Source organism: Sphingomicrobium nitratireducens (assembly GCF_026157035.1).
In the GTDB taxonomy this organism is placed as follows: Bacteria; Pseudomonadota; Alphaproteobacteria; order Sphingomonadales; family Sphingomonadaceae; genus Sphingomicrobium; species Sphingomicrobium nitratireducens.
This window is the reverse complement of the sequence record NZ_JANJZA010000001.1, coordinates 165,001-219,524: the sequence shown is the minus strand read 5'-3', so window position 1 is coordinate 219,524 and position 54,524 is coordinate 165,001. Positions and strand designations below refer to the sequence as shown.

The window sequence follows — 54,524 nt, the reverse complement described above, 5'->3', positions numbered from 1 at the left end:
ATCGCCCAGCCGCCGCTCTACAAAGTCGCGCGCGGGCGCTCCGAGGTCTACCTCAAGGACAATGCCGCGCTCGACGACTATCTGATCGACGCAGGGCTCGACGGCCTGCTGCTCGACGGGGCCGAAGGAGAGCGCACCGGTGCCGACCTGCGCGCGCTGATCGACCATGCGCGCCGCTTCCGCACGCTGATGGGCTATGCCCCGCGCAAGTACGATCCGGCGCTGGTGGAAGCGCTCGCGCTCAACGGCGCGCTCGATCCCGCGCTCGACAGCAAGGGCAAGGTTGCCGCAGCCGACAAGACCGCCAAGTGGATGGGGCTCGAGGATCTCGAGGCCAAGTGGTCGGGCGACGTCGGCGAGGATGGCGGCTACGTCTTCCGGCGCGAATGGCGCGGGGTGACCGACGCGATGCTGGTCGGCCCGAGCTTCGTCGCCTCGGCGGAGGCGCGCAAGCTTCACAAGCTCGCCAGCGAGCAGGCTTCGGCCTACGCGACGCCGGGCACGCTCAAGGCGTTGCGCTCGGATGGCGAGGAAGCCGAGAACCGCAAGGCGGTGATGGTGACCGGGCCGACGAGCCTGCTCGACGCGGTCCTCGCGGCGGGCCGCAAGGGCCTCTCGATCCAGCGCTACAAGGGGCTGGGCGAGATGAACGCGGACCAGCTGTGGGAAACCACGCTCGACAAGGAGAACCGCTCGCTGCTGCGGGTCGAGGTCGACCAGGCCGACGTCGCCGACGAGATCTTCACCCGCCTGATGGGGGATGTCGTCGAACCGCGCCGCGAGTTCATCCAGGACAACGCCTTGAACGTCGCGAACCTCGACGTTTGAGGAACGAGCGCGCGGGACGCGTGTTGGCGAAGCGATGACCCGCTCGCTCACCGTCGCGTCCTTCAACATCCGCAAGGCGATCGGGACCGACCGGCGGCGTCGGCCCGATCGGGTGCTCGACGTTCTTGCGGAGATCGATCCCGACATCGTCGCGCTGCAGGAAGCCGACAAGCGCGTCGGCACACGCGGGGCGGCGGTGCCGCACGCGCTGATCGACGACCATGGCGCATTCGAGGCGGTCGACTTCGACGTGTCGCATCCCAAGCTGCTCGATCGCGTGCCCGCCCATCCGTTGACCCAGCCCCTGATGGAGCGGCTGGATACGCGCAATCTCGGCTGGCATGGCAACGCGATCCTCGTGCGCAAGGGGACCAAGGTGCTCGACTGCGCCGCGCTCGACCTGCCGACGCTCGAGCCGCGCGGCGCGGTGATGGCCGAGCTCGACATCGGCGGGCGCGAAGTGCGCGTGATCGGCATGCATCTCGACCTGTCGGGCCTGTGGCGCAGCCGCCAGGCGCGGCGAATTCTCGCCCATGTCGAGGCGCGTCATCGCCACATGCCCACGATCATCATGGGCGACACCAACGAGTGGCGCGAGGCGACCGGCTGCATCGAGGCGTTCGGGACGCGCTTCCGCCCCGCACCGTGCGGGCCCAGCTTCCACAGCCGCAAGCCCGTCGCCGCGCTCGACAAGATCCTCGTCGACCACGCGCTCCATATCGAGGCGGCAGGCGTCCACCGCAGCCCCGCCGCGCACAAGGCGAGCGATCATCTGCCAGTCTGGGCGCGGGTGCGCTTCCAGCGCGGGAAGTAGGGCCTAGCGCCCTTCCATCTTGCGCTGGCGGCGGCGCTGGACCGAACTGCCGATCCCCATCGCCTCGCGATATTTCGCGACCGTGCGCCGCGCGAGTTCGAACCCCTGGTCGGCAAGCAGCGTCACCAGCGTGTCGTCGGAAAGGATCTTGTCCTCCTCGTCGATCAGCTTCTTGATCGCCGCCTTGACCGCGAGCGCCGAGGCGCCGTCCTCGCTGTCCGCCGTGCCGACCCCCGAGCCGAAGAAATATTTGAGCTCGTAGGTACCGCGTTCGCAGATCAGATACTTGTTCGAGGTCACGCGGCTGACGGTGGATTCGTGGACTTCGACCGCCTCGGCGACCCTCGCCAGCGTCATCGGCTTCAAGGCGCTGACGCCCTGTTCGAAGAAGCCCTGCTGCTGCCTGACGATCTCGGCGGCGACCTTGGTGATGGTCTGCGCGCGCTGGTCGAGCGCCTTCACCAGCCAGTTGGCGCTGGCGAGATTCTCGCTCAGCCAAGCCTTGGAATGCTTGTCCTGCGGGCCTTGCCTGAGCTGCGCGTGATACTCCTTGTTGACCAGCACGCGCGGCAGGGCGTCGGGGTTGAGGCGGACTTCCCAACCCTCGCGCCCCTTGGTCACGATCACGTCGGGGGTGATCGCCTCTGCGGGGGCCTCGGAATAAGCGAGGCCGGGCTTGGGATCGTAGCTGCGCAATTCGCGCACCATGTCGGCAAGGTCCTCGTCGTCGACGTCGCAGATGCGCTTGAGGTCCTTCATCCGCCCCTTGGCGAGGAGGTCGAGATTCTGGAGCAGCCGCTCGATGCACGGGTCGAAGCGGTCGGCTGCCTTGGCCTGGAGCGCGAGGCACTCGGCAAGGTCGCGCGCGCCGATGCCGGGCGGGTCCAGTGACTGGACGAGTTCGAGCGCTTTCTCCTGGTCGCGCGCGTCGAGCGGCAGGTGGCCGAGCACGATGCCGAGCGGCAGCTCGAGATAGCCGGTGTCCTTGAGCGACAGGATGATCGCTTCGGCGCCCTCGGCGATCGGCCCGCTCGCGCCGTGAAGCTGGGCGAGAAGATGTTCGGCGAGCGAATGTTCGCGATATTCGAGCCGGTCGAAATCGAACGCCTCCGCGTCGGGATCGGCGGGCATGCCGAGATCGGCATAGCTGTCCGTATCGCGCGCAGCCTCGCGGTCGTCATAGTCGAGCGCGGCCCCGTCGTCGCCCGCGCCCATCAGTTCGGCGCTGTCGGGATCGCCCGCCTCGTCGGCATATTCGTCATACTCGCGGTCTTCGGCGCGTTCTTCGCCGCGATCGTCGCGCTGCACTTCGAGCAGCGGGTTCTTGGCGATCTCGTCGGCGATGACCTGCTCGACCTCGAGGCTGGAGAGCGCCAGCAGCTTGATCGCCTGCTGCAGCTGCTGGGTCATGACCAGCGACTGGGTCTGGCGGATATCGAGACGGGGGCCGAGGGCCATGCGGACCACTCCCCCTAGAGCGCGAAGCTCTCGCCGAGATAGAGGCGGCGCACTTCGGCGTCGGCGACGAGCGCCTGGGGCGTGCCCTGAAACAGCACCTGACCGTCGTAGATGATGCAGGCGCGGTCGACGATGTCGAGCGTCTCACGGACGTTGTGGTCGGTGATCAGCACCCCGATGTCGCGCTTCTTCAATTCCTTGATGAGGTCGCGAATGTCGCTGATCGACAGGGGATCGATGCCCGCGAACGGCTCGTCGAGGAGCATGATGGAGGGGTCGGCCGCGAGCGCGCGCGCGATTTCGCAGCGGCGGCGCTCGCCCCCGGATAGCGCCATCGCCGGGCTGGTGCGCAGGCGGGTGAGGCCGAATTCGTCGAGCAGCGTCTCGAGCCGGGCCTCGCGGGCGTCCGGGTCGGGCTCGGCGACCTCGAGGACGGCAAGGATGTTCTGCTCGACCGTGAGCCCGCGAAAGATCGAGGTCTCCTGCGGCAGGTAGCCGAGGCCGAGGATCGCGCGGCGGTACATCGGCAGGTCGGTAATGTCCTCCCCGTCGAGGATGATACGCCCGGCGTCGGGGCGCACGAGCCCCATGACCGAGTAGAAGCTGGTCGTCTTGCCCGCACCGTTGGGGCCGAGCAGCCCGACCACCTCGCCGCGCGCGACCGCCATCGAGACGTCCTTGAGCACGACCTTCTTGTCGTAGCTCTTGGCGATCGACTTCACCTGCAGCCCGCGTACCTCGACTTCGCTCGGGACTTCCGAGAGGTCGGTGCGGGCCTGGTCGGTGAGGTCGTGCATGGAAAAGCGCGCTCGTCCTAGTTGCGCCGCGGGACGGTGAAGCGGCCGGTGACGCGCCCGCCCGACTGGTCGACGCCGGCCGGCCCGCCGTCGATCACCGCACGACCGCTGTCGAGGTCGATGATGAGGCGCGAACCGAAAATCTCGTTGGGCCCCTGCGCAAGCCGGACATTGCCAACCATGGTGATGATCGAACGGTCGAGATCGTAAACCGCATAATCGCCGCGCGCGGTCTCGCTGGCGCTGGTGACGGTGACCCCGCCCGAGGCGTCGAGCCGCTTGATGGCGATCCCGTCACCCGAAACGTAGGCGATGCGCAGCCGCTCGGTAGTCATGCTCAGCCCGGCCTGGTTGACGACCACATTGCCGATAAACAGCGCGCGGTCGGCGCGGTCCTGAACCTCGATGCGGTCGGCGGCGACGTCGACGGGGGCGTTGATGTCATGCCCGCGCAGTGCCGACGAGCGCGCCTGGGCGCTGGCCATCGAGCTGGCGGCGCCTCCCAGGGCGAGGGCGCCGAGCGCGGCGAGGATGAAGCGGTTGGCACGCATATTGCTCATCTGACGGCACCTTGCTCGATTTTCAACCTTGCGCGACCCTCTAGTGCGATGGTCCGCTCGCCAAGATCGGCGGAAAGACCGCCAGCGCTGAACGAACCGAGCCGCATTTCGCCCGACACGGGGCCATCGCTCTTGAGGGTGCGCTCGTCGAGGTCGACGACCACATCGCGCGTGGCGAGCTTGTAACCGTCGGGTCCGTCGACATCGAGATCGCCGACGATACGCACCGTCTCGTCCTCGATGTCGTAGCGCCCGCGGCCGGCGACGATGGTCAGCGGCCCGCGCTCCATGTCGAGCCGCGCGGCCATGCCGGTGATGACGACCACCGGCACTTTGCTCGACTGCTGCAAGGCGCGATTGGCGACGATGGTGAAGCGCTGCCCCTTATTGTCCTCGCCGATGTAGCGCGCCTTTTCGACCCGCATCCGCTCGGGCGCCTTCTCGACGTCCTTGGAATCGAGGATGAAGCTGACGTCCCCGCGGCTGCCGAACGGGGCGAACAGAAGGATCAGGAGAACGAGGCCCCCGACGACCGGGAGGCCGAGCTTGGTCCACCGCACGACGCGATCGTGGCGGCTGCCGGGCAACGCCCAGCGCCGCTTGATCGCGCGTTCGCGGCGGGCGGCTTCGCTCATCGACTAGCTGTGCGCGAAAATGTCGACCTCGTCCCAGCCGGCGAGGTCGAGCATCGCGCGGGCGGGGAGGAAGTCGAAGCAGGCCTGGGCGAGGCCGGTGCGATGCTCGCGCTCGAGGCGGCGATCGAGTTCCTCCTTGAGGCGGTGGAGAAAGCGCACGTCGCTCGCGGCATAGTCGCGCTGCGCGTCGGACAGGTTGGGCCCGCCCCAGTCAGACGACTGCTGCTGCTTGGAAATGTCCGAGCCGAGCAGTTCCTTGACCAGTTCCTTGAGACCATGGCGGTCGGTGTAGGTGCGCACGAGGCGGCTGGCGGTGCGGGTGCAGTAGACCGGCGCGGCCATGATCCCGAGATAGGCGCGCATGATCGCGATATCGAAGCGCGCGAAATGGTAGAGCTTAAGGCGGCCAGGGTCGGACAGCAGCGCCTTGAGGTTGGGTGCGGCATAGTCGCTGTCGGGCCCGAAGCGGACGAGATGTTCGTCGCCATTGCCGTCGGAAAGCTGCACCAGGCACAATCGGTCGCGACCCGGCTGGAGCCCCATCGCCTCGGTGTCGACCGCGATCGGGCCGTCGGCGAACAGGTCGCCCGAGGGCAGGTCTTCTTCGTGGAAATGGATCGCCATGGTGTCCTTCTCGCGCTTGGTTCGGGCCGCTCTTAGTCGCTTCGTCCCTACCATGCCAGCCGCACCCGAGGGAATCACTAGGACGTTCGCGGTTTTTCCTGTATGAAGCGCGACTGTGCGCATGCCGAAACAGGCTGCGCATGGCCGATGACGCGACGAGTCCCCGCGTCCACGGTCGTGAATTCGGGGGCTGACAAAGTTTGGATAGGCATGGGTTTCGACAGAGGGCGTAAGGGCGACCGCGGTGGCCGCGGACGCGACAAGCGGGACGGTTTCTTCGGCGAAGATCAGTTTGGCGAGCGCAGCGGTTTCCAGGACCGTGGCGCCGGCGGCGGCTATGGCGGCGATCGCTTCGGCGGCGGCGGTGGCGGCGGCGGTTATGAAGACCGCGGCGGTTACGGCGGCGGCGGTGGCGGCGGCTATCGTGGCGGCGGCGGTGGCGGTGGCTATCGCGGCGGCGGCGGTGGTGGCGGCGGCTTCCGCGGCGGTGGCGGGATGCCCCCCCAGGTCGTCGGCGAAGGCAAAGGCGTCGTCAAATTCTTCAATCCGCAGAAGGGCTTCGGCTTCATCGTGCGTGATGATGGTGGCGACGACGTGTTCGTCCACATCTCTGCTGTCGAACAGGCCGGCCTCAGCGATTTGGCCGACGGCCAGCCGCTCGAATTCACGCTGGTGGATCGTGGCGGGCGCGTCTCGGCGACCAACCTCGTCATCGATGGCGAGCCGATGGCGGTCGAACGCGGCGGCGGCGCCGGTGCCGGCGATCGCGGCGGCTTCAACAAGCGCGAGCTGACCGGCGAGACGGCGACCGGCGTGGTCAAGTTCTTCAACGCCATGAAGGGCTTTGGTTTCATCCAGCGCGACGACGGCCAGCCCGATGCGTTCGTGCACATCTCGGCCGTCGAACGTGCCGGTCTCCCCTCGATCAACGAGGGCGACCGATTCGAATTCGACATCGAGGTCGATTCGCGCGGCAAGCATGCCGCGGTGAACCTCAAGCCGGCGAGCTGATCGCCCGACAGGTTCGAGAAAAGGCCCGTCCGGGAAACCGGGCGGGCTTTTCTTTTGGGCGGGACGCACGCAAGGACGCCGCATGGCACGCCTTGCGACGAGCAACGATATTCCCGCGCTCCACGCGCTGATCGAGTCCGCCTATCGCGGCGACAGCGCCAAGCGGGGCTGGACCTACGAATCGGACCTGCTTGGCGGGCAGCGGACCGATGTCGCCATGCTCGAGACGCAGCTTGGCGATCCCCGCCAGTCGATGCTGGTCATCGAGGACGGCCCCGACCTGCTTGCCTGCGTCGCGCTGGAGGATCGTGGGTCCGGCCTCTTCTATCTCGGCATGCTGACCGTCGATCCGACCCGGCAGGCGGGCGGGGTCGGCAAGCGGCTGCTGGGCCAAGCCGAGGCCTGGGTGCGCGAGCATGGCGGGACGCGGATCGAGATGACCGTCATCCGCCAGCGCACCGACCTCATCGGCTGGTACGAACGGCGCGGGTACACGCCGACCGGGGAGGCGCGGCCGTTCCCGGCGGGCGACCCGCGTTACGGGCTGCCCAAGCGCGACGACCTCGAATTCGCGGTACTCGAAAAGCGCCTTTAGGTCGCCATTGCGCGCAGCGTCTCGATGCGGTCGGCTTCCTCTGCGGGCTTGTCGTCGCGGATGCGGCTGATGCGCGGAAAGCGCATCGCGAGCCCCGACTTGTGGCGGCTCGAAGCATGGATCGAATCGAACGCCACTTCGAGGACGAGGCTTTTCTCGACCTCGCGGACGGGACCGAATCGGGCGATGGTGTTCTGCCGCACGAAGCGGTCGAGCTTCTTCAGCTCCTCGTCGGTGAACCCGAAATAGGCCTTGCCCACGGGCAGCAGCTCGCCCTCCTCGGTCCAGCAGCCGAACGTGTAGTCGGAGAAATAGGACGAGCGTTTGCCCGACCCACGCTGGGCGTACATCATCACGCAGTCGGCGTTGAGCGGATCGCGCTTCCACTTGTACCACAGGCCGACGCGCCGCCCGGCGACGTAACGGCTGTCGCGCCGCTTGAGCATTAGGCCTTCGACCCCGGTATCGCGCGCTTCCTCGCGCAGCGCATCGAGCGCGTCGAGGCTGTCGGCCTCGACGATCGAGGAAAGGTCGAAGCGGTCTTCGGGGAGATACTCGATGAAGGCTTCGAGACGCGCGCGCCGCTGCGACCAGGAGAGCCCGCGAAGGTCCTCCTTGCCGTCGATCAGGAGGTCGTAGAGCCGCACGAAGGCCGGGTAGTCCGCCTGCATCTTCTTGCTGACCGTCTTGCGGCCGAGGCGCTGCTGGAGCGCGTTGAAGCTGCCGGCTTCCCCGCCTTGCGCTTCGCCGCGCACGAGCAGTTCGCCGTCAACCACGCCGTCTTGGTCGTAGGCGGCGAGCACGTCGGGGAAGCTCGCGCCGATATCGTCGCCGGTGCGGCTGTAGAGACGGGTCTCGCCGCCCGCGCGCACCAGCTGGACGCGGATCCCGTCCCATTTCCATTCGGCGACATAGTCGGACAGGTCGATCTTCTGGTCGTCCTCGAGCGGGTGGGCGAGCATGAACGGGCGGAACACCGGCATCTCGGCGACGTCGGGCGGCTCGGCGCGGCCCTCGCCCCAGGCGAACAGTTCCTCGTAGGGCGGGGCCAGCGCGTGCCACACTTCCTCGACCGCCTCGACATCGATCCCGAACGCATCGGCGAGCGCCTGCTTGGCGAGCCGCGCGGACACGCCAATGCGCAGCGCGCCGGTGGCTGTCTTGAGGAGGGCGTAGCGGCCGCTCGCGTCGAGGTGGTCGAGCAGGTCGGCGAGGATGGCGGGTGCGTCGCTGCGGCTGGCGGCCGACAGGCGCTCGACGATCTCGGCGATGCCGATCGTGCCGTCGTCGATCTCCGGGCGGTCGTCGGCCGCGGTCGGCCACAGCAGCGAGACGGTCTCGGCCGTGTCGCCGACATAGTCTCGGCTCATCTTGAACAGGACCGGGTCGATCCTCTCCTCGGCCAATGCGCGGATGGTGGCGGGCTTGACGGCGGGAATGTCGACCTCGCCGGTCAGCACGCCCAGCGCGATGCCGCGATCCGGGTCGGGGGTCGCCTTGAGGAAGTCGCCGATCAGCTTGAGCTTGGCATTGCGCGAGCGCGTATAGGTCAGGTCGTCGAGAAGCTGGCTGAACGCGCGCATGCAAGCCTCAACCCGTCAGGCGGGCGTCGGTTCAGTCGCAAACGAAGTCGCGGCCGTCGGGGCGCGGGGCGATCGGCCGGCATTGCGGCGGGTAGCCGCGCTCGCGCCAATAGTCGTCGATCCCCATGTCCATGATCTCGGCATAGCGAGCCGGGTGCTGCAGCCATTCCTTCCAGTTTCTCATCCAGTAGATCGGGAAGACGCCATGTTGGACTTCATAGAGGCTGTCGAAGTCGCGGATCATGTAGAGCGTGAACGGATCGATGTTGCGGGGATCAACGCGAGGCTGGCCGCGGAGCTTTGCGATCTCCTTGAGGGCCTCTGCCGGGGTGAGTTGGCGGGTCGCCGCCGCCTTTACGAAGGCAAAGGTCTTTTTGGACGGGACGTTCGGGTTGAGGGAAATGACCTTGAGGGCGTCCTTTTCGCGTTTGGCCTGGATCAGGGCCATGGCGAGCAGCGAAGGCGTAATGCCCAGCGGACGACCCGCTTCTTCGGTCGCCTTCACGGCCTCGTCGAGCCGGCCATGGACGACGTCGAGCATGACGATCATCTGCCACGCGACCGTATCGGACGGATCGAGCGCAAGGGCTGCGCGACCGTCGCGATAGGCCCCCTCGAGGTCGCCGAGCGCGTAGAGAAGCTGTCCCCGCCAATTGAGCGCTAGCGAATCGCGCGGGTCGAGCGCGAGCGCGTGGTTCAGATCTTCGTACGCTTGGGCGATCTTGGCGGCGTCATAGCGTCCCATCAGCCCGACGTTCGACTTGGCAGTGTAGGCGGCCGCCATGTCGGGCTCCAGCGAGATTGCTCGGTCGACGGCTTCACGCGCCAGTCGCGGATAATCCCCAGCATCGTAATCGTCGCCCGAAAGGTAGGATTCCGAGACGGAGTAGGCGCTGGCAAGGCCGATCCAGGCCCGCGCGAAATTCGGATCGAGGTCGACCGCGCGGCGCAATTCCACCAGCACATCGTGATAGTCACCGATCGCCGATCGATCGTTGAAAAGGGCCTGCCCGCGCAGGAACGCCTGGTAGGCGGCAAGATTGTCGGTGTCCGCGGCGGCGGCGAAGCGGATCGCTTCCGCACTGCCCAGGTCGAGCTGTTTCCCGAGCTCCGCGACGATTCCCTTGGCGATCTCGTCCTGGATTTCGAACAGGTCGCTGGTGGTGAGATCGCGGTCGTAGGTCTGCGACCAGCGATGTTCGTCCGTGTTGGCGTCGATCAGCTGCGCGGTGATGCGGATGCGGTTGCCGGAGGTGCGCACGCTGCCTTCGAGGATGTGGCGCACGCCCAGTTCGTTGGCGATGGTGCGCACTGGCTTGTCGTTGCCGCGATACTGGAACGCCGACGTGCGCGAGGCGACACGCAGTCCGTCGACACGCGCGAGCACGTTGAGGATCTCCTCGGAAATCCCGTCGGCGAAGAATTGCTGGTCTCCGGCCTGCGACAGGTCTTCGAACGGGAGGACGGCGATCGAGGTCTGCTCCTCGGCCATCGTCGCGGTCGTCGGCGGGGCGGGAAAGGGAACACTGCTGTCCCACGGCTGCCAGATGAAGACGACCGCCGCGACGAGTGCGAAGAACAGCGCTCCGGCAGCGATCGCGCCGCGAGAGATGCTGCTGGCACGGTCCCGCGCTGCGGGTGCGGCGGGCGATTTATCCTCGGGATCGATGCGGTGTCGCACCGCGCTCAACAAGGCGGCCATCTCGTCATCGCCGGGCTTGCCGCTCCAGTCTTCGAGCGGAAGGGCGTGATATTGCTTGAACCCGATCGGCGGCGGGCTTCCGTCGAGGGACACCGCGACGAGCTTGTCGCTTTCCGCCGCAATTCCCGCTTCGTCCTTGACCCAGCGCGATGCGCTGCCGCTCTTCGACCAGCAGACGATGACGGCCTTGGCGGCCTCGAGTTCCGCCTCGATGTCGCGGGCGAATTCGTGACCCGCCTCGATGTGGCGGTCCCACCAGACGGTCAGGCCGTCGGCCTCCAGCGTCTCGGCGAGCCGCTCGACAAGGGCGCGATCGTCACGCGCATAGGAAATGAAGACTTCCGCCAGAAATCGGTCCTCCTCGCCCTGCCCTTATGTTGCGCCAGGTTAGCCCTTGCAAGGGCGGCTCGATCAACGGCACTCGAAGTCTCGACCATCGGCCAGCGCCGGGATGCGGCGGCAATGGGGCGGATAGCCCTTGGCGCGCCAATAGGCGCCGAGGTCCCGTTTCATCATCAACGCGTACCGCGCGGGGTGGTCGAGATAGCTCGGCCAGCCCTGCATCCAGTAGACCGGGAAATTCCCCTCGGCGATGTCGGCGAGCAGGTCGAAGCGTCGCACCATGTGCTTGCGAAACGGGGTCATGATCGCCGGCACGTCCTCGCCCAGTCGCGGGAGCAGCGCCTCGAGTTCGCGATAGGCATCGTCCGGCTCGATCCGGCGGGAGGCGATCTTGTCGAGGAGGGCGCGGTAGGCGGCGGCATCGCCGCCGATCACCGCCAGCATCTCGTCGGCCTCCTCGCCGCGATCCGCCTGCACGAGGGCGAGCGCCAAGGCGTCGGTGAGGGTCGGCAAATAGCGCTTCGCGCGTCGCTGCGCGGCGAGGGCGGCGTCGAGATCGGCTTCGAAGAGGCCCAGCGCAACCGCCAGCTGGTGGGCGACCGTGTCGTCGGGGTCGAGCGCGATGGTTCGTTCGATATCGCGGCGCGCGCCGTCGAAATCGCCGATTGTCGCCTTGAGCTGCGCGCGCCAATTGAGCGCGAGCGGTTCGTCGGGGTCGAGGTCGAGCGCGCGGTCGAACCGCATCATCGCGCGCGTCATGGTGTCGGCGTCATAGCCTTCCAGCAGTTCGATATTGGCGCCGATCCCGTGCGCCATCGGCAGGTCGGGTTTGAGTTCGAGCGTTCGCCCGATCGCCTGGCGTGCTTCGTCGGCATAACCGCCCGTCCGGAATTCTTCGGGCGAGACGTAGGTCGGGGACACCGAGAGCGCACCCGCCAGCCCCAGCCAGGCGCTGCCGAAATCGGAATCGCGGCGCACCGCCGAACGATAGGCGGCGAGCATCGATTGATAATTGTAGCCGTTGCGCGCGTAGAAGAGCGACTGGCCGCGCAGGTAATCATCATAGGCCGCAAGATCGTCGGTCTCGGCGGCGGCGGCGAACTTGAGCGTTTCGGCGTGCCCAAGATCCATCTCCGCGCCGAGCGCGGCGACGATCGCGCGGGCGATCTCGTCCTCGACCTTGAACAGCGAATCCATCGACAGGTCGCGATCGTAGCTCTGAGACCAGAGCTGGCGGTCGGTCTCGGCGTCGATCAGCTGGGCGGTTACGCGCACGCGCTCGCCGTCGCTGCGCACGCTGCCGTCAATGACGTGGCGCACGCCCAGTTCGGCGGCGATGGCGCCCGGGGACAAATCCTCGCGGTCGCGGAAGCGGAAGGCCGAGGCGCGCGGCGTGACCTGCAGCCCGTCGACGCGGGCGAGCACGTTGAGCAATTCCTCCGCGATGCCGTCGGCGAAGTGGTCCTGCCCGTCCGACGACAGGTCGCGGAAGGGCAGCACGGCGACCGAACCGCGCGCGATCTCGGTGGGAGCGGATACGACGTCGTCGCCGCCGTCGCTCCATGGTGCCCAGGCGAACAGCGCCGCCAGCAAGGCGATTGCGAACGCACCTGCCAACACGAGCTTGGGCCAGTTGGATGTCGGCCGGGGGCTGGCCAGCGGGGCCTTGGGCGCGTCCGAGAGGCGGGTGGAGAGGGCCCGCAGCAGCGCCTCGAATTCGGGCGCGGTCGGCTTGCCGTGCCAGCCCTTGAGCGAAAGCGCGTGATACTGCTTGAACCCCAGTGGCGGTTCGTCGCCGTCAAGCGACACCGAGACGAGCTTGCCGTCGCGCGCGGCCATCTCGGCTTCGTCGCGCACCCAGCGCGAGGCGCTCGCCGCATCGGACCAGCAGACGAGGACCGCGCGCGCGGCGGCCAGTTCCTGCTCGATGTCGCGGACGAATTCGTCGCCGGCGTCGATATGGTGATCCCACCAGACCGAATATCCGGCGTCTTCGAGCGCGCAGGCGAGCCGTTCGATCCTGTCCCTGTCATGCCGGGCATAGGAAATGAACAGATCGGCCAAACGCGCCCCCTCTCGGTTGCGCTATCCTAGAGGGCACTCGAGCGAGGGCGCAAGCCGATTGGGGTCAGGCGTTCTGCGCGGCTTCGAACAGGAACCAGGCGCGCTCCTCGGCGGCGTCGGTCCATTCGTCGACGATGGCGCTGGTCGCATTGTCCTTGGCCTCGTCGGCAAGGTCCTTCAATTCGCGCAAGCTCTCGACGAGCGCGAGATTGTCGTCGCGCAGCTGCTTGAGCATGTCGGCGGCAGACACGAATTTCTCGTCATTGTCCTTGATCGACTGGGTGCGCGCGATGTCGCCGATCGAGCGCAGCGTCGTGTTGCCCGTCTTGCGCACGCGTTCGGCGATGAGGTCGGTCGTGGCGAGGATCGCGGTCGCCTGCTCGTCGAACATCAGGTGATAGTCGCGAAAATGCGGGCCCGAGACATGCCAGTGGAAATTCTTGGTCTTGAGATAGAGCGCGTAGCTGTCGGCAAGAATGCCGTTGAGCGCGGTCGCGACGTCCTTGGTCTTGTTCGACTTGAGGTCGGTCGGAGTCGCGAGTTTCTCGGCGGTCGTCATTCGATTCCCTCCCGTGGGATTGCTGTCTGCAAATCCAACGCGGGCAGGGCGGGCGGGTTTCGATCAAAAACCCGATCAGAGTGAACGATCAGGCCGTCTCGAGGGCGCGCGCGATGCGGTCCATCGCCAGCGGGACGTCGCGTTCGCGACGGGCAAGGACGCGCGGCTGGCGGCGCGCGACATGCCGGTCGATGCGGCGGGTGAGGGTGGCAATCGATTCGCGTTTCATGACCGGCGGCCTCTTAGACTCAACACGCTGAAATCTCTCGCCTAAAATGGTTAACAGGGCGTCAATGGGCGCTCTTTCCTTGACAAGGGCAGCGGCAGCGGTCATGGAGCCGCGGTTTCCGGGCGGGCCCGAGTGCGCCGCCCCTATTTCATTTTTCGGGAAGTGTGAGAGATGGCCAAGCCGGCAACCGTCAAGATCAAGCTCGTCAGCACCGCCGACACCGGCTTTTTCTACGTGACGAAGAAGAACCCGCGTAACCAGACCGAGAAGATGTCGTTCCGCAAGTACGACCCGGTCGCGCGCAAGCACGTCGAGTTCAAGGAAGCCAAGATCAAGTAAGCGGACCTTCGTCCGTTTCCGCCGGGCCCTCGTCCGGCGTCCGGTCTTGCGATGAAGCGGCTCCCTCGCGGGGGCCGCTTTCGTCATGTCCGTCGTCTTCAAGACGGTCGGCCTCGATCGGGCCGTCCTCGAGCAGCCGGTCGACCGTCTCGACGAAGCGCACCACCGAGATCGGCTTTGACACGTACGCCTGCGCACCCGCGTTGCGGATACGCTCGTCGTCGCCCTCCCCCGCATAGGCGGTGACCGCCATGATCGGCACGCGGGCGAGCGGCGCCGCGTCCTCGCGGATGAGGCGCATCAGCTCCATCCCGTCGACATGGGGCAGTTGGATATCGGTGATGACGAGGTCGGGCGCGAACTCGCGCGCCGTCTCCAGCGCCTCGCGGCTGTCCACTACGGGGCGCGTGTCGTGACCGTGCGCCGTCAAGAGGTCGCAGAACAGCTTGATGTTGAGGGCATTGTCCTCGACAACCATGATCCTGGCCACTGACGCATTTCCCCCTTGAGGCACTCTAACCGGCAATAGGCTATGATCCCGCGCGATACAATCGAACCCGAATCGCTTGCGCTCAGGGCGCTGGCGGCAACCCTGGCCGACGAACGCCGCGCCGAGCGGTTGCTGACGCTGACCGGGCTCACGCCGGACGAGCTGCGCGCGAGGGCCGGCGAACCTTCGATGCTGGCCGCCTGCCTGGCTTTCCTCGAAGCGCACGAGCCAGACCTGCTCGCCGTCGCCGACGCGATCGGCGAGCGGCCCGAGGCGCTGGTCGCCGCGCGCGAGACACTCGAGCGATGAGCCGCCCGCTCCTCATAACCGACTGCGACGAGGTGCTGCTGCACATGGTGGCGCATTTCGACGCGTGGCTGGCCGAAGCCAAGGGCATCGACTTCGCCTTCGAGACCGGCGACTTCGGCGGATCGATGACCCGGCATGGGTCGGGTGATGCCGTTCCCAAAGAGGAGGTGATGCCGCTCCTCGGCGACTTCTTCGAGCAGGAGATGCATCGCCAGACGCTGGTTCCCGGGGCGCTGGAGGCGCTCGGGCGGATCGGCGAGATCGCCGACATTGTCATCCTCACCAATATTCCCGACGCCGCGCATCCCTGGCGGGTGGCGCAACTCGCCGGGCACGGCATCCGCCACGAGGTGATGTGCAATCGCGGCGGAAAGGGGCCGCCCGCTGCCGAACTGATCGCTCGCTACGGCGCCCCGCGCGCGGCGTTCGTCGACGATCTGGCGGTCCACCATCGTTCGGTGGCGGACCATGCCCCCGAGACCTGGCGGCTGCACATGGTCGCCGAACCGCGGCTTGCACCGGCGGTCGCCGATGCCGAACATGCGCACGCCCGGATCGATCACTGGGAGCGAGCGCTGCCGTGGTTGCTCGAAAGACTGGAGGACCAATGAAGACCGCATTCATCACCGGCGCGACCGCCGGGATCGGCGAGGCATGCGCGCGCAAATTCATCGCCGACGGCTGGCAGGTGGTCGGGACCGGGCGGCGCAAGGACCGGCTCGATGCACTGGCGCAGGAGCTCGGCGAAAAATTCCTGCCGATCGTCTCGGACATGCGCGACATCGAGGATCTCGGGCGGATCGTGCGGCAGCTTCCGGACGCGTTCGCGGGCATCGACCTGCTCGTCAACAATGCCGGGCTCGCCCCGCCGATGACCGATTTCCAGGACGCCGATCTCGACAAGCAGCTGAATGCGATGCGCACCAACATGGACGGGCTGGTCGCGATCACGCGCCACCTGCTGCCGACGCTGATCGAGCGCAAGGGCGCGATCGTCAATCTCGCCTCGGTCGCGGGCAGCTATCCCTACCGCGGCGGCGCGGTCTACGGCGCGACCAAGGCGTTCCTCACCCAGTTCTCGCTCTCGCTGCGCTCGGACCTGCACGGCACCGGCGTGCGCGTCACCTCGATCGAGCCGGGCATGGTCGAGACCGAGTTCACGATCGTGCGCACCGAGGGCAATCGCCAGGCGTCCGAACAACTTTATGCCGACATGAACCCGATGACGGCCGGGGATATCGCGAACACGATTCACTGGGTCGCGACCCAGCCCGCCCATCTCAACATCAACCGGCTCGAGCTGATGCCGACCAGCCAGAGCTTCGCGGGCTTTTCGGTCCACCGCGACTAGGCTAGGAGGCGCGCCATGAGCATCGAAGAAAAGCTTGCCGGAAAAGGCATCACCCTTCCCGTGGCCGCCGCGCCGGTCGCCTCCTACCTTCCCGCGGTCGAGGCCGGGGGCTTCCTCCATATCTCGGGCCAGATCTCGATGCGCGAGGACAAGAGCCTCATCACCGGCACGCTCGGCGAGGATCTCGACGTCGACGCGGGGATCGCGGCGGCGCGCCGCTGCGGCATCATGCTGCTCGCGCAGATGAAGGCCGCGCTCGGCTCGCTCGACCGGGTCGAGCGGGTGGTGAAGCTCGGCGGCTTCGTCAACTCGGCCGATGATTTCACCGACCAGCCCAAGGTCGTGAATGGCGCGTCCGACCTGATGTTCGAGGCGTTCGGCGAGGCCGGGCGTCACGCGCGCTCGGCGGTCGGCGTCAACACGCTCCCCCTCGGCGTCGCGGTCGAGGTCGATGCGATCGTCAAGATCAGGGACTGATCCCCTCGATCCCGGGCCGTGGGGCTTTGCGCACCGCGGCCTGCACGACGACACGCGTCCCGAAAACAGCATGGCGGCGTTCGAGGCCGCGATCGCGCTCGGCGCGGGGATCGAATGCGATCTCCAGCTTGCCGGATGCGGGACGCCGATGGTGTTCCACGACCGCGACGGGCTGCGCCTGTGCGGCGAGAAGATGCGCGTGGCACAGGCCGACGCCGGCACGATCGGGCGCTGGCGACTGAAGGGCGGTGAGGAGCGCGTGCCGACGCTCGCCGCGATGCTCGACATGGTCGGCGGCCGCGTCCCGATCCTGCTCGAGCTGAAGGAAGAGCACCGCAACGGCGAGCGCATCGCCGCGGCGACGCTGGCCGCGATCGCCGGCTATGACGGGCCGGTCGGGCTGATGAGTTTTTCGGCGCGCGCCATCCGCTTCGTACGCGAGGCGGCGCCCGAGGTCCGGCGCGGACTGGTCCTGTCCGACCGTGACGTCCCGCTGCGGCGCTGGGACAAGGTGCGGCGCGCGAAGCCGCAATTCCTCGCCGCCAAGGTCGCCATCCTGTCGGCGCCTTGGGTGCACCGCTTGCGCGAGGAGATGCCGGTCTACAGCTGGACCGCGCGCTCGCCAGGGGATCTTGCCGAGGTGGAACGCTACGCCGATGCCCCCATATGGGAAGGCGATGGCCGACCAGGACCCGCCTAGCGCCCGCATCGAGACGGGCATCGCCGACATCGACGCGGCGCAGTGGGACGCGCTTGCCGGCCCGCGCGATCCGTTCGCGAGCCACGCCTTCCTCGCGCTGCTCGAGACCTCTGGGAGCGTCGGCGAGGGAACCGGCTGGTCGAGCGCGCCGATCCTCGTCGAGCAAGGCGGCAAGACAATCGGCGCCGTGCCGACCTATCTCAAGAGCCACAGCCAGGGCGAATATGTGTTCGACCACGGCTGGGCCGACGCATTCGAGCGCGCGGGCGGGCGCTATTACCCCAAGTTGTTGGGCGCGATCCCCTTCACGCCCTGCCCGGGGCCGCGGCTGTTGGGCGCGCACAAGGCGATGACGCTCGCCGCGATGGAGACGGTGACCGTCGAGAACGGCCTGTCGGGCGCGCATCTCAACTTCGTCGAAGCCGAGGATGTCGCTGCCGCCAGGGCGCGCGGCTGGTTGGTGCGAGACGGGCTGCAATTCCACTGGAAGAACCGCGGCTACGCCGACTTCGACGACTTCCTCGCCTCACTCACCAGCCGCCGCCGCAAGACGATCCGCAAGGAACGCGCGCGGGCGATGGACGGGCTGAGCGTCGAGACATTGCGCGGCGCCGAGATCGACGCTCAGGCCGCGGACGCGATGTGGGCCTTTTATCAGGACACGGGTAGCCGCAAGTGGGGGAGGCCTTACCTCACCCGCGATTTCTTCGAGCGGATGGTGGAGGCGCTGGGCGACCGGCTGCTGCTGTTCCTCGCACGCGACGAGGCGGGAATTCCCGTTGCGGGCGCGCTCAACGTGGTGGGCGAGGATACGCTCTACGGCCGCTACTGGGGCTGCATCGAGGAGCGGCCCTTCCTCCATTTCGAGCTGAGCTATTACCGCGCGCTCGACTGGGCGATCGCGCATGGCATCGCGACGGTGCAGGCGGGCGCGCAGGGCGAGCACAAAGTCGTGCGCGGCTACGAGCCGGTGATCACCCGCTCGGTGCACTTCCTGCCCGATCCGGGCTTTCGGGAGGCCGTCGCGAAATTTCTCGAGGGCGAGCGCGCCGCGGTGCGGGAGGAAGCCCGCTATTACGAGGGAATGCTCCCTTATTCGTCGCCGAACACGGAGACCTGACGCGCGCGCGTCGAGCCAACCGCGGCGCGGTACATGGCCGGGGTGGTAAAACTCCATGCCGCCTCGCCGCCGGGGCGTACCGCGATGAGGCCGCCCGAGCCGCCCATGTCGGCAATTTCGGCCAGCACGGCGTCGAGCGTTTGCTGCAAGCCTTCGCCGCAATAGCGAAGGCGTGCGCACACCTCGTGTGCAGCGGCCGTGCGGATGAAGATTTCGCCCAGACCCGTCGCGGAGACCGCGGCCGCGCGGTCGTCGGCGTAGGTGCCCGCGCCGATCAGCGGCGAATCGCCGATCCGGCCCCAGCGCTTGGCGGTCAGCCCGCCGGTCGAGGTGGCTGCGGCGACATGGCCCGCTTCATCGACCGCGACCGCGCCGATCGTCCCGTACTTGATTTCGGCATCGAACGCCTCGCTGCCCCTGGCGAGCAGTTCGTCGAGCTGGCGGCGGCGCTCGGGGGTGACGAACCAGGTGTTGGGGACCTGTTCGAGTCCCTGTTCGAGCGCGAATTCCTCCGCCCCGCCGCGCCCCATCAGCACGTGCGGGCTGTTTTCGAGCACGCGCCGCGCAGCGGTGATCGGGGCGCGCGTGGTGCGCAGCCCCGCGACCGCGCCCGCGCGGCGCTTCTCGCCCTCCATGATCGCGGCGTCGCATTCGACGTGCCCGTCATGCGCGAGCACGCTGCCGCGCCCGGCGTTGAAGGCAGGGTCTTCTTCGAGCACGCGTGCCGCCGCCTCGACCGCGTCGAGCGCGCTGCCGCCTTGGGACAGGATCGCCTCGCCTGCGGAGAGCGCTTCGTCGAGCCCGGTGCGCGCCGCCTCTTCCTGCGCGGGGTCGAGCTTGCCGCGGCGCATCGATCCCGCGCCGCCGTGAATCATCAGGGTCCATCCGGTCATCACCCGCCCGTAGCGACGTTTCGCGTCCGAATCCAGTTGACACCCGTATCGAAACGATATTAATCTGATATCAGATAAGGAGACATGAAATGACCGACCATGCCGTGATGCTCAACGCGAGCAACGAGCGCCCTGCCTCGACGGGAAGCGGCTATCCGATGCTTTTGGTGCTGCTGCTCCTGGGCGTCCTTCAATTCTGGCTGGTGAGCCGGCTGGCGACCGATGCGGTCGCGCCGTCGTTCGTGACGGTCGCGCCGGTCATCGTGACCCCGATCCTGTTCCTGTTCGCGGCTGCCGGCTTCTACATGCTGCAGCCCAACCAGGCCGCGGTGATCACCCTGTTCGGCAGCTACAAGGGCACTGACCGCAAGGACGGGCTGCGCTGGGTATTGCCTTGGCTGATGCGCCACAAGCTGTCGGTGCGCGCGCACAACTTCATCTCGGACAAGATCAAGGTGAACGACCTGCGCGGCAACCCGATCGAGATGGCGGCACAGATCGTGTGGCGCGTGGTGGACAGCGCGCAGGCGACCTTCGATGTCGACGACTACAAGGAGTTCGTCCGCGTCCAGGTTGAGGCAGCGATCCGCACCATCGGCGCGCGCTACCCCTATGACGACTTCGAGCATCAGGACGTGACCCTTCGCGGCCATATCGAGGAAGTCGGGGTCGAGCTGTTGAAGGAACTGCGCGAGCGGCTCGTGGTCGCGGGAATCACCGTCGACGAATGCGGCTTCACCCACCTCGCCTATGCGCAGGAAATCGCCGGCGCGATGCTCCGCCGCCAGCAGGCGCAGGCAGTCGTCGCGGCCCGCCAGACCCTCGTCGAGGGCGCGGTCGGGATGGTCGAGATGGCGTTGTCGCAACTGTCCGAAAAGGATGTCGTCGAACTTGACGACGAGCGCCGCGCGGCGATGGTGTCGAACCTGATGGTCGTCCTGTGCGGCGAGCGCGACACCCAGCCCGTGGTCAACGCTGGCAGCCTCTACTGAGGCGCCGGTAGGCGAGCGGCCGATGACCAAGCGCAAGGCCTTTCCACTCCGCGTCGATCCCGGCCTGTGGGCCGCGGTCGAGCGGCTGGCGGCGACCGAGCTCCGCTCGGCCAATGCCGAGGTGGAAATCCTGCTGCGCGAGGCACTGAAGGCGCGGGGGATCAAGCTCGATCCCCCGGGTCCGCCGGTCAAGCGCGGACGGCCCAGGAAGGAGGGTTGAGATGATGTTGATGCACCACCTGATGAAGAATGCCTCGCCCGAAAAGAAGCGCCTGCTGTTCGCCATTTATGGCGGCCTCCTGACGCTCGGGCTGGCGCTGTTCTTCGCTTACGTGATCTAAGGCCGCGAGGGAAAGGCCATGAATGCTCCTTGGTTCGAGAAGCGCAAATACGGGATGGGCGTGCGGCCCGTTTCGGCCCCCGGCTGGTTCGCGTCGATCGCGCTGATCGGCGGCCTCGTCGCGGTGCAGCAGCTGCTGCTCCCGCAGTCGCAGAGCAAGGCGATCGCGGTCGGCGTCGTCCTCGTCCTGTGCTTTCTCTCGCTGGTCATCGCCAAGACGCGTCGCTGATGGCGGACTGGTTCTATGCGAAGCGATATGGGGTGGGTGCGAGCCTTCCTTGCGCCTGGCAGGGCTGGGTGGTGCTGATCGCCTTTCTAGTCGTCATGTTCGGCTCGGCCTGGCTGTTTGCCGAGACGCGCCCGGTGCTTTTCATCGCCATCCTCGCGATGGTCGTGCCCGCCTTCATCTTCATCGTCTGGCGCACCACCAAGGGCGGGTGGAAAATGCGCATGGGCAAGGACGAGGACACGCTATGACCGATATCAGGCAGGTTTCGCCCTTCGCGCTGGCCGCATTGCTGTTCGCGCTGGGGCTGCTCGGCATCCTCTCGATGCTGACCATGCCCGCGCCGATCGCCAAGCCCGAGGGGCTCAAGGTGAGCGATGCGCTGTTCAAGGCGCTGCTGCTGGTCAACCCGACCATCCTGCTCGCACTGGCGGTCGCGCTGGGCACACCGGCAGCGCGGGCGGCTGGGCTGGAGGCGCCGCTCCTCTCCTCGATCCTGGCGCGCGCGAACCCGGGACCGGTCCTGCCCGCGATCGCAAGGCCCGCCGCGCTCGGCGCGGCCGCGACGGCGGTGGTGATGATTGCCTACGGCGCCTTTACCGCCTCGCAGGGCCTCATCTCCGAGGAAGTCGCCCGGACCGCCGGGCCCAACCTCCTCGTACGCCTGCTCTATGGCGGGATGACCGAGGAAATCCTGCTGCGCTGGGGCGTCATGTCGATCCTCGCCTGGGTGCTGACCCGGCTCGGCATACGTCCGGTCTTCTACTGGATCGCCATTATCGGCGCGGCCTTGCTGTTCGCAGCAGGCCACCTGCCGTTCCTCTACAGCGTCCAGCCCGACGCCGCGCCGATGCTGGTCGCCGCCGTTCTGGTCGGTAACGCCATTCCCGGCGCGCTCTTCGGCTGGCTGTTCTGGAAGCGCGGGATCGAAGCGGCGATGCTCGCCCATGCGGGCGGGCACTTCCTCGCCTGGGGCGCCGGGCTGCTCCTCGCCTAGAAGCGGCGGTAGGCGGGCGCCTTGCCTTCGAGGATGGCGTCGTCGAGGAGGCGTGCGAGACGCTTGCCGCCGCGCGCCACGTTAAGGCGCGCCACCGGGATCAGCCGCTGGACCTCCTCCTCGCTCAAGGTCGGACGATTGTCATCGTCGACCTCCTCGCACGGGTCGCGGCCGAGCAGGCTCGGATAGGCGGTCGTGCGCGCCTGTTCCCACATCTGGCGGCTCCACGCGACGACATCGACCGGCTCGACCGCTTCCTGTTCCACCTCGCCAATCGCCGACAGCAGCCCGTCGACGCCGCGCGGCGGGGTCGAGATGGCGCGTTCGGCGAGATAGCCGTCCCAGATGCTGTGCAGGTTGGTGCGCCCGCCGATCAGGCCGTAATTGCCTGCCACCCGGTTGCCGCCAAGGTCGCCATGGTCGCTCGCGTGGAGCGGCTGGTGGAGGTCGCCGACGAAGTGGACGAGAAAGGCGAGCGCTTCGAGGCGGACGCGGTCGGGCAGGTCGCGATCGGCGAGCAGGCGGGCGTTGCGCTCGATCTGCGCGGCGACGCAATTGCCGTCCTTGCAGGGGGCTGCGAGGTCGAACGGCGCGCAGATTTCGACATTCTGATAGTGCCACGAATAGGCGTAGGCATAGCGGTCGCCGAGCGGCTTGACGCAATCGGGCCAGACCGAGGCTTCCTCAAGCGTCGAGGCGCTGCAGGTCGGGGTTTCGAGCAGCCCGTCGCGCTTCATCAGGCGCGCAAGCTCGGCGCGCGTTTCGGGCTGGATTGTCGCCCAGGCGATCTCGGCGACGGTCTCGTGACCATATTCCCAGTATGCGCGCGCGGGCGCGGCAAGGACGAGGAACGCGGCGGCGAGCAGCGCCAGCAGGCGGGTCGGATTCGGCATGGCGCTTCTCTAGCCCGCTTTTTGCGGTGCGCCAGCCCTACCAGGCGATCGGCTGCCCGTCATAGGTGACGAAACGGCCGCTATTGTCGCTGCTTGTCTCCGCGATCCGTTCGCGCAGGCCGGCCACGCTGGTGGCGACGTCGATCAGCGCATTCTCGCCGCCCATTTCGGTCTGGACCCAGCCGGGATGGAGAATCACGGTCGAGATGCCGCGCGGGGCCAGCTCGATCTCGAGGCATTTAAACGCCATGTTCGCGGCGGTCTTGGAACTCCGGTACATCACGATCCCGCCGCCCGAATTGTCGTCGATCGAGCCGACCTTGGATGACATCAGGGCGATGACCTTCCTCTCGGATGCCGCGACATTGTCGGCAAGGGCCTGGCTCAGCAGCGTCGGCGCGATGGTGTTGACGAGGAAACTCCTCTGCCACGCTTCGACCGAAGGTGGCCCGCCGTCGAGAATGCCGGCATTGTTGAGGAGGACGTCGACCGGGCGGTCACCGACCGCGTCCACGAAGGCGCTCCGCGAAGCCTCGTCGGTCACATCTAGCCGATGCGCCTCGACCCCGTCGATGGCCGAGAGCATCGCGAGGTCCCCGTCGCTTCGTGCGGTCGCGATCACGTCCCAGCCTTCGCCTGCATAGGCCTCGGCCAGCCCCTTCCCGATCCCGCGGCTGGCTCCGGTGATGACGATGCTGGGCATGGGGCTCTCCTGTCTTTCTCCCCCAATGATCGACAGCGACTTTAGTTCGTCACCGAGCGCGCCTATATCGGTGCCCATGTCGGACATTCGCCCCTGGCGCACCATCGAGCGCCGCCAATCCCGCCAGATCATGGTCGGCTCCGTTCCCGTCGGAGGCGATGCGCCGATTAGCGTGCAGACGATGACCAACACGCCGACCTCGGACGCAAAGGCGACGATCGACCAGATCCGCCGCTGCGAGGAAGCCGGCGCCGACATCATCCGCGTGTCCTGCCCCGACACGGACAGCACCGCCGCGATGCCCGAGATCGTGCGTGCTGCGAACGTACCGATCGTCGCCGACATCCATTTCCACTACAAGCGCGCGCTCGAAGCCGCTGACGCGGGGGCTGCGTGTCTGCGCATCAATCCCGGCAATATCGGCTCGGACGAGCGGGTGAAGGAAGTCATCGCGGCGGCCAAGGCCAATGGCTGCGCGATCCGCATCGGGGTCAACGCGGGCAGCCTCGAGAAGGACCTGCTCGAGAAATATGGCGAGCCCTGCCCCGACGCGCTGGTCGAAAGCGCGCTCGATCATATCCGCATTCTCCAGGACCACGACTTCCACGACTTCAAGGTCGCGGTGAAGGCGAGTGACCTGATGATGGCGGTCGCGGCCTATTCGGACCTCGCCTCGCAGGTCGACTGCCCGCTGCATCTCGGCATCACCGAGGCCGGCGGGCTGATCGGCGGGACGGTCAAGAGCGCGATCGGCATCGGCTCGCTGCTGTGGGCGGGTATCGGCGACACGATCCGCGTCTCGCTGTCGGCCGAGCCCGAAGAGGAAGTCCGCGTCGGCTTCGAGATTTTGAAGGCGCTGGGCCTTCGCTCGCGCGGGGTGCGCGTCGTCTCCTGCCCGAGCTGCGCGCGCCAGGGTTTCGACGTGATCCGCACCGTCCAGACGCTCGAGGAGCGCCTCCAGCACATCAAGACGCCGATGAGCCTTTCGGTGCTCGGCTGCGTGGTCAACGGGCCGGGCGAAGCGCGCGAGACCGATATCGGCATCACCGGCGGCGGCAACGGCAAGCACATGGTCTATCTCTCCGGACTGACCGACCATCACGTGCAGGACGCCGACATGGTCGATCACATCGTCGCGCTGGTCGAAAAGAAGGCCGCCGAGATCGAGGCCGGGATGACCGACGCGGGCACGCCGGAAGCGGCGGAGTAGTTGGCCGGGCTCCAAACCGACTATTGCATCATCGGGGCCGGGGCCTCGGGCCTCGCCTTTGCCGACACGCTGCTCGCGCAGGACCCGGCCGCCGACATCGTCATCATCGACAATCATGCGCGCCCCGGCGGACATTGGAACGACGCCTACAGCTTCGTCACGCTCCACCAGCCGTCGGCATTCTACGGTGTCAATTCGCTCGAGCTCTGCGACGGCGAAGTGGATCGGGACGGGCTCAACAAGGGATTGCTCGGTCTCGCTTCCGGATCAGAAGTATCAGTCTATTTCGAGAAGGTCATGACGAGGCGCCTGCTGCCGTCGGGGCGGGTGCGCTACTTCCCCAGCCACGAATGGCTCGGCGAAGGGCGCTTCCGTTCGATCCTGACGGGCGAGGAGAAGGACATCGCGGTCCGGCGCGCCCTCGTCGATTCCACCTATTACGGCACCACCGTCCCTTCGACCCACACGCCTCGGTTCGACGTGGAAGAAGGGGCGCGCATGGTGCCGCCCAACGCGCTTCCTCACCTCTGGAAGGAAGGCGAGAATGCGCCGCGCGCCTTCGTCGTCCTCGGGGGCGGCAAGACCGCGATCGACACGGTTCTCTGGCTCCTCCAGTCGGGCGTCGAAGCCCCGGCGATCACCTGGGTGCGTCCCCGCGACAGCTGGTTGTTCAATCGTTCCAGGATGCAGCCGGGAATGGACTTCTTCGAACAGGTATTCGAAGGCCAAGCCGACTGGCTCGAGGCGATCGCGGCGGCCAGCGATCCGGACGACCTGTTCGAACGGCTGGAAGCGGTCGACTACATGCTGCGGATCGACCCCGATCATCGGCCCTCGATGTTTCATTATGCGACCAGCTCGCCCGCCGAAGTGGCACTCGCGCGCACCGTCGAGAACGTCGTGCGCCGCGGTCACGTCCGCTCAATCGGAAAGGGGCGGATGACGTTCGACGATGGTGACAGCGCCGTGCCGGACGGCGCCTTGTTCATCGATTGCACGGCAACCGCCGTCACGCGCCGCCCGCCGGTGCCGCTGTGGGCGGACGGCCGGATCACGCTGCAGATGATCCGCATTCCCCAGCCCGCGTTCAGCGCCGCACTCACCGCCTTCATCGAGGCCAACTACACGGAGGACGAGAAGAAGAACGCGCTCGCACGTCCGATCCCGCTGCCCGATGGCCTCGACCAGTATGCCCTCGCGACGATGGTCAACATGCTCAACCAGAAGGCCTGGAACGAGGAAGAGAAGATCGGGCGCTTCCTGGTCGACTCCCGGCTCGACGGCTTTGCGAAGACGGTCGCGGCGGTGGCACCTGACGACACGGCCCGGATGGCGATCCTCAAGCGGATGCGTGCCGCCTCCAAGCCCGCCTTTGCCAACCTGATGCGACTGGTGCAGGCCACGACGTGAGCGCGGTCCAGTCCCCGCTGCGCGCCTATTCGGGCGCCATCATCGCGATCGGCTTCCTGTCGGCCATGGACGCGGCAATGAAGGAGGTCAGCCTCGAGGCGGGCGCCCTGTCCGCCCTGTCGTGGCGCGCCCTCATCGCGATCCCGCTGGTCGGCGCGGCCTACCTCATGACCCGCAAGGGCTGGCCCGAGCGCGCAACCATGCGACTCCATCTCGTGCGCGGCATCATGATGGTGCCGATGAGCTTCACCTTCTTCTGGGGCCTGACCTACGTGCCGATGGCGCAGGCGATCGCGCTGGCCTTCATCGCGCCGCTGCTCGCCGCGATCCTCGCCGGCCCGCTCTTGGGCGAGCAGGTCGGCAAGCGCATCCTCGGCGGGTCCGGGCTCGCCTTCCTCGGCGTTGCCACCATCCTGTTCGGCCAGACGCAGGCAGATCTCGGGCGCGAGGCGCTGCTCGGCGGCCTGTCGATCCTCCTCTCGGCGACGCTCTACGCGTTCAACATGCTGCTGATGCGCAAGCAGTCCCAGCGCGCCGGGCCGATCGAGATCGCCTTCTACTATTTCGCGATCGCGGGCGCAGGTTTCTGGCTTGTCTCGCTGGTCGCGGGCGTTCCCGCCTTTCCCGCCGCGTCGGTGCGGGCACTACTCGTGGCGACCGGCCTGTCGATCGCGGGAATGCTCGGGCTGGCCTGGGCCTATGCACGCGCCGAGGCGAGCTACCTTTCGACCAGCGAATATTCGGGGTTCCTGTGGGCCGCCTTGTTCGGTTTCCTGGTCTTTTCCGAAGTGCCTTCGCCGTGGACCGTCGCGGGGGCGGTGGCGATCGTCGTGGGATGCTGGATCGCGGCGCGGCCCGAACCCGCCGACCACCCGATGGAAGCCGCGTGATGGCCTGGGTCCTGCTTGTGCTCGGCGGCCTGTTCGAGGTCGGGTTCACCACCACGTTGCGCTATGTCGACGGGTTCAGGAACCTGCCTTGGACGCTCGCCTTCCTGGTCTCGGTCGCGCTCAGCATGGCGCTGCTCGAGCGGGCGGCGCGGACCATCCCGATGGGCACCGCCTACGCGGTATGGGGCGGGATCGGTGCGATCGGCACAGTCGTCGTCGGCATCGCCTTCTACGACGAGCCGGGCACGACGGTGCGGTTGCTCCTCATCCTCGGCATCGTCGCGTGCATCGCGGGGCTGAAGCTGACCGCCTAGGGCTTTGCCAGCAGCGGAACGAACAGCGGGTTGGCCATCACGCTGGGATAGAATTGCGGCGTGGGCAGCGCGGGACGCGCCTGTTCGTAGGCGTGGCCGAGGGCGAGAATGCGCGCGTCGGTCCACTTGGCGCCCATGAAGCTGAGGCCGACCGGCAGGCCCTTGGTCGTTCCCATCGGGACGGTGAGGTGCGGATAGCCTGCCCACGCCGCGATGTAGCCCGCCCCGCCGCCATGCCAGCTGTCGCCATGGACATGATCGATCAGCATTGCTGGCGCGGTCGTCGGGAAGATCAGGGCCTCGACGCCGTTGGCCTTGAGGAGCCGGTCGATGCCGTCCGGCCCCGACCAGGCAAGATTCTTCTCGAGGCCGGCGAGATAGTCGGGGTCGTCGATGCGGGTCTTATCCGCCTTTTCGAAGATCGATTGGTCGAACACGGCGAGCTCGCGAGGGTCGGCCTTGTTGAAGGCAATGAGGTCGGCAAGCGTGCGCGTCTTCACCGCTGAAGGCGTCGAGGCGAGATACTTGTTCAGCCCGTCGCGGAATTCGACGAGAAGGATGTTGTAGCTGATCTCGTCAGCAAGCGGCTCCGCGCCGATCTCGGCGATGGGCACAAGGATCGCGCCCTGCCGCTCCAGCTGGGCCTTGGCGGCTGCGAACGCCTCGTCGGTGCCGAAGCCCGTCGCGAAGTCGAGCACCCCGAGACGCACGCCCTTAAGGCTCGCGCCGTCGAGCCCGGCGACGAAGGTGCCGCGAAACTTGTCGGTTCCGACCGTTGCTTTGTCGGCCGGGTCGCTCCCCGCGATCGCATCCATCACGGCCGCCGCCTGATAGACGGTCCTGGTCATCGGGCCGGCCGTGTCCTGCGTGACGCTGATCGGGACGATGTGAGTGCGGCTGACCATGCCGACCGAGGGCTTGAACCCGACGATGCCGTTCATCGCGGCGGGACAGGTGATCGAACCGTTGGTCTCGGTGCCGATGGCGACGTCGACGATTCCCGCGGCGACCGCGGCGCCCGAGCCGCTCGACGAGCCGCAGGGCGAACGGTCGAGCGCGTGGGGATTGTAGGTCTGGCCGCCCACCGCGCTCCAGCCGCTGTTCGAATTCTCGGACCGGAAATTGGCCCATTCCGACAGGTTGGTCTTGCCCAGGATCACCGCGCCCGCATCGCGCAGGCCCGCCACCAGCGGGCTGTCGCGATCGGTCACATTGTCCTTGAGCGCGAGGCTGCCCGCGGTCGTCGGGAGCGGGCCCCTGGCTTCGATATTGTCCTTGAGCAGGACCGGCACGCCGACCAGCGGGCCGCTCTCGCCCGAACGGTCGATGGCGCGGGCCTGCTCGATCGCGGTCGGGTCGAGCGCGATGATGGCGTTGATCCTGGGTTCGATCGCGGCTGCGCGCGACAGCGCGGCGGCGGTTTCGCGTTCGGCGTTGCCGGGCGCGTGCTGCGCGGCATCGAGCGGCTGGGTGGCGCATCCCGCTAGCAGGAAGGCGGCAAACAGGGTAAGGCGCATCGTTGTTCCCCCAAGATCGTTTGCGATGGTCCAGCCATTGCAGGTTCAGGCGCGTCGCGCCAGTTCGGTGAGGGCGATTTCGTCCGATGTCAGGGGTTCTCGATGCGTAGTTCCGTCTTTCTCGGCTGCTCCAGCCTTGCCGCCATCGCCCTTGCCGGCAGTGTGCAGGCGCAAACCGCGCAGTCCGATGACGGCGTGCGCGTGGAGCGCGAAGGGGGCGAGGAGACGATCATCGTCGAAGCCCCGCGCGGCTCGGTGCCGGGCCAGATCGAGCCCGAATACGTCCTCGACGCGCGCGACGTGATGGCGACGGGCGCGACCAGCATCGAGGAGTTGCTCGACGCGCTGTCGCCCCAGATCGGCAGCGTGCGCGGCGGCGGCGGGGGCCGTCCGGTCATCCTGATCGAGGGTCGACGCGTGTCGGGCTGGCGCGAACTGCGCGACCTTCCGCCCGAGGCGATCGAGCGGGTCGACATCCTGCCCGAGGAAGTCGCGCTCCAATACGGATACAAGCCCGACCAGCGCGTGGTGAACTTCGTGCTGCGCGAGCGGTTCAATTCGACCACGCTCCAGCTCGAGGGGCGCGGCGCGACGCGCGGCGGGCGCGCGGGCGGCGAGATCGACATCGACCGGCTGATCCTGCGCGGCGGCACGCGCACAAGCATCGCCTTCGACGCCGAGCATGACGGCATGCTGCGCGAGGACGAACGCGACATCCTGCTCGTGCCGGTCGGCACCGTTCCCGATGCCACCGACCCGCGGCCGTATCGCTCGCTGCTCCCCAACCGCGAGCGTTACCGCCTCAACGCGACCCATCGCCGTCCGCTCGGCGACAAGGGGCTGAGCGTCAATCTCGGGCTCGAGCAGAACGATACCGCCTCGCTGTTCGGCGCGCCCGTGGTCGGGCTCGACCTGCCTGCGGACAGCCCCTTCGCGGACCCGCCGGGCGCGGAAACCAGCGTGCTGCGCCTCGTCGGCACCGACCCGCTCGGCCGCCGCTCGCGCTCGCGCGAGGCGCAGGTCGCTGCCGCGTTGACCAGTGAGCCGGGCGACTGGCGCTGGTCGATGACCGCCAACATGGGAATCGCCGATGCGACCAGCCGCCGCGACCGCGGCGCCGACCTTTCGGCATTGCAGGACGCGATCGACCTGCTCGACCCGGAAGCCGATCCGCTCGGCGACTTCGGCGCGCCGCCTTCACTCCCGGTCGATGAAAGTTATTCGCTGACCCGTACCGCCGGGATCGACGCGCTCGTCAACGGCACGCTGGCCGATACCGATGCCGGCGCGATCACCCTGACCCTGAAGGGCGAAGCGGGCATGCTCGACTTCCGATCGAAATCGATCCGCGACGGGGCGAGCGATCCCGATACCGACCTGTTCCGTCGCCGCCTGAACGCGGCTTCGAGCCTCGAACTCCCGCTGTTGTCGCGCGATTCGGGCGTCGGCAAGCTCGCGCTCAACGCCAATGCGGGGATCGAATCGCTGTCCGACTTCGGCGAACTGACCAGTTTCGGCGGCGGTTTCGCGTGGGGCCCGACCAAGCGGCTCGACCTGATCGGCAGCTGGGGGCGCGAGGAAATCGCGCCGACGCTGACCCAGCTGGGAGACCCGCGCCTCGCCGAACCGCTCACCCGCTTCTTCGACTTCACCACCGGCGAGACGGTGCTGCTGACCGCGATCAGCGGCGGCAACCCGGACCTCCGCGCCGAGGAGCGCGACGTCGCCAAGCTGGCTGCCAACTGGTCGATCCCGGCGAAGAACGACCTCTCGCTGCGTGTCGAATATGTGCGCGAACGCATCGCCAACCCGGTCGCGCGCTTCCCTGCCGCGAGCGAGGCGATCGAAAGTGCGTTTCCCGATCGCTTCGTGCGCGATGGGGAGGGCCGCCTGGTCGCGGTCGACCTGACGCCCGTCAACTACGATTCGCAGCGGCGCGACCAGTTGCGCTGGGGACTAGACTTTTCGAAGAGCCTCAAGACCAAGCCACCGAGCGCCGAGGCGATCGGTCGTTTTCGCGAGCGGTTCCGCCAGCGCCGCGACGAGGGGCAGGCGCCACCCCCGCCCGATGGCGAGCAGCAGCAACAGGCGCCGCAGGGCCAGCAGCCAGCGTCCGAAACGCCCCCGCCCGAACGGCAGCAGGGCCAGCGCGGCCCGCGCCGCGGCGGCGGCGGGCGCTTCGGTGGCGGACAGGGAGGCCGGCTGTTCGGCAGCGTCTTCCATACGGTAACGCTCGCGGACGATGTCACCATCGCACCGGGACTGCCGCGGCTCGACTATCTCGGCGGCGAAGCGCTCAGCGGCTTCGGCGGGCGTTCGCGGCACGAAGTGACCGTTCAGGGCGGGCGCTACAATAACGGGCTGGGCTTACGCGTTACCGCCAACTGGCGCAGCGCGACGAGCGTCGACAGCGGCGACGGCACGCTCGATTTCTCATCCTATTCGAAGGTCGACCTGCGTGCCTGGCTCAACCTCACCGAGCGCTTCGACACGCTGTCGAAAAAGCCATGGTTGGCGGGCACCAGCCTGCGCCTTGCCGTCGACAACCTCTTAGACCAGCGGCCCAAGGTGACCGGGCCGGACGGCGATGTGCCGCTCGGCTACCAGCCGGCCCTGCTCGAGCCGGCGGGTCGCACCGTGTCGATTTCGATCCGCAAGATCTTCGTGCCGCGCAGCTTCTTCCGCGACATGCGCCGCGAGCGGATGCAGGGCGGCAGCTAGGCCTTCTTGTCGGCTTTCGCGATCGCGTCGCGCACGACCTGGTAGGCATCCTCGCGCCCGCCCCAGCGGCCGATCCGCACCCACTTCTCCTTCTCGAGATCCTTGTAGTGGGTGAAGAAGTGCTCGATCTGCTCGACCACGATCGGGGGAAGGTCGGTATAGTCCTCGACGTCCTTGTAATAGGGCGAGACCTTGGTCACCGGCACCGCGAGCAACTTCTCGTCGCCACCCGCCTCGTCCTCGAGATGGAGCACGCCCACGGGCCGCGCGGCGATGACCGTGCCGGGCAGCAGCGCCCAACGGCTCATCACGAGGCAGTCCAAGGGATCGCCATCGTCGCACAGCGTTTGCGGGATGAATCCGTAATTGCACGGATAACGCATCGGCGTGTGGAGGATACGGTCGACGAAGATCGTCTCGGACGCCTTGTCGAACTCGTATTTGACCGGCTCGCCGCCGATCGGCACCTCGATGAACACGTTCAGGCTTTCCGGCGGGTTCTTGCCGGGAGGAATCAGGTCGAGTTTCATGATGGCGCGGCCCTTAAGCCCATGGACGCCAACCGAAAAGCCCTAATCGTGCCGGGGGCGCGCCGACACAAAGCCCTTTATTGCCCGCCTAGGGTTGGCTAAGCGCCCCGTTGAACCATGAGCAAAGCCGCCAAAATCCGGTCCATCAAGGGCACCCAGAGCCTGTATGGCGAAGAAGCCGACCGCTTCCACGCGGTGGTCGAGGCGTTCGACCGTGTGCGCCGTCTCTACGGCTTCAAGCGGATCGAGGTGCCGGTGATCGAGCAGACTGCGGTGTTCGCGCGCACCATGGGCGAGACCACCGACGTCGTCTCGAAGGAGATGTGGAGCTTCGAGAGCCGCTCGGAAGGCTCGGTCACGCTCAGGCCCGAATTCACCGCGGGCATCGCGCGCGCCTATCTGTCCGAAGGCTGGCAGATGCACGCGCCGATGAAGGTTGCGGTGCACGGCCCCGCCTTCCGCTACGAGCGGCCCCAGAAGGGTCGCTACCGGCAGTTCCACCAGCTCGATGCCGAGATCATCGGGTCGCCGGATCCGCTCGCCGATGTCGAACTGCTCGCCTTCGGGGCGCAGCTGCTCGACGAACTGGGCATCGGCGGCGTGACGCTCAAGCTCAACACGCTCGGCGATCCCGAGAGCCGCGAACAATGGCGCGCGGCGCTGGTCGACTATTTCTCCTCGCACCGCGCCGAGCTCAGCGAGGACAGCCGGGAACGGCTCGAGAAGAACCCGCTACGCATTCTCGATTCAAAGGATCCACGCGACAAGGCGTTCGTCGCCGATGCGCCGAAAATGCAGCTGTCGGGCGAAGCCGAGGACTTTTTCGGCCGGGTCCGCGCCGGGCTCGATGCGTCGGGGATCGCCTACGAGCTCGACCCGCACCTCGTGCGCGGGCTCGACTATTACCGCCATACGGCGTTCGAATTCGTCACCGACCGGCTCGGCGCGCAGGGCACCGTGCTGGCGGGCGGGCGCTATGACGGGCTGATCGAGGCACTCGGCGGATCGCACACGCCCGCGGTCGGCTGGGCGGCCGGCATCGAACGGCTCGGCATGCTGATCGACACGCCCGTGCCCGACGCGATCGACGCGGCGATCATCCCGATGGGCGAGGCGGCGATGGCGATGGCGACGGGGATCGCGGCCGACCTACGCCGCGCCCATTTTGCGACCGAGATCCTCGGCTCGGGCAAGATGAAGAAGCGCATGGCGCGCGCCGACGAGGCAGGTGCGCTGGCGGCCATCATCATCGGCGACGAGGAAGTCGAGAAGGGCGAGGTGCAGTTCAAGGCACTGGGCAGCGGCGAACAGCGCGCGCTCGGGCCGCGCGAACTGGTCGGCCCGCTCATGGAACTGGTCGGCGAGCGCATCGAACGCGATCTCGGGGGCGTTAGCTGATGGCCCAGATCTCGCTTGAACGGATCACCTCGATCGAGGCGAAGAAGCACGAGCTTGCCGAAGCGATGGCCGCGGCCGATCTCGATCCGCAGGACTTCGTGCGCCTGTCGAAGGAATATGCCGAGATCGAGCCGGTCGCAGAGGCCGCGCGCGAAGTGCGCCGCCTGCGCGCCGAACGCGAATCGCTCAAGGAAATGACGCGCGACGCGGACGAGGAAATGCGCGCCATGGCCGAGGAAGAACTCGCGGCGATCGAGAAGAAGCTTCCCGATGCCGAACGCGATCTCGCGGTCAAGCTGCTGCCCAAGGATGCGGCAGACCAGCGCGCCGCGATGCTCGAGGTGCGCGCCGGGACAGGCGGCGACGAGGCGGCCCTGTTCGCGGGCGACCTGCTCCGCATGTACCAGCGCTATGCCGAGCTGCAGGGCTGGAAGTTCGAGCTGATCAACGCGTCGGCCTCGGACGTCGGCGGCTACAAGGAAGCGGTCGCCTCGATCAACGGATCGGGCGTGTTCGCCAAGCTGAAGTTCGAGAGCGGGGTGCACCGCGTCCAACGCGTGCCCGCGACCGAGAGCGGCGGGCGCATCCACACGTCGGCAGCGACGGTCGCAGTGCTTCCCGAGGCCGAGGAAGTGGACGTCCAGATCGAGGAAAAGGACCTGCGCATCGACGTCTATCGCTCGTCTGGGCCGGGAGGACAGTCGGTCAACACGACCGACAGCGCGGTGCGCATCACCCATCTTCCCACCGGCATCGTGGTCACCCAGCAGGACGAGAAGTCGCAGCACAAGAACAAGGCCAAGGCCATGAAGGTCCTGCGCACCCGCCTGTACGAACACGAGCGTGCCAAGGTCGACGCCGAGCGGTCGGGCGCGCGCAAGTCGATGGTCGGGTCGGGCGACCGGTCCGAGCGGATCCGCACCTACAACTTCCCGCAGGGACGCGTCACCGATCACCGAATCAACCTGACGCTCCACAAGCTCGAGGCGATCCTCGAAGGGTCGGGACTCGAAGAACTGGTCGAGGCGCTGATCGGCGAGGACGAGGCACAGCGGCTCGCGGGCCTCGACGAGGAATGATCGCCCGCGCGCTCGCCGAGGCGGCGGCCGCGCTTGCAGGCGTTTCCGACACGCCGCGGCTCGATGCCGAACTGCTGATGGCGCATGCGCTGGGGATCACTCGCGAACGGCTCTTGCTTGTTCCCCCCGCCGCGGTGCCTGGCGGGTTCGCGGCGCTGGTCGAACGACGCGCCACGGGCGAGCCGCTCGCCTACATCACGGGAACCCGCGATTTCTGGACGATCGACCTCGTGGTCGGACCGGGCGCGCTGATCCCCCGTCCCGACAGCGAGACGCTGATCGAGGCAGCGCTGGCAGCGTTCCGGGAAAGTGACGGGCCGACGCGGATCCTGGACCTCGGCACGGGACCGGGCACATTGCTGCTCGCGGCCCTGGCCGAGTGGCCCGCGGCCTCGGGGCTGGGGATCGATCGCTCGCCCGACGCGCTCGCCTTCGCGAGGCGCAACGCCGAGCGCTTGGGCATGGCCGAACGCGCCGAGCTTCGTATCGGGCAGTGGGGGCGCGAGGTCGCAGAGCGGTTCGACCTCGTTCTGTGCAATCCGCCGTACGTCGCCGAGGACGCGCAAACCGGGCCCGGCGTGGCCGAATTCGAACCGTCGGGCGCGCTGTTCGCCGGTAAGGACGGGCTCGACGACTACCGGATCATCGTGCCGCAATTGCGTGAATTGTTGACGCAAAATGGGGTCGCGATCCTCGAAATCGGGCACGACCAGGCTCGATCCGTCGCGGATTTGCTGCGAAAAGAGGGGCTTGACCCAGTGTTGCACAAAGACCTCGCCGGACGTCCTCGCGCCCTCTCGGTCCGCCGATCCGGTTGAAAAGGCTTGGATTCGCCGGTTGCAATCGCTACACAGGCGTCAGGAACAGGGCCGATTGGCGTGGGCAACGGCGAACGCCCCTGGTTCCGAACTCCCGATCGAAGGCAGGAACGCGGCGCCCATCCCGGCGCGTGTCATGGCCCCGAAGGGAGTGTGTGCGAGGCCGGTGGCCCCTTGCCCCGGCCGTGTCCGACGCTGGTTGCCGGCGTCCATGCAAGGGACGGGATTTTTGATCAACAATCGTCAGAGCCGCCGTCGCGGCCGTGGTGGGGGACAGCGGAGCCCCGGTGGAAACCGGCAGGACAACCGCCAGCGCGGGAATGCCGCGCAGCTTCTCGAAAAATACAAGGGCCTCGCGCGCGACGCCCAGATGTCGGGCGACCGCGTCCAGGCCGAGTATTATCTCCAGTTCGCGGATCATTATTTCCGCGTGCTCGAGGATCATCGTTCCAAGCAGGACGACCAGCAGGGCCAGCGCCCGAACAAGTCGCGCCGCCAGGACGACGAGGACGGCGACGACGGCATGGACGAAGCGGTCCAGCAGGACGAGAAGCCCAAGCGCCAGCGCCGCACGAAGTCGGACGAGCCCGAGGGCGAGGCCAAGCCGCGCCGCCGCAAGGCCAACGGTTCGGACGGCGAGACGATCGCTGCCGACGTGCTGCCGCCGTCGATCGGCGGGGACGATGCGGACGAGAAGCCGCGCCGCCGCCGCCGCAAGGCCGACGACGATGGCGAAAGCGCTGCCGCCTAAGGCAGCGCCAGCCCGAATGCGATGACGAGACCGGCAGCGCCGAGCGCGCTGCCGAACGGATAGGGCCGGTCGCGATCCTTCGCATCGCCGAGCAGCAGGACGAGGGCGAGGCTCGTCCCGGCAGCGACCAGCAGCAGCGGCGGCAACGCCCACCAGCCGACCCATAGGCCGAGCGCACCGAGCAGTTTGGGATCGCCCGCGCCCATGCCGTCCTTGCCGCGCAGCCGCTTGAACGCGGCGGCGAGCAGCCACAGCGCCGCAAAGCCCGCAGCGCCGCCGATCAGCCGATCCACCAGCGATACGCCTGTGGCCAGACCGCCCAGCGCCATCCCCGCGACGGCGAGAAGCGCAACGAGCCGGTTGGGCAGCCACAGATGCTTGAAGTCGAGCCAGACGAGCGGGATCAGCAGCCAACCCATCGTCGCCAGCGCAAGCGCCTGCGGAAGCGGCGCCAGAAGCGCGGCGGCGCCGCCGATGAACGCGGCAGCCAGTTCGATCCACAAATGGTCGCGCGCGATTGGCTCGCCGCAATGGCGGCAGCGCCCTCTGGACAGGGCAAAACTCAGGATCGGCACGAGATCGAGGGGGCCGAGCGGCCTTTGGCATGCATCGCAGGCCGAGCGACCGGCGAGCGCGCTGCGGCCCTCGGGCCAGCGGAGCGTCACGGTGGCAAGAAAACTGCCGAGGATCGCGCCGAGCAGGAGCCCCGCGAGAACGATCATCGCGCGGGCGGGCGCATCCGCAGCACGTAGCGGCCGCCTTCCTCCACGAAGCCTGCGCCTTGGAGCGTTACCGCCATGGCGGGACTGGCGCCCTCGACCGCAATCTCGGCCTCGATGTCACCCTCCGCCGTCGCGGCGAGCAGCAAATGGTGACCGCCGCGCGGGGTCGACAGGGTGGCGAGCGCACGGCCGTCCTCGCCGCATGCAAGCTCGCCGTCGAGCGGGCCGTTGAGGATCGCCGACACGCCTGCCGTCGGGAGCGCGACGATGCGGCCCTTGGCTTCGGCGCAGCGTCCGTCCTTGAACAGGAGGTCGACCTCCTCGAGCGTCAGTGCCTCGACCGGAAGCGGTGCGAACAGGCGCGCGACGCCCATGCGGCCCGAAAGCGATGCGACGCCTTCGCGCCCGCCGCCGACGATCAGTCGGCCCGACAACGGACCGTTGGAGTCCTCGAGCCGGGTTGCGCCGAGTTCGAAGCGACCGATGAGAAGCGGAAGCGGCGAGAGCGCGACGTCGAACGTGCCCAGGGCTTCGTCGCCCAGAGCGACATCGCCGATGCGCCCGGCCCACACGCTTCCACCGACCTGGCGGGCGCTCAGCGCGCTGGTCGGTCCGCTCGCGGCGTCGAGCGCGAGGCGGAGCGGGAAGAAGAGGACAAGGCCGAGCAGGAACAGGCCGGCCGTCCACAGGATCCAGCGCCGGGTCATCGCGCGCGGCTTTCGAGCGTGGCGGTGAGGGTCGCGCCCCCGTCCGGGCCGGGCGACAGGCTGACCGAGCTGACCGAAAGGCCGTCCTGCTCGAGCTGGCCGAGCCAGGCAAGCGCGGCTTCGGGGCGGGCTTGGTCGACCGCGATCTCGACCCCGCCCGAGGGGGCGTCGAGATTGCGCGAAAGGTCGAGGCCGCGCTGCGCGGCGCTGTCGGCCACGTACACGGACAGCGGCCCGTCGACGATCAGTGTCTTTCCCTCGGGAGCGCCCGCGCGCGCGGCGGCGAGGGCCGAAATCCGACCGTTCCGGTCGAGCGCCATGCGATAGTCGTCGAGCGCGTCCCGGTGGGCCGCGTCGAGCGGGCGCACGACCAGCAGCCAGACCAGGACGGGAAGCGCGATCGCGGCCAGGATGCCGAGCATCCACTGCTCGCGGCGGCTCCGGCCGCGCCACCAGTCGATCGCCGCACTCATCGGATTGCTCCCAGGTCGAGGTCGACGCTCGCCTGCCCGTTGCTCGAGGGGCCGGGGCGCGCGGCAACCTGCCAGCCATCGCGTTGCAACCGGTCGAGAAGGCGCTGGATCGCGGCCATGTCAGGCGCGGTGAGGCGCGCGGAGACAGTGCCGTTGGCGTAGCTCAGCTGGCTGGCGCGCACGATATTCTCCGATTCCATCGCGGCGTAGAGCGCACCGAACAGCGCGGGGCCGCCCGCCTGCGCGCCGCCTTCGCTGCGCAATGCCGCTTCGGCTTCGTCGATAGTGACCGGGCGTCCGAGCGAGGCAGATGCAATATCCGCCGCCTCCTCGTCGAGCGCGTCCGCCGCGAACGACCATTTGGCGATCTCCGCGATCGGAATGGCGAGCGCGAGCAGGACAATCACCCCGCCGAGGATCGCGAATTCACGCAGGCGCGAGAGGTCAGGACGCCAGCTACGGCGACGCGCGAACGGTCCGCTGCGCAGGTCGAGCGGAAGCGGGAAGGCGGAGCCTGCGATCAATGCATCTACGGCGGCCTGGTCGAGCCGCTCGACCGGCGCGTCGCCGCGAAGGGTCGCCGCAAGAGCCGGTTCGTCCAATATGGCGACGTGCTCGTTTGCGCTCATTTGCCAGTCGCCGAGCGAGAGGTCGCGCCAGGTTCCGTCCTGTGGGAGGAGCGAAGCGGCAGGAACGATATGGTCGAGGCCGACTCCGCAGCGTGCGGCCCAGTCGAGCCAGTCCTGCATGCGATCGCGCGCGACGACAGCGACGTGCGTGCCGCCCGCCACGGCATGGTTGGCCTCGAGGCCGCCGAGAGCTTCGCGGCGCGCATCGATCGCCGCCTTGCCGCGCATCTGCGGCGTCGTTGCTTCGGCATCGAGGGGAGAGAGACGGACCGCTCCGGGATCGGCGATCCCGACGACCGACGTCGGACCGGCCTCGCCGCGCTCGACTGCGCGAGGGAGCCAGCCGCTGTCGTTTCCGCTGGCGACGAGCCTGCCGTCCGCTACCAGCCACCAGGGCCGTACGGCTTCGGCCTCGCTCGGCCTTCGGGGAAGGGTGACGAATAGGATTCGCATGACGCCCGGCTTAAAAATCCGCCCCCCATAGCCTGCCCCGCAAGCGCGGGCCACTGTCGCTTCTCTCGATCAACGAGCGCTGCGCCAGCGTCAAGCCGTCGAGGGTGATGCGGGTGCGAAGCGAGACGAAGTCGGTGTCGGTCGAAAGCTGGCCACGCACGGTGCTCGGCACGACCGCGTCGGCAAAGGCGGGGCGTTCGAGAAAGCGGTCGACATCGCCGAATCCGGAGCGCGGCCGCGCGGCAATGGCGGCGCGCACGTCCGACAGGGCCAGCCCGTCGGGATCGAGCATCGCGACGAGTTCTGCTTTGTCCAGCGTGATCGTCTCGAGGTTGATCCGCGACAGTTCGTGGCGAGGCAGCGCGCACAGGTAGGGCGACAGGCGCTGCCACAGCGACGCGTCGACGCCCTCGATGAGAGTGAACTCGCTCGCCGAGACGAATGCGCGATTGGGTAGCGGCTTGCCGTCCTGGCCGATCTCGCTTCCGGCGGGACGTGCCGCGCTGTCGCTGTCGATGGCATCGACGGCGCGGGTCGACAAGCCGATTGCATCGGCTTCCGAAATTCCGAGCAGGAGCAGCAGCTCGCGCAGCTGGCGAATGGCGCGCGGGTAGGCGGTCAGCGTGCCGTCCTCTCGTTCGCGCGCGAGGCTGTTGAGGTTGAAGCAATTGGTGGCGTCGTCGAGCTGAAGCAGGGCGACTTGCCCGTCGGGAAGCGTCACGCTGCGCTCGACGCCCAGCTGCGCGGCGACCGCGGCACCATCCGCGCCATTGGCGTCGGCAAGGCGGGTTAGCGCGATCTGCTCCCCGGTCTGGAGCCACAGGCGCGACTGGGCGGCAATCGAGGCGTTGCGCGCGAGCCGGGTCGCAAGGCCCAGCCGGTCGAGTGCGGTCGCCGCGACCACGGCCATCACCGCGACCAGCAGCAGCACCGACAGCAGTGCCGTCCCCTTTTCGCGATGCGGGATCATGCGTCCTCGTCCGCGGCGGACACTGCGGGCGGTTCGATATCGGGCAGCGCGACGACGAGCGTCGTCTCGGGCCAGTCGGCGCCCGTCACGGTCAGGCGCACCGCGCGCGGCAAGGCGCGCCCGCTCCCGTCGGGCCAGGTCGATATCCAGCCGCCGGCCGCGTCGCGATATTCGAAGCGTGCAGCGCGCATGTCGCGCAGCAGGATCGCAGCAGGATCCTCGAGCGTGACGCCGTCGGGTTGGCGGTGGCCGGTTCGTTCGAGCCGTCCTTCGCGCACCGCCCATTCGACGCGGTGCAGGCTGGGCGAGGGCTTGGACTCGGTCGAAACGATGCCGTCGCGCACGAAGATCATGTTGTCGGAGGTCCCGACGAAGGCCGGGCGAAATCCGCCATCGGCGCGCCGGGTGGGACGCAGTGCCGCCTGTGACAGGTCGGCGTTGATCAGCAGCGAAAGGCGCTCGATCGCGGCCTGCTCGGTCAGTCCGTCCTCGACCGCGAGCTGGGTATCGGCGCTGGCGCGAAGCAGCGCGACGCCGGCGGTTGCGATCAGGGCGAAGATGACCAGCGCGACGATCATTTCGATCAGGGTGAAGCCGTTTCGCTTCACGAGACTGGCCTCACCAGTGTCAGCCGCTGCGCTGCGCCGCCCTCGAGCGGGCGCGCGAGGATCGTGACCGCGACCACGCGCTCGTCGGGCAGGCGACGCGTGTCGCGGACCAGTGCGAAGGCCTGGCCGTGATTGGTAACCGTAAAGGTCTCGCTTCCGATCTCGGGCGCGCGCGGGGCGCTGGCGACCTCGGCGACGGCGTTCATCGCGACGAGGCGGGTCATCGAGCGGTCGCGTAGGTCGGCGGTGGTGCGCACCGACAGGCTGTCAAGCCTCAGGAGGGCGAGCGCGGCCAGCGCGAATACCGACAGCGCGACCAGCATCTCGATCAGCGTGAAGCCTGTCTTCCTCACAGCGCGCCGACCTCGCCATGCGCGGAGACGGTGAGCGTGGCGCGGCCATCCTTTTCGTCGACGAGGCGCAGCGTCGCGGGGGCATCGGGCATGCCGACCGCGTCGAAGCGGATGCGGCTGCGCCCGCCGAGCTCGGCGCGAACGCCGTCCTCGAACGTCTCGGCGGCGGCGAAGGGAGGCTCGTCGAACGGCTGCCAGCCTTCTCCGTCCCATCGCTCGAAGCCGTAGCTTGTCGGTTCGACCCACAGCGCGAGCGGCCGGTTGCGAAGGATAGCTTCGTCGCGCAGCCCCGCCGTCTTACCCGCGAGCATCACCGCCGCGTCGCGCGCGGGATGGCCGCCCGGCGACATGGTGAGGACGACGACCGTCGTGGCGAGCGCCATGATGGCGATCGCGACGAGCAGTTCGGCGAGGGTGAAACCTGCCTCGCGCCCGCGATCAGTCGCCGAAGATGTCCGCATTCTCGCCTTCGCCGCCCGGCGCGCCGTCGGCGCCGTAGGTGAAGATGGAAAAGGCTGCGTTGTCGCGTCCCGGCACCTGCAGCTGGTAGGGGCGGCCCCACGGGTCGTTGGGCAGGTTCTTGATATAGCCCCCCGGCCGGTAGCGGCTCGCATCGGCAAGTCCGGGCGGCGGCGACTGGAGCGCGGCCAGCCCGTCGGCGGCGCCGGGATAGGAGAAATTGTCGAGGCGATACATTTCCATCGCCTGGTTGAGCGTGGCGATGTCTGCCTTTGCCTTCGTCACCATCGCCTTGTCCTGGCTCGGGAGCACGTTGAGCATCACCACCGTGCCGAGCAGTCCGATGATGACGATCACGACCATCAGCTCGATGAGGGTAAAACCCTCCTCGTTCTTGCGGCGGCGGGGGGACGGGCGGCACTTCATGACGGTCAGGCTCCGATCAGCGACTGGAGTTGGAGAATGGGCAGCAGGATGGCGAGCACGATCGTCGCCACCACGGCACCCATGATGATGATGATGAGCGGTTCGAGCAAGGCCAGCGCGGCGGCGGTGAAATTGTCGAACTCTCGCTCGAGATAGTCGGCGGCCTGGCCGAGCATCGGGCCGAGCTGGCCCGCGCTCTCGCCGCTTGCTGCGATGTGGAGGAGGAGCGGCGGGAACAGGCCCGCGCGACGCATCGCGCCCGACAGGCTGCCGCCACCGCGAATGTCCTCTTCCATCCGGACGACGGCAGCGCGGAGCGCGCGGTTGTGGATGGTCGGGCGGGTGAGCCGCAGCCCCTCGACCAGGGGCAGACGCGATTCCACCATGGTCGCGAGCGTGCGCGCCATGCGCGCGGCGTGGAGATCGCGCAGGAGGCGCCCGAGAAACGGCACCCGCAGCAGGCCGGCATCGAAGCGTTCGCGGAAGGCTTCGTTACGCAGCGCGACGAGGAAGCCGGCGATAGCGGCGGCGAGAAGAAGGGCAATCAGCCACCACCAGTTCGCCATCGCGTCGGAAATCGCGATCACGACCCTGGTGACGAGTGGAAGCTGCTGGCCGACATCCTCGAACTGCTCGACCACCTTCGGCACGACCGCGATCATGAGCGCCGCAACCACGCCGATCGCGACCACCGTCAGCACGGCAGGATAAGCGAGCGCCGAGAGCAATTTGCCGCGCGTTGCCGCCTGGCGTTCGAGAAGGGCGGCGAGGCGGTCGAGCTGCGGCCCGAGCGTGCCCGAGCTTTCACCCGCGGAAATCATTGCGCGGTAGAGTGGGTCGAAGCTTTGCGGTTCGGCGGCCATCGCATCAGCCAGGCGGCGCCCCTCGACCACACGGTCGGCGACGTGACTCGTGATGCGGCGATGTTCTTCCTTTTCGCTCTGGCGGGCGATGGTGCGGAGCGCCTCCTCGAGCGGGGAGACGCGGATCAATGTCGCAAGCTGGCGCGTGAACAGCACCTTTTGCTTGGCCGAGAATTTCTCGGCGCGGGTGAACAGCTTGATCTCGCGGTTGGCTAGCGAAGGGGTGTCCGCCTCGCCGACCTCGACGGGAAGAAGGCCGCGCTTTTCAAGCTTGGCGCGCGCCGCCTGATCATTGTCGGCGCGCAGCCGCCCGCGCTTTTCCCGGCCTTGCTGGTCGATCGCGAGATAGGAAAACTCAGCCGTCATCGACCTCGTCATCCTCGCGCCGCGAAATGCGGATCGCTTCCTCGGGGCTGGTTTCGCCCGCGCGTACCAGCGCCCGCGCCGCGCCGCCGAGATTGGGCGCCGACAGGAAGGCATGTCGGGCGATGACCGCTTCGTCGCCGCCCTCGGCGATCAGGCGGCGCAGCGTCCCGTCGATCTTGACCGCTTCGAACACGCCGATGCGGCCCTGGTATCCCGTGCGCCCGCACTGGTTGCATCCAGGCGCCTTGTAGATCGTCTCGCCCTCGTCGAAGCCGAGCAGGGCGGCGACGCCCTTGTCGGCGGGAACGGGCGTACGACAATGCTCGCATAGTCGGCGCACGAGGCGCTGGGCGATGACTGCGCGCAGCGAGGAGGCGATGAGGAACGGTTCGATCTTCATGTCGCGCAGGCGAGTGATCGCGCCGATCGCATCGTTGGTGTGGACCGTCGAAAGGACGAGGTGACCGGTCAGCGAGGACTGCACCGCGATGTCGGCGGTCTCGCGGTCGCGGATCTCGCCGACCATGACGACGTCTGGGTCCTGGCGCAGGATCGCGCGCAGGCCGGCGGCGAAGCTCATCCCGACCTTGCTGTCGACCTGCGTCTGGCCGATCCCGTCGATCGAATATTCGACAGGGTCCTCGACGGTCAGGATGTTGCGCTGCCCGTCGTTCAGGAGCTGGAGGCAGGCGTAGAGCGTGGTCGTCTTGCCCGAGCCGGTGGGGCCGGTGACGAGGATGATCCCGTTGGGTTCGGCGAGCGCCTCTCGCAGGACGGTTTCCGCAGCGCCATGGACGCCGATCAGGTCGAGCGAGAGACCCGCCTGGTCCTTGTCGAGAATGCGCATCACGACCCGCTCGCCGCCGCGGCTGGGGAGCGTGGAGACGCGCACGTCGAGCTGGCGACCGCCAAGTTTCAATGCGATCCGCCCGTCCTGCGGCACGCGCCGCTCGGCGATGTCGAGGCGGCTCATCACCTTGATTCGGCTGACCACCACGGGCGCGGCGTGCGCCGGCATGCGCAGATGCTCCTTGAGCACCCCATCCTGACGAAGCCGCACGACAAGCGCCTGCTCGTAGGGCTCGATATGGATGTCGGAGACGCCCTGGCGCACGGCCTCGGCAATGATGCCGTTGATGAGGCGGATGACGGGGGCGTCGTCGCTCGATTCGAGAAGATCCTCGGCGCTCGGCAGGCCGCTGGCGAGCGCGTCGAGCCCGTCAGCATCGCCGAGCGATCCGGCCAGGCCCTCGGCCCCTTCGCCGACGGCGTAGCGCGCATGAAGGAGGCGGTTGAATTCGGCTTCGTCGACGAAATCGATCGCGAAGGGCTGGTCGAGATAGCGGCGCACCTCGAGCAGGATTTCCGGATCGGCGCCCTCGCGCAGCGCCACGTGAAGGCCGTCTTTTTCCATGCCCGAGAGAATCACCCCATGCGTCCTTGCAAACGCGTACGGGATTTCGAGAACGTCGGTCAGCGGGATGGCATCGGCGGGCGGATCGACGGGAACAGGGGTGGCGGGCTGCTGCCCCTCTTCGTCGCCGATCAACTCGCCGTCGCGGCCAGGTGTCACTGAGCGTCTCCGGCAGGAAGTTGCGGTTGGGGCGCATAGACCTGGTCGCCGGGTTGCAACGGCGGCGGCGTGTAGGCCGGCGGGACCGCGCCCATGTAATCGCGCACCAGCGCATCGATGGTTGGCTCGACCTCGGGATTGCGGGCATATTGCGAGGCGCGGATGTAGCCGTAGCGCCGCGCGGTCATCTCGCGCGCTTCCTCGACGGTGCGCACGATTGTCGGGCGGATGAAGACCATGAGGTTGGTCTTCGATTTGGCTCGACTGCGCGACTTGAACAATTCGCCGATGAGCGGGATGTCGCCGAGCAGCGGGATTTTCTCGATCGTGCGGCGCTCGTTCTCGTCGAGCAGGCCGCCGATGGCGAGGATCTCGCCATCGTCGACCGTCAGCACCGTCTTGAACTCGCGCTTGTTGATGACGAGGTCGGCCGAACCCTTGGTGACGGGGCCCGCCACGCTCGACACTTCCTGGCGGAGGAAGAGCTTGATCGAGCCCGACGAATTGACCTGCGGCTTCACGTCGAGCTGGATACCGACATTCTGCCGCTCGACGGTGCGGAAGGCATTGTCGAAATTGCTCGACAGCGCTTCGCCGGTGGTGATCGGTACTTCCTGCCCGACCAGGAGTTTCGCTTCCTGGTTGTCGAGCGTCATGATCGAGGGAGTCGAGAGGATATTGCTCTCGGTATCCGACTGGACGGCGTTGATGATGGCGCCGAACAGGGCGTTGCGGCCCACATCGATCACGCCGCCGGCAAGGCCGCCGGTGGCGTTGAGGACGGACTGGACCGCGGCTTCGGTGACGCCGTCTCCGAGCGGGCTGTCGATACCGGTGGTGACCACGCCCTCGTCGCTGATCGAATTCTCGCGGCCGAGCTCGTAATTGGCGATCGCGCCGCCGACCGCGAGGATGTTGGGCTGCGCGTTGGAATAGTTGGCCGCCGCGAAAGGCGCATTTTCTCCAGCGAGCAGGAACTGGACGCCCAGCTGTCGCGCGGCATTGTCGCCGATCTCGACGATGATCGCCTCGACCAGTACCTGTTCGCGGCGCGTGTCGAGCTGGCGGATGACCTCGCCGACCTGGCGCTGCACCTCGGAATTGGCGGCGACGATCAGGGCGTTGGTCCCGGCATAGCGGGTGACGACCGAGGGCCCGTAGCGCACGATGCCGTTGCCGCTTGCCGACCCGCCGACGGGCATGGCCGCGGCGCTGCCCGGGTCGGCAGGTCCCGCGCCCGTCCCCTCGCCTTCCTGCGTGCGGATGAAGTTGGGGGCGCCCACGCCCGGCGTCACCGGCTGGCCGAGCAACTGCTGGAGCACGGGCAGGAGCTGTTCGGCGTCGGCATGTTCGAGCCAGTAGACGCGGATGTCCGCGCCCGCCGACGCGCGGCTGTCGAGATCGCGCGCGATCCCGGCGAAGCGCGCGACCGAGGCGGCATCGCCGCGCAGCGCGAGCGCATTGGCGCTGTCGATCGAAGTGACCGAAACCGGCATGCGGCCCGCCCCGCCCGACAGCTGGGTCAGCGACTGGGCGATCTCGCGCGCGCCGGCATTTTCGAGATAGACGACCTCGGTGGTCGCGTTGTCGCGGTCGATCTGGCGAACCAGCTGGCGAATGCGCGCGATATTGTCGGCATAGTCGGCGACGATGAGGCTGTTGGCGTTGGTGTTGGCGGTGATCGATCCTTCCGCGCTGATCAGCGGGCGCAGCGTCTCGATCGCGCCGGCGGCCTCGATCGTCTGGAGGCGGAAGATCTCGGTCACGAACTGGTTGCGCGCGGTCGAGCCGGCGGTGACGCGGGTCGGCTGCGAGGCGGCGCCCTGCACCGGCTGGATGCGGTACCCGCCCGCCATCGGCACCGCGACCAGCCCGTTGGCGCGCAGCGTGGCGAGGAACACCTCGAAATATTCGTTGCGCGAGAGTGGGCGCTCGGTGACGACCGAGACCTTCTGGTTGACGCGACCGTCGACCACGAAAGTCAGCCCGGTAACGCGCGCGGCATCGTCGACGAACGCGCGCACGTCGACGTCGCGCATGTTGACCGTGTACTGGGCAAGCACCGCGACCGGCGATGCGGTCATCGAGAAGGCGGCCAGCGCGAGGATGATTTTCTTCATGGGACTCTTCACAATTTCAACGCCACGGGAATGACCCCCGCGCCGCGTTCGACGCTGAGGTTGAGACTGATGCCGGGCCTTAGCGCAGCGGCGAGCTGTTCGACATCCTTGGCCGACTGGATCGCCGCCCCGTTGACGCCGACGATGACGTCGCCGGGCTTCAGGCCTACCTGCGCAAGCAGCGACGCATCGGCGGTGGGCGACACGATGACGCCGGTGACGGCATCTCCGCGGAGCCGCGGGCGGAAGACGTTTTCGGCCACCAGCCGCGCCGCCGGGCCGCTGGCGGGGCCGGCAGCAGGGCCGGGCGCGGGCGAGACGACAGGCGCGTCGGAAGCGCCCTCCATGTAGAGCCGCTCGCTGATCCCGCCGCGGTCGATCACGACATGGTCAAACGCCACGCCCGAGAGGATGGCGCCGGGCAGGATTTCCTCGCCCACGCCGAAGCTGGCCTGCGTGCCGTCGGGCAGGCCGATGATGGCGCCGCCCGTTCCCGCGCCGCGATTTTCGCGCACCCCGTAGAGCGTGAGGTCGAGCCCGGTGGTGACGTCGCCGCCGCCGGCACTGGCCTGCGGGAAGGGGTTGAACCGCTCGAACAGGATCGCGCGGGCTTCGGCCGGAGGCGCGACGGGCACGGGGGCCTGCCAGCCATTGAGCGGACCGAGAGGGGTCAGCAGCACCCAGACGAGACGCGCCGCCAGCAGCGCGGCCGCGCCCAACATCAGTGCGCGCAACACCAGATGGGCCTGCGCCACTGCCAGTCGATCGCGCCACCAGTCGCCTATAGGTATGATTCTGGCCAAGCGAGCCCTCCCTCAACCGTGTTGGTAGCCCAAAATGAAGGCGTCGGGACTCTTTTTTGACAGTTAAATGGCAGGCTTAGCCGGCCGGGTCCGAAGACCCGACCGGCTGCCACGCTGCACTAGAACTTGACCGTCGCGCTCAGGTTGAAGCGCGTGCCGCGATCGTAGGACTGGATCACGATCATGCTGTCGTTGAGCGACTGGGTTTCCTTGTAGTCGGTCCCCAGGATGTTGCGGACCTCGCCCTTGAGTTCGAGCTCGGTGCCGAGCAGCTCGAAACCTTCGCGCCAGATGAAGTCGAGCATCACGCCCGGTTCCTCGATGAGATCGGGTGTCTGGTTCGCGCCGCGGTTGGTGGCACGATCGCTGGCATAGGTCAGCAGGAAGGTCTGTTGCGACAGGCGATCCTCGTGCTCGAGACCGAATTGCAGGTTGACCAGGTGCTCCGACTGTCCGGTCAGGCGGGCGCCGTCCCGGAAGATGTTCGTCGCATCGGTTTCGAACGGTGCGCTGGTCAGCGTGATCGTCGTATCGCCATCGGCCACCTTCAACTCGGAGTTCGTATAGGTGTAGTTCCCGATGAAGACGAGACGACGGGCAGACAGGAAGCCTTCCTGCGCACCAAGGTCGTAGAAGGGCAGATATTTGCGCAGTTCCAACTCCGCACCATAGAGCTGGGCGCTCGGGGCGTTGATGAAGCTGGTGATCTGCGACGATCCGACATTGGCCGCGACGGTTTCGATCGGCTTGTCGATGTCCTTGTAGAACAGGGCCGCCGAGACGATCTGGTCGCGCCCGAAATAATATTCGTAGCGCAGGTCGACGTTGAGGATCTCGCTGTCGACCAAGTACTGGTTGCCGTAGAACAGGCGCGCGCTCTCGTAATCGCGGAAAGGTTGCGGTGCGAGTTCGCGGAACTGCGGGCGGGCAATGGTCTTCGAGGCACCCAGGCGCAGCTGCATGTCGTCCGCGAAATTCCACGTCACGGTACCGGCAGGCAGCCAGTAGTCGTTCTTGAGCGTGGTCTCCGGCAGCGGCGTGTTGCCGAACAGGGCCTGCGGCGTGAGGTTCTGCGTACCTTCCTCGTAACGCACGCCGAGATTGACGAGGATCTCGTTGGTGGGCTCGATCTCGAGCATTCCATAGGCGCCGTGCACCGTAAGCCCTGCATCGTAGGCCGCGGCACCAAGCGCGCCGGTGGTCTCCTGCAGCAGGATGTCGAAGGTCGCGACGTTGAAATCGCTCAAGAGGTAGTCGATCCGCTCCTGCGCGACGTAGCTGGGCAGGGTGCCGGTCGGTCGGAAGGCGAACGAGCGGCGCAGCGCGGAACGGGTGTTGTCGCTATAGGCATAACCAGCCGACGCGGTGATCGGCATGCCGGTGGGCAGCTTGTAGCTGAGGTCGATCGCGCCTGACCAGAGCTCGTCGTCCAGTTCGCTGAAGGCGACGGTCGCGCCCTGGCCCGGAGAGCGCAGGTCGTTGACATAATCTTCGAGCGTGTCGTCGAAATAATAGCTGTAACCGCGCTCGTAGGGGGCGTCGCGGCGCGTCTTGGCATAGCTGCCGCGAAGGTCGAGGCTGAGATCGCCGAATTCGAGTTCGGCGACCGCCTGCGCGTCGTACAGTTCGCGTTCGAAATAGCTGGTCTCGCCGGTTTGCAGCGTGTCCTCGGGGCGAACCAGCGAAGCGTCGACCGTGTCGAAGCTGTTGCCGATCTTCACATCAGCGCCCTTGAGCGCATCGCGGATGTAGAGGCCGGTGACGCGGAACTTGTGGTCGTCGAGCTTGAGCGTGGTGCTCAGCATGCCGTTGACGACGACGCGGTTCTCGGTGCTGACGTAGCGGTAGCTTTCGAACGGATCGAGATAGCTGTCATCGGCGTCGAGCGAGCCGACACGCGTACCGGCCTGCTGGATGCCGGCGCGGGTGCGCCAGCTGTTCGAGATGCCCGCAACGCCGATAATACCGAGATCGGCAGCACCGACCGGGATGGTCGTGCCGAAGCCGATGTCGCCCGACCAGTTGGCCGGCAGGTTGTCGTTGCGCTGGATGAGGTTGGTCGACGCGTTGTCGAGGCTCTGGGTGATCGACTTGATCTGGTCGATCTCGAAGTCGGGACCCTCGACGATGCGGAGTCCGCTCGAGAGTGCGCTCGCGAAAGCACCCTGCGGATCGCGATTCCCGTCGTCATAGCCGAGGAAGTCGGTCGAGCTGCCGTAATAGGTGTAGCCGAGGCGATTGGTGGTCTCGCTATCCCAGCCGCCGCCAATCCCGACCGAGAAGAAGCCTTCTTCGGGTGCCGAACGGGTCGTGAGGTTGATGACGCCGCCGCCAAACTCGCCCGGATAGTTGGCCGAATAGCTCTTCTGGACGACGGTAGAAGCGATGATCGAGGTCGGGAAGAGATCGAGCGGAACGACGCGGCGCAGCGGCTCGGGGCTCGGCAGCGGTGCGCCGTTGAGGAGCGCCGAGGAGTAGCGCTCGCCAAGGCCGCGCACGTAGACGAAGCGGCCGCCCACGACCGACAGGCCGGTGACGCGGGTCAGGGCGCCGGCGATGTCGCCGTCACCGGTGCGCGCGATGTCTTCTGCGGACAGTACGGAGACGACTTCGGGCGTCGCGCGAACGGGGTTGGGAATATAGCGGCCACGCACGACGATCTCGCCGAGATCGCGGTCGGCTCCCGGGCCGGAGATCTCGACTTCGCCCGGTCCCGGTTCGGCATCGGCGGCACCTGGCTGGGCCGCGTTCGCCGTGTCTTCCTGCTGGTTGGGATCGTCGGGATCGCCCACCTGGCTGGCAGAGGGCGAGGAAGGCGGGGCGGCCTGCGCGAAGGCAGTCGCCGGGGCGAGCAGCGCCGAGGTGGCGAGCAGCGCGGCAATCGGGTGCAGCTTGGTCATCGTCGTTTCCGTGCTTTCTTCTTGGAAGAAGGGAGCGGCAGCCACTGGCCGCCGCTCCCCACTTGTCACTCCGGAGGGCGGACTTAGCCGGCGGCCGGGATTTCGAGACAGCTGGCCTGGCCGACCAGACCGCAGGTCCAACCGTCGTACCAGTTGTTCGACCCGTCCTGAGGCACGGCGCCGATGTAGGTGACGTCGGTGAACGCATCCGCGTTCTCGAGGTCGGCGGTCGACGAGAAGGTCACCGCGGTCTCGTTGTCACCGTTGATGAACATGTCGGTCAGCGTGCTCGTGAACGTCAGGTTGTTGTTGTTGCCTGCGAACAGCGCCTGGATCGTCGCGACCGAGACGTCGCCGTCATCGCGGATCGGATCGGTGCCGCAGTCGAGCACGACCGACTTGAAGCGCGGTTCGCCCAATTCGTCAGGCGCGCCGCCATTGGCACCAGCCGTATTGTCCTCGTTGATGTTGAAGCAGGCCTTGTCGTTCACCGCGTTGATCACGGTGTTGTAGATCGCGATGTCGGCCTCGCCGCGGATGTGCATGTACTCGTCGAGCGGCGTGTAAAAGGTCGCGTTCGAGATCTCGACATTGGTGCGCGGCGTGGCGTCGCGCGGCTTGTCGTCGGAGTCGACCTCGATGATCTTGTCGCCGCGACCGGCATACTGGATGCCGATGACGAACTGCGTGGCGCCGTCGTAGCCGGAGTCATAGTCGAGCATCTCGTCGCCGTTGCCGGTCATGACGAGGTGGTAGTTGTTCACCGTGCCGCCGAACCATTCCATGCCGTCGTCGAGATTGTTGTGGACCTGGACGTGGTCGACCACCGTGCCGTCGCCGACGCCGCCCAGCGTGATGCCGTTCAGCTCGTTGTCGGTCAGCACTTCGTAGCCCGCGTAACGGACCTGGAGATATTCGAGGCGACCCGAATTGTCCGACGCGCTGGTGCCACCGTAAATGTCGTCCGAACCCTCGACCTGCGCCTGGCAGGGGGTGGTCGGGAGATCGCAATCGCCGATCGGCGCGCGGCCGAGGACGACAATGCCGCCCCACAGGCCGACTTCCGATTCGCCGACCGTGCCGAGCACGTTCTTGCGGGCGGTGAAGACCACCGGCGCATCGGCAGCGCCGTCGACGAAGATCTGCGAGCCGCGATTGACGACGAGGAAGTCCTGGACCGCCGAGGCGAAGATGGTGACGCCTTCCTCGATGGTCAGCGTCCCGGCGGTGCCGGCGAGCGGGCTGCCGGCGTCGGGACCGAGATCGTCACCGACCTCGACCTTGCCGTTGAGGGAGTAGATCGTGCCCGCGAGGTTCTCGAGGGTAAGCGAGCCGCGGATCGTGCCCGACACCTGGCAGACGCGGCGATTGTCGCCGCTGCCGGCGCCGCCGACTTCGATCGTGCCGACATTGGCCGTGCCCGTCGGGCACGAGGCCGCCGCTTCGCCCGGGGTGGGCGTCGGGGTCGGGCTGGGGGTCGGTGCGGGGGCCGGGGCGGGAGCGGGAACGACGATCACGCCGTCGCCGGGCGATGCGACATCGTCCGCGCCGCAAGCCGAAAGCGCGCCTGCGGCAACGCCCATCATCAGAACTTTCTGGAAGGTCTTGAACTTGGTCATCGAAGTCTCCGTGCCCAGGAAAAGCGGGCTCTGCCTTGAAATTTCGGTTTCGAGCCAATGGCATGATGGGGAATCGGCTCCCCCCCGTGCGCCGAACTCACGGGTGGGATAGGAGCCGCAGGTGACGCCTTGATGTGGACGGGCTGACGGAAAATCGTCGTTTCGGTGACGGGCGCATGACGCATTGTCACGGAGCCGTCATATCCGGTCATTCGCCTGTAACATTCGAGCCCTAGCGGGATCCCAACGGGAACGAGGCGTGCACCTTCGGGGGGAGCGCCAAACCGCAAATGGAGAAGACGAGATGAAGTCGTTTGTTCGTGGCGCCCTGCTGGCGTCGGCCTGCCTTGCCGCAACCCCGGCAATGGCGCAGGACCAGGATGCGCGGATCGACGCGCTGATCGCCGAGATCGAGGCGCTCAAGGCCGAGGTCGCCGAGCTGAAGGGCGATGTCGCCGAGGCGAAGAGTGCCAACGCGGTCGCCTGGAAGGGCGCGCCGCAGCTCGAGCAGAAGAAAGAGGGCTGGAGCTTTAAGCCGCGCGGCCGCCTGATGTACGACGTCGCGACGGTCGATGCGCCGGACGCCATCGACGATGCCGGCCTCGGCTTCTCGAACGAACTGCGCCGCGGGCGCCTCGGCGTCGAGGGCGATATCCCGGGCGGCTTCGGTTACAAGCTCGAGCTCGACTTCGCACCGGGCGAGCCCGAATTCACCGACGCATACCTGTCCTACGAGGACGGCGGGCTCGAGGTGATCGTCGGCCAGCACAACAACTTCCAGTCGCTGGAGGAACTGACCAGCTCGCTGCACACCAGCTTCATCGAGCGCGCCGCGTTTACCGACGCGTTCGGGTTCGAGCGCCGAGTCGGCGCCTCGGTCCAGTACAAGGCGGGCGACCTCATCGCGCAGGCCGGCCTGTTCACCGACAGCATCGGCGACCTCAACGGGATCGGCGACGAGAATAACAGCCGTGGTGCCGACGGCCGCATCGTCTTCGCCCCCAAGATGGGCGCCAACCAGCTGCACTTCGGCGGCTCGATCCACACCCGCAAGCTCGGCGACGCCATCTCGGGCGTTCGCTATCGCCAGCGCCCGGCCGTCCACAGCACCGACACGCGCTTCATCGACACCGGCTCGCTCGGTGCGACCTCGGAAACCGGCTACGGCCTCGAAGCGGCGGGCATCTTCGGTCGCTTCCACGTTGCCGGCGAAAGCTACTGGCAGCAGGTCTCGCGCCCCGAGATGGACGACCCGACCTTCTTCGGCGCTTATGCCGAAGCGGGCTTCTTCCTGACCAAGGGCGACACGCGCGGCTACAAGGGCGGCAAGTTCGACCGCGTCAAGCCGGCCAGCCCGGTCGGCGAAGGCGGGTTCGGCTCGCTCCAGCTCAACGCGCGTTGGGACCATCTCGATCTCAACGATGCGGGCGTCGTCGGCGGCACCCAGAACGCCTACCAGCTGTCGCTCAACTGGAAGCCGGTCGACTACGTGCTGTTCGGGCTCAACTACGCGCACATCGAATATGACGATGCGGCGATCCTCGCCGACGGCGAGGGGAGTTACGGCGTCGACATGATCGGTCTTCGCAGCCAGGTCGATTTCTAAGGAAACCGCTCTCGAATCTGACTGCAACCGGGAAGGGGTCCGCGCGAAGCGGGCCCCTTCTTTGTTGGGGAAGGTTCAGGCCTGGTCGACGGGGCGCGGGCGCGCCTGTTCGTCGATCGCGACGAAGGTGAACAGCGCCTCGGTCACCTTGACGTCGGTCTTGCCGCGGTCGCGCGTGGCGATCACCTCGATGCGGATCTTCATCGAGGTGCGGCCGACCTTCTCTACCCGCGCATAGACGCTGATGAGGTCGTGGAGCAGGATCGGCGCGATAAACTCCATCGCGTCGATCGCGACGGTGGCGACCGGCCCTTGCGCGCGGCGCGCGGCGACGATGCCGCCCGCGATGTCCATCTGCGAGAGGACCCACCCGCCGAAGATATGGCCGTTGGCGTTGATGTCCGCGGGGCGTGGCATCACGCGCAGGATGGGCTCCATGCCGTCGAGGTTCATGCGGGGTCCTTGTCTTGATGGGGATCGGGAGTGGCTGCGGCCTCGGCGTCGTGGCCGCTGCTCGAGGAAAAGAAAGCGAGGGTCATCAGCGCGGTGCCGAGCAGCACGGTGCCGCCGACCCCGATCGCGGTGGCGATCAGGAGGTGGATCGA

At 67.5% G+C, this 54,524-nt stretch carries 58 protein-coding genes and 1 pseudogene (2 of these 59 only partly in view); 26 read left to right on the top strand and 33 right to left on the bottom strand.

Annotated features, from left to right (window positions below):
• A protein-coding gene (gyrB, locus tag NNY25_RS01085) for a DNA topoisomerase (ATP-hydrolyzing) subunit B (protein ID WP_265569510.1) crosses the window boundary here: on the top strand, positions 1–828 show its 3' end. Its footprint begins 1,614 nt before the window's first position; only the last 828 of its 2,442 coding nucleotides appear in the window; its start codon lies off the left edge, out of view; its stop codon occupies positions 826–828.
• 34 nt (positions 829–862) lie between these two features.
• On the top strand, positions 863–1,642 hold the full coding sequence (locus tag NNY25_RS01080) for an endonuclease/exonuclease/phosphatase family protein (protein ID WP_265569509.1): 780 nt from the start codon (positions 863–865) through the stop codon (positions 1,640–1,642).
• 3 nt (positions 1,643–1,645) lie between these two features.
• On the opposite strand, the gene rpoN is transcribed toward NNY25_RS01080, so the two are convergent.
• From rpoN to NNY25_RS01055, 5 genes are read right to left on the bottom strand one after another with little or no spacing between them, the layout of a single operon-like run.
• The gene (gene rpoN / locus NNY25_RS01075; protein WP_265569508.1) at positions 1,646–3,100 is read right to left on the bottom strand and encodes an RNA polymerase factor sigma-54; all 1,455 of its coding nucleotides are present in this window, start codon (positions 3,098–3,100) and stop codon (positions 1,646–1,648) included.
• 14 nt (positions 3,101–3,114) lie between these two features.
• Positions 3,115–3,897 carry an LPS export ABC transporter ATP-binding protein gene (gene lptB, locus NNY25_RS01070; protein WP_265569507.1) on the bottom strand — a complete coding sequence of 261 codons (783 nt, stop codon included), beginning with the start codon at positions 3,895–3,897 and terminating at the stop codon, positions 3,115–3,117.
• A gap of 17 nt (positions 3,898–3,914) precedes the next feature.
• On the bottom strand, positions 3,915–4,448 hold the full coding sequence (locus tag NNY25_RS01065) for an LptA/OstA family protein (protein ID WP_420854346.1): 534 nt from the start codon (positions 4,446–4,448) through the stop codon (positions 3,915–3,917).
• A gap of 5 nt (positions 4,449–4,453) precedes the next feature.
• The gene (gene lptC / locus NNY25_RS01060; RefSeq protein ID WP_265569505.1) at positions 4,454–5,092 is read right to left on the bottom strand and encodes an LPS export ABC transporter periplasmic protein LptC; all 639 of its coding nucleotides are present in this window, start codon (positions 5,090–5,092) and stop codon (positions 4,454–4,456) included.
• 3 nt (positions 5,093–5,095) lie between these two features.
• On the bottom strand, positions 5,096–5,716 hold the full coding sequence (locus NNY25_RS01055) for a ribonuclease D (RefSeq protein WP_265569504.1): 621 nt from the start codon (positions 5,714–5,716) through the stop codon (positions 5,096–5,098).
• Between the two features lie 210 nt (positions 5,717–5,926).
• On the opposite strand from NNY25_RS01055, the gene NNY25_RS11460 reads away from it, so the two are divergent.
• Positions 5,927–6,727, top strand: a complete 801-nt coding sequence (locus NNY25_RS11460; RefSeq protein ID WP_276591688.1) for a cold-shock protein — start codon at positions 5,927–5,929, stop codon at positions 6,725–6,727.
• 82 nt (positions 6,728–6,809) lie between these two features.
• A complete protein-coding gene (locus NNY25_RS01040) occupies positions 6,810–7,322 on the top strand; it encodes a GNAT family N-acetyltransferase (RefSeq protein ID WP_265569502.1) in 513 nt (170 codons plus the stop codon).
• Here NNY25_RS01040 and NNY25_RS01035 read toward each other — a convergent pair.
• From NNY25_RS01035 to NNY25_RS01015, 5 genes are all read right to left on the bottom strand, one after another.
• Positions 7,319–8,905, bottom strand: a complete 1,587-nt coding sequence (locus NNY25_RS01035; protein ID WP_265569501.1) for a cisplatin damage response ATP-dependent DNA ligase — start codon at positions 8,903–8,905, stop codon at positions 7,319–7,321. The two genes, NNY25_RS01040 and NNY25_RS01035, sit on opposite strands and share 4 nt — an antisense overlap.
• 31 nt (positions 8,906–8,936) lie before the next feature.
• Positions 8,937–10,940, bottom strand: a complete 2,004-nt coding sequence (locus NNY25_RS01030; protein ID WP_265571419.1) for a TIR domain-containing protein — start codon at positions 10,938–10,940, stop codon at positions 8,937–8,939.
• Positions 10,941–11,018: 78 nt separating this feature from the next.
• Positions 11,019–13,013 (bottom strand): TIR domain-containing protein, encoded by a 1,995-nt coding sequence (locus tag NNY25_RS01025; RefSeq protein WP_265569500.1) that lies wholly within the window; start codon positions 13,011–13,013, stop codon positions 11,019–11,021.
• A gap of 64 nt (positions 13,014–13,077) precedes the next feature.
• Positions 13,078–13,572, bottom strand: a complete 495-nt coding sequence (locus tag NNY25_RS01020) for a Dps family protein (RefSeq protein ID WP_265569499.1) — start codon at positions 13,570–13,572, stop codon at positions 13,078–13,080.
• A gap of 88 nt (positions 13,573–13,660) precedes the next feature.
• Complete coding sequence (locus NNY25_RS01015) at positions 13,661–13,801, bottom strand: hypothetical protein (protein ID WP_265569498.1); 141 nt, start codon at positions 13,799–13,801, stop codon at positions 13,661–13,663.
• A 171-nt stretch (positions 13,802–13,972) separates the two neighbouring features.
• On the opposite strand from NNY25_RS01015, the gene rpmG reads away from it, so the two are divergent.
• The gene (rpmG, locus tag NNY25_RS01010) at positions 13,973–14,140 is read left to right on the top strand and encodes a 50S ribosomal protein L33 (protein WP_037498456.1); all 168 of its coding nucleotides are present in this window, start codon (positions 13,973–13,975) and stop codon (positions 14,138–14,140) included.
• A gap of 130 nt (positions 14,141–14,270) precedes the next feature.
• On the opposite strand, the pseudogene NNY25_RS01005 reads toward rpmG, so the two are convergent.
• Positions 14,271–14,618, bottom strand: a pseudogene (locus NNY25_RS01005) (response regulator); the annotation flags it as partial.
• 54 nt (positions 14,619–14,672) lie between these two features.
• On the opposite strand from NNY25_RS01005, the gene NNY25_RS01000 reads away from it, so the two are divergent.
• The 6 genes from NNY25_RS01000 to NNY25_RS00975 all read left to right on the top strand — a co-directional run bounded on the left by NNY25_RS01000 (position 14,673) and on the right by NNY25_RS00975 (position 18,587).
• On the top strand, positions 14,673–14,939 hold the full coding sequence (locus NNY25_RS01000; protein WP_265569496.1) for a DUF3572 family protein: 267 nt from the start codon (positions 14,673–14,675) through the stop codon (positions 14,937–14,939).
• The gene (locus NNY25_RS00995) at positions 14,936–15,550 is read left to right on the top strand and encodes an HAD family hydrolase (protein ID WP_265569495.1); all 615 of its coding nucleotides are present in this window, start codon (positions 14,936–14,938) and stop codon (positions 15,548–15,550) included. The genes NNY25_RS01000 and NNY25_RS00995 overlap by 4 nt, the downstream gene beginning before the upstream one ends.
• On the top strand, positions 15,547–16,290 hold the full coding sequence (locus tag NNY25_RS00990; RefSeq protein ID WP_265569494.1) for an SDR family NAD(P)-dependent oxidoreductase: 744 nt from the start codon (positions 15,547–15,549) through the stop codon (positions 16,288–16,290). Before NNY25_RS00995 ends, NNY25_RS00990 begins: the two co-directional genes overlap by 4 nt.
• 15 nt (positions 16,291–16,305) lie before the next feature.
• Complete coding sequence (locus NNY25_RS00985) at positions 16,306–16,767, top strand: RidA family protein (RefSeq protein WP_265569493.1); 462 nt, start codon at positions 16,306–16,308, stop codon at positions 16,765–16,767.
• Between the two features lie 70 nt (positions 16,768–16,837).
• Positions 16,838–17,467 (top strand): glycerophosphodiester phosphodiesterase family protein, encoded by a 630-nt coding sequence (locus tag NNY25_RS00980; RefSeq protein WP_420854297.1) that lies wholly within the window; start codon positions 16,838–16,840, stop codon positions 17,465–17,467.
• Entirely contained in the window at positions 17,445–18,587 is a 1,143-nt protein-coding gene (locus tag NNY25_RS00975) for a GNAT family N-acetyltransferase (protein WP_265569491.1), read from the top strand. The genes NNY25_RS00980 and NNY25_RS00975 overlap by 23 nt, the downstream gene beginning before the upstream one ends.
• Here the strand turns inward: NNY25_RS00975 and NNY25_RS00970 are convergent.
• Complete coding sequence (locus tag NNY25_RS00970; RefSeq protein WP_265569490.1) at positions 18,560–19,480, bottom strand: isoaspartyl peptidase/L-asparaginase family protein; 921 nt, start codon at positions 19,478–19,480, stop codon at positions 18,560–18,562. The two genes, NNY25_RS00975 and NNY25_RS00970, sit on opposite strands and share 28 nt — an antisense overlap.
• An 89-nt stretch (positions 19,481–19,569) precedes the next feature.
• On the opposite strand from NNY25_RS00970, the gene NNY25_RS00965 reads away from it, so the two are divergent.
• The 5 genes from NNY25_RS00965 (at position 19,570) to NNY25_RS00945 (ending at position 22,035) form a co-directional block, all read left to right on the top strand.
• Positions 19,570–20,472, top strand: a complete 903-nt coding sequence (locus NNY25_RS00965; protein WP_265569489.1) for an SPFH domain-containing protein — start codon at positions 19,570–19,572, stop codon at positions 20,470–20,472.
• 22 nt (positions 20,473–20,494) lie between these two features.
• Complete coding sequence (locus tag NNY25_RS00960; RefSeq protein ID WP_265569488.1) at positions 20,495–20,692, top strand: type II toxin-antitoxin system antitoxin; 198 nt, start codon at positions 20,495–20,497, stop codon at positions 20,690–20,692.
• Between the two features lie 139 nt (positions 20,693–20,831).
• Positions 20,832–21,041, top strand: a complete 210-nt coding sequence (locus NNY25_RS00955; protein ID WP_265569487.1) for a hypothetical protein — start codon at positions 20,832–20,834, stop codon at positions 21,039–21,041.
• Positions 21,041–21,289, top strand: a complete 249-nt coding sequence (locus NNY25_RS00950; protein ID WP_265569486.1) for a hypothetical protein — start codon at positions 21,041–21,043, stop codon at positions 21,287–21,289. The genes NNY25_RS00955 and NNY25_RS00950 overlap by 1 nt, the downstream gene beginning before the upstream one ends.
• Entirely contained in the window at positions 21,286–22,035 is a 750-nt protein-coding gene (locus tag NNY25_RS00945; RefSeq protein WP_265569485.1) for a CPBP family intramembrane glutamic endopeptidase, read from the top strand. The genes NNY25_RS00950 and NNY25_RS00945 overlap by 4 nt, the downstream gene beginning before the upstream one ends.
• Here the strand turns inward: NNY25_RS00945 and NNY25_RS00940 are convergent.
• Both NNY25_RS00940 and NNY25_RS00935 read right to left on the bottom strand, forming a co-directional pair.
• The gene (locus NNY25_RS00940; RefSeq protein ID WP_265569484.1) at positions 22,032–22,928 is read right to left on the bottom strand and encodes a S1/P1 nuclease; all 897 of its coding nucleotides are present in this window, start codon (positions 22,926–22,928) and stop codon (positions 22,032–22,034) included. The two genes, NNY25_RS00945 and NNY25_RS00940, sit on opposite strands and share 4 nt — an antisense overlap.
• Before the next feature lie 37 nt (positions 22,929–22,965).
• Positions 22,966–23,631, bottom strand: coding sequence for an SDR family oxidoreductase (locus NNY25_RS00935; protein ID WP_265569483.1), 666 nt, complete (start codon positions 23,629–23,631; stop codon positions 22,966–22,968).
• 76 nt (positions 23,632–23,707) lie between these two features.
• Between NNY25_RS00935 and ispG the strand changes: the two genes are divergently transcribed.
• The 4 genes from ispG to NNY25_RS00915 are packed head-to-tail and all read left to right on the top strand — an operon-like array spanning position 23,708 to position 27,455.
• On the top strand, positions 23,708–24,841 hold the full coding sequence (gene ispG / locus NNY25_RS00930; protein ID WP_265569482.1) for a flavodoxin-dependent (E)-4-hydroxy-3-methylbut-2-enyl-diphosphate synthase: 1,134 nt from the start codon (positions 23,708–23,710) through the stop codon (positions 24,839–24,841).
• Complete coding sequence (locus tag NNY25_RS00925; protein WP_265569481.1) at positions 24,842–26,251, top strand: NAD(P)-binding protein; 1,410 nt, start codon at positions 24,842–24,844, stop codon at positions 26,249–26,251. It abuts the gene before it with no gap.
• Positions 26,248–27,141, top strand: coding sequence for a DMT family transporter (locus tag NNY25_RS00920; RefSeq protein WP_265569480.1), 894 nt, complete (start codon positions 26,248–26,250; stop codon positions 27,139–27,141). Before NNY25_RS00925 ends, NNY25_RS00920 begins: the two co-directional genes overlap by 4 nt.
• Positions 27,141–27,455: a DMT family transporter gene (locus NNY25_RS00915; protein ID WP_265569479.1), complete on the top strand. Its 315-nt coding sequence runs from the start codon at positions 27,141–27,143 to the stop codon at positions 27,453–27,455. Before NNY25_RS00920 ends, NNY25_RS00915 begins: the two co-directional genes overlap by 1 nt.
• Here the strand turns inward: NNY25_RS00915 and NNY25_RS00910 are convergent.
• Positions 27,452–28,972, bottom strand: a complete 1,521-nt coding sequence (locus NNY25_RS00910) for an amidase (protein WP_265569478.1) — start codon at positions 28,970–28,972, stop codon at positions 27,452–27,454. The genes NNY25_RS00915 and NNY25_RS00910 overlap by 4 nt on opposite strands.
• A 102-nt stretch (positions 28,973–29,074) precedes the next feature.
• Between NNY25_RS00910 and NNY25_RS00905 the strand changes: the two genes are divergently transcribed.
• Positions 29,075–31,693, top strand: a complete 2,619-nt coding sequence (locus NNY25_RS00905; protein ID WP_265569477.1) for a TonB-dependent receptor — start codon at positions 29,075–29,077, stop codon at positions 31,691–31,693.
• Here NNY25_RS00905 and ppa read toward each other — a convergent pair.
• Positions 31,690–32,223, bottom strand: a complete 534-nt coding sequence (gene ppa, locus NNY25_RS00900) for an inorganic diphosphatase (RefSeq protein ID WP_265569476.1) — start codon at positions 32,221–32,223, stop codon at positions 31,690–31,692. The genes NNY25_RS00905 and ppa overlap by 4 nt on opposite strands.
• A gap of 117 nt (positions 32,224–32,340) precedes the next feature.
• On the opposite strand from ppa, the gene hisS reads away from it, so the two are divergent.
• From hisS to NNY25_RS00880, 4 genes are all read left to right on the top strand, one after another.
• Positions 32,341–33,621: a histidine--tRNA ligase gene (hisS, locus tag NNY25_RS00895; RefSeq protein WP_265569475.1), complete on the top strand. Its 1,281-nt coding sequence runs from the start codon at positions 32,341–32,343 to the stop codon at positions 33,619–33,621.
• Complete coding sequence (gene prfA, locus NNY25_RS00890; RefSeq protein ID WP_265569474.1) at positions 33,621–34,700, top strand: peptide chain release factor 1; 1,080 nt, start codon at positions 33,621–33,623, stop codon at positions 34,698–34,700. Before hisS ends, prfA begins: the two co-directional genes overlap by 1 nt.
• Complete coding sequence (prmC, locus tag NNY25_RS00885; protein ID WP_265569473.1) at positions 34,697–35,518, top strand: peptide chain release factor N(5)-glutamine methyltransferase; 822 nt, start codon at positions 34,697–34,699, stop codon at positions 35,516–35,518. The genes prfA and prmC overlap by 4 nt, the downstream gene beginning before the upstream one ends.
• Positions 35,519–35,747: 229 nt before the next feature.
• A complete protein-coding gene (locus NNY25_RS00880; protein ID WP_265569472.1) occupies positions 35,748–36,269 on the top strand; it encodes a DUF4167 domain-containing protein in 522 nt (173 codons plus the stop codon).
• Here the strand turns inward: NNY25_RS00880 and NNY25_RS00875 are convergent.
• The 15 genes from NNY25_RS00875 to NNY25_RS00805 all read right to left on the bottom strand — a co-directional run bounded on the left by NNY25_RS00875 (position 36,266) and on the right by NNY25_RS00805 (position 52,313).
• Positions 36,266–36,991, bottom strand: coding sequence for a prepilin peptidase (locus tag NNY25_RS00875; RefSeq protein WP_265569471.1), 726 nt, complete (start codon positions 36,989–36,991; stop codon positions 36,266–36,268). The two genes, NNY25_RS00880 and NNY25_RS00875, sit on opposite strands and share 4 nt — an antisense overlap.
• A complete protein-coding gene (gene gspN, locus NNY25_RS00870) occupies positions 36,988–37,698 on the bottom strand; it encodes a type II secretion system protein N (RefSeq protein ID WP_265569470.1) in 711 nt (236 codons plus the stop codon). Before gspN ends, NNY25_RS00875 begins: the two co-directional genes overlap by 4 nt.
• Positions 37,695–38,171: a type II secretion system protein GspM gene (gspM, locus tag NNY25_RS00865; protein WP_265569469.1), complete on the bottom strand. Its 477-nt coding sequence runs from the start codon at positions 38,169–38,171 to the stop codon at positions 37,695–37,697. Before gspM ends, gspN begins: the two co-directional genes overlap by 4 nt.
• Positions 38,168–39,253 (bottom strand): type II secretion system protein GspL, encoded by a 1,086-nt coding sequence (gspL, locus tag NNY25_RS00860; RefSeq protein ID WP_265569468.1) that lies wholly within the window; start codon positions 39,251–39,253, stop codon positions 38,168–38,170. The genes gspM and gspL overlap by 4 nt, the downstream gene beginning before the upstream one ends.
• 10 nt (positions 39,254–39,263) lie before the next feature.
• Positions 39,264–40,223, bottom strand: a complete 960-nt coding sequence (gspK, locus tag NNY25_RS00855; RefSeq protein WP_265569467.1) for a type II secretion system minor pseudopilin GspK — start codon at positions 40,221–40,223, stop codon at positions 39,264–39,266.
• Positions 40,220–40,831, bottom strand: a complete 612-nt coding sequence (gene gspJ, locus NNY25_RS00850) for a type II secretion system minor pseudopilin GspJ (RefSeq protein WP_265569466.1) — start codon at positions 40,829–40,831, stop codon at positions 40,220–40,222. The genes gspK and gspJ overlap by 4 nt, the downstream gene beginning before the upstream one ends.
• The gene (gene gspI / locus NNY25_RS00845; RefSeq protein ID WP_265569465.1) at positions 40,828–41,184 is read right to left on the bottom strand and encodes a type II secretion system minor pseudopilin GspI; all 357 of its coding nucleotides are present in this window, start codon (positions 41,182–41,184) and stop codon (positions 40,828–40,830) included. The genes gspJ and gspI overlap by 4 nt, the downstream gene beginning before the upstream one ends.
• The gene (locus NNY25_RS00840; protein ID WP_265569464.1) at positions 41,181–41,645 is read right to left on the bottom strand and encodes a GspH/FimT family pseudopilin; all 465 of its coding nucleotides are present in this window, start codon (positions 41,643–41,645) and stop codon (positions 41,181–41,183) included. The genes gspI and NNY25_RS00840 overlap by 4 nt, the downstream gene beginning before the upstream one ends.
• A complete protein-coding gene (gene gspG / locus NNY25_RS00835) occupies positions 41,623–42,069 on the bottom strand; it encodes a type II secretion system major pseudopilin GspG (protein WP_265569463.1) in 447 nt (148 codons plus the stop codon). The genes NNY25_RS00840 and gspG overlap by 23 nt, the downstream gene beginning before the upstream one ends.
• 5 nt (positions 42,070–42,074) lie before the next feature.
• Complete coding sequence (gene gspF, locus NNY25_RS00830) at positions 42,075–43,298, bottom strand: type II secretion system inner membrane protein GspF (RefSeq protein ID WP_265569462.1); 1,224 nt, start codon at positions 43,296–43,298, stop codon at positions 42,075–42,077.
• Positions 43,288–44,781: a GspE/PulE family protein gene (locus NNY25_RS00825; RefSeq protein WP_265571418.1), complete on the bottom strand. Its 1,494-nt coding sequence runs from the start codon at positions 44,779–44,781 to the stop codon at positions 43,288–43,290. The genes gspF and NNY25_RS00825 overlap by 11 nt, the downstream gene beginning before the upstream one ends.
• Before the next feature lie 86 nt (positions 44,782–44,867).
• Positions 44,868–46,991 carry a type II secretion system secretin GspD gene (gene gspD, locus NNY25_RS00820; protein ID WP_265569461.1) on the bottom strand — a complete coding sequence of 708 codons (2,124 nt, stop codon included), beginning with the start codon at positions 46,989–46,991 and terminating at the stop codon, positions 44,868–44,870.
• Positions 46,992–46,999: 8 nt separating this feature from the next.
• Complete coding sequence (locus NNY25_RS00815) at positions 47,000–47,794, bottom strand: type II secretion system protein N (protein WP_265569460.1); 795 nt, start codon at positions 47,792–47,794, stop codon at positions 47,000–47,002.
• A gap of 119 nt (positions 47,795–47,913) precedes the next feature.
• Positions 47,914–50,694 (bottom strand): TonB-dependent receptor domain-containing protein, encoded by a 2,781-nt coding sequence (locus NNY25_RS00810; RefSeq protein ID WP_265569459.1) that lies wholly within the window; start codon positions 50,692–50,694, stop codon positions 47,914–47,916.
• A gap of 83 nt (positions 50,695–50,777) precedes the next feature.
• Positions 50,778–52,313 (bottom strand): hypothetical protein, encoded by a 1,536-nt coding sequence (locus NNY25_RS00805; protein WP_265569458.1) that lies wholly within the window; start codon positions 52,311–52,313, stop codon positions 50,778–50,780.
• A gap of 304 nt (positions 52,314–52,617) precedes the next feature.
• Between NNY25_RS00805 and NNY25_RS00800 the strand changes: the two genes are divergently transcribed.
• Entirely contained in the window at positions 52,618–53,919 is a 1,302-nt protein-coding gene (locus tag NNY25_RS00800; protein WP_265569457.1) for an OprO/OprP family phosphate-selective porin, read from the top strand.
• Between the two features lie 75 nt (positions 53,920–53,994).
• Here NNY25_RS00800 and NNY25_RS00795 read toward each other — a convergent pair whose 3' ends face one another.
• Together NNY25_RS00795 and NNY25_RS00790 are read right to left on the bottom strand one after the other, a co-directional pair.
• Positions 53,995–54,372: an acyl-CoA thioesterase gene (locus tag NNY25_RS00795; RefSeq protein ID WP_265569456.1), complete on the bottom strand. Its 378-nt coding sequence runs from the start codon at positions 54,370–54,372 to the stop codon at positions 53,995–53,997.
• Positions 54,369–54,524, bottom strand: the 3' portion of a protein-coding gene (locus tag NNY25_RS00790; RefSeq protein ID WP_265569455.1) for a hypothetical protein. 141 nt of this gene lie beyond the right edge of the window; 156 of the gene's 297 nt are visible here — the last part of the coding sequence; the start codon falls outside the window, past its right edge — the gene reads right to left on this strand; its stop codon occupies positions 54,369–54,371. The genes NNY25_RS00795 and NNY25_RS00790 overlap by 4 nt, the downstream gene beginning before the upstream one ends.

Bases quoted from the DNA above. Each gene is read 5' to 3' on its own strand.
- NNY25_RS01080 (WP_265569509.1), top strand. From the start codon at position 863: ATGACCCGCTCGCTCACCGTCGCGTCCTTCAACATCCGCAAGGCGATC.
- rpoN (WP_265569508.1), bottom strand. From the start codon at position 3,100: ATGGCCCTCGGCCCCCGTCTCGATATCCGCCAGACCCAGTCGCTGGTC.
- lptB (WP_265569507.1), bottom strand. From the start codon at position 3,897: ATGCACGACCTCACCGACCAGGCCCGCACCGACCTCTCGGAAGTCCCG.
- NNY25_RS01065 (WP_420854346.1), bottom strand. From the start codon at position 4,448: ATGCGTGCCAACCGCTTCATCCTCGCCGCGCTCGGCGCCCTCGCCCTG.
- lptC (WP_265569505.1), bottom strand. From the start codon at position 5,092: ATGAGCGAAGCCGCCCGCCGCGAACGCGCGATCAAGCGGCGCTGGGCG.
- NNY25_RS01055 (WP_265569504.1), bottom strand. From the start codon at position 5,716: ATGGCGATCCATTTCCACGAAGAAGACCTGCCCTCGGGCGACCTGTTC.
- NNY25_RS11460 (WP_276591688.1), top strand. From the start codon at position 5,927: ATGGGTTTCGACAGAGGGCGTAAGGGCGACCGCGGTGGCCGCGGACGC.
- NNY25_RS01040 (WP_265569502.1), top strand. From the start codon at position 6,810: ATGGCACGCCTTGCGACGAGCAACGATATTCCCGCGCTCCACGCGCTG.
- NNY25_RS01035 (WP_265569501.1), bottom strand. From the start codon at position 8,905: ATGCGCGCGTTCAGCCAGCTTCTCGACGACCTGACCTATACGCGCTCG.
- NNY25_RS01020 (WP_265569499.1), bottom strand. From the start codon at position 13,572: ATGACGACCGCCGAGAAACTCGCGACTCCGACCGACCTCAAGTCGAAC.
- NNY25_RS01015 (WP_265569498.1), bottom strand. From the start codon at position 13,801: ATGAAACGCGAATCGATTGCCACCCTCACCCGCCGCATCGACCGGCAT.
- rpmG (WP_037498456.1), top strand. From the start codon at position 13,973: ATGGCCAAGCCGGCAACCGTCAAGATCAAGCTCGTCAGCACCGCCGAC.
- NNY25_RS01000 (WP_265569496.1), top strand. From the start codon at position 14,673: ATGATCCCGCGCGATACAATCGAACCCGAATCGCTTGCGCTCAGGGCG.
- NNY25_RS00995 (WP_265569495.1), top strand. From the start codon at position 14,936: ATGAGCCGCCCGCTCCTCATAACCGACTGCGACGAGGTGCTGCTGCAC.
- NNY25_RS00990 (WP_265569494.1), top strand. From the start codon at position 15,547: ATGAAGACCGCATTCATCACCGGCGCGACCGCCGGGATCGGCGAGGCA.
- NNY25_RS00985 (WP_265569493.1), top strand. From the start codon at position 16,306: ATGAGCATCGAAGAAAAGCTTGCCGGAAAAGGCATCACCCTTCCCGTG.
- NNY25_RS00980 (WP_420854297.1), top strand. From the start codon at position 16,838: ATGGCGGCGTTCGAGGCCGCGATCGCGCTCGGCGCGGGGATCGAATGC.
- NNY25_RS00975 (WP_265569491.1), top strand. From the start codon at position 17,445: ATGGCCGACCAGGACCCGCCTAGCGCCCGCATCGAGACGGGCATCGCC.
- NNY25_RS00970 (WP_265569490.1), bottom strand. From the start codon at position 19,480: ATGACCGGATGGACCCTGATGATTCACGGCGGCGCGGGATCGATGCGC.
- NNY25_RS00965 (WP_265569489.1), top strand. From the start codon at position 19,570: ATGACCGACCATGCCGTGATGCTCAACGCGAGCAACGAGCGCCCTGCC.
- NNY25_RS00960 (WP_265569488.1), top strand. From the start codon at position 20,495: ATGACCAAGCGCAAGGCCTTTCCACTCCGCGTCGATCCCGGCCTGTGG.
- NNY25_RS00955 (WP_265569487.1), top strand. From the start codon at position 20,832: ATGAATGCTCCTTGGTTCGAGAAGCGCAAATACGGGATGGGCGTGCGG.
- NNY25_RS00950 (WP_265569486.1), top strand. From the start codon at position 21,041: ATGGCGGACTGGTTCTATGCGAAGCGATATGGGGTGGGTGCGAGCCTT.
- NNY25_RS00945 (WP_265569485.1), top strand. From the start codon at position 21,286: ATGACCGATATCAGGCAGGTTTCGCCCTTCGCGCTGGCCGCATTGCTG.
- NNY25_RS00940 (WP_265569484.1), bottom strand. From the start codon at position 22,928: ATGCCGAATCCGACCCGCCTGCTGGCGCTGCTCGCCGCCGCGTTCCTC.
- NNY25_RS00935 (WP_265569483.1), bottom strand. From the start codon at position 23,631: ATGCCCAGCATCGTCATCACCGGAGCCAGCCGCGGGATCGGGAAGGGG.
- ispG (WP_265569482.1), top strand. From the start codon at position 23,708: ATGTCGGACATTCGCCCCTGGCGCACCATCGAGCGCCGCCAATCCCGC.
- NNY25_RS00915 (WP_265569479.1), top strand. From the start codon at position 27,141: ATGGCCTGGGTCCTGCTTGTGCTCGGCGGCCTGTTCGAGGTCGGGTTC.
- NNY25_RS00910 (WP_265569478.1), bottom strand. From the start codon at position 28,972: ATGCGCCTTACCCTGTTTGCCGCCTTCCTGCTAGCGGGATGCGCCACC.
- NNY25_RS00905 (WP_265569477.1), top strand. From the start codon at position 29,075: ATGCGTAGTTCCGTCTTTCTCGGCTGCTCCAGCCTTGCCGCCATCGCC.
- ppa (WP_265569476.1), bottom strand. From the start codon at position 32,223: ATGAAACTCGACCTGATTCCTCCCGGCAAGAACCCGCCGGAAAGCCTG.
- hisS (WP_265569475.1), top strand. From the start codon at position 32,341: ATGAGCAAAGCCGCCAAAATCCGGTCCATCAAGGGCACCCAGAGCCTG.
- prfA (WP_265569474.1), top strand. From the start codon at position 33,621: ATGGCCCAGATCTCGCTTGAACGGATCACCTCGATCGAGGCGAAGAAG.
- prmC (WP_265569473.1), top strand. From the start codon at position 34,697: ATGATCGCCCGCGCGCTCGCCGAGGCGGCGGCCGCGCTTGCAGGCGTT.
- NNY25_RS00875 (WP_265569471.1), bottom strand. From the start codon at position 36,991: ATGATCGTTCTCGCGGGGCTCCTGCTCGGCGCGATCCTCGGCAGTTTT.
- gspN (WP_265569470.1), bottom strand. From the start codon at position 37,698: ATGACCCGGCGCTGGATCCTGTGGACGGCCGGCCTGTTCCTGCTCGGC.
- gspM (WP_265569469.1), bottom strand. From the start codon at position 38,171: ATGAGTGCGGCGATCGACTGGTGGCGCGGCCGGAGCCGCCGCGAGCAG.
- gspL (WP_265569468.1), bottom strand. From the start codon at position 39,253: ATGCGAATCCTATTCGTCACCCTTCCCCGAAGGCCGAGCGAGGCCGAA.
- gspK (WP_265569467.1), bottom strand. From the start codon at position 40,223: ATGATCCCGCATCGCGAAAAGGGGACGGCACTGCTGTCGGTGCTGCTG.
- NNY25_RS00840 (WP_265569464.1), bottom strand. From the start codon at position 41,645: ATGCGGACATCTTCGGCGACTGATCGCGGGCGCGAGGCAGGTTTCACC.
- gspG (WP_265569463.1), bottom strand. From the start codon at position 42,069: ATGAAGTGCCGCCCGTCCCCCCGCCGCCGCAAGAACGAGGAGGGTTTT.
- gspF (WP_265569462.1), bottom strand. From the start codon at position 43,298: ATGACGGCTGAGTTTTCCTATCTCGCGATCGACCAGCAAGGCCGGGAA.
- gspD (WP_265569461.1), bottom strand. From the start codon at position 46,991: ATGAAGAAAATCATCCTCGCGCTGGCCGCCTTCTCGATGACCGCATCG.
- NNY25_RS00810 (WP_265569459.1), bottom strand. From the start codon at position 50,694: ATGACCAAGCTGCACCCGATTGCCGCGCTGCTCGCCACCTCGGCGCTG.
- NNY25_RS00805 (WP_265569458.1), bottom strand. From the start codon at position 52,313: ATGACCAAGTTCAAGACCTTCCAGAAAGTTCTGATGATGGGCGTTGCC.
- NNY25_RS00800 (WP_265569457.1), top strand. From the start codon at position 52,618: ATGAAGTCGTTTGTTCGTGGCGCCCTGCTGGCGTCGGCCTGCCTTGCC.
- NNY25_RS00795 (WP_265569456.1), bottom strand. From the start codon at position 54,372: ATGAACCTCGACGGCATGGAGCCCATCCTGCGCGTGATGCCACGCCCC.